This is a genomic window from Pseudomonas maioricensis, assembly GCF_022790535.1.
Classification (GTDB): domain Bacteria; phylum Pseudomonadota; class Gammaproteobacteria; order Pseudomonadales; family Pseudomonadaceae; genus Aquipseudomonas; species Aquipseudomonas maioricensis.
Genome location: NZ_LOHG01000005.1, coordinates 208255 through 265925, shown reverse-complemented (window position 1 = coordinate 265925; position 57671 = coordinate 208255). Strand labels below are relative to the sequence as shown.

The window sequence follows — 57671 nt, the reverse complement described above, 5'->3', positions numbered from 1 at the left end:
CGATCGATAATCCGCTGGATTTCACCGGAGACTCTCATGCGTACCAGTGTGCGCAGGATTTTTTGCGTCGGCAGATCAGGGTCATTGCGCACGATGCAACCGGCGGGCTGCTCGCTGATTAACGAGATGGCTTTCAACTGTTTGCTGGCAGGCAGGTCGCGATTGAGCCAATCCAATACCAGTTGGCTCGACACCGCGTAGTTATAGCGTCCCGCGGCCAGCTTTCTGAGGGTCTGCTCCTGATTGCGGGCATCCTCACGTACCAGTTGGTGATTGTCGAATAGGTACTGCAGGTCCGGATAGTTGTAGCCCAGCACGGTGCCAATGGTTTCGTTGTCGAACTGGCCCGGGTAAGGCCCTGCGGCGGTCTCGGCGGAGGCGATCAGCAGGTCACGTTGATACAGGATCGGCAGGCTCCAGAAGTAGTCGCCTGACAGGTGGGGCACCCAGGCTTGCGCCGCGTAGCAACGGATGTCGACTTCGCCGCGCTCCAGTGCTGCCTGCACGCGCAGGCGCGGCAGCACGTGATACTCGGCTTCGCGACCCACCTGGCTGGCCAGGCTTTGCATGATGTCGAACAGTATCCCGGCTGTGGGTTGATAGTCCTCCAGTTGAACCAGTGGCATCGACCAGCTTTCAGCCACGGAAAATCGCAGTGGGGGCTCGGCAGCTCCGGCGTTCAGGGTAAATAGCAACAGTACGCTCGGTATAAGCCGACTTCTACGCATGGGAGGTCCCTCAAGTGCGAGCCGCGAATGAGGCTCTTAAAGACCCGACTACTGCGTGGCCTTACGTCCATTTGCACAGCTTAGTCAGATTAGACGAGGACACCAGATGCAATTTTGCCCCTGCTCCGCTAGCATTAGCGGTCTTCCGCTTCCCAGTTGCGACGGTTTTCCATGAGTTATCAGGTTCTTGCACGTAAATGGCGTCCGCGCTCGTTCCGCGAAATGGTCGGCCAGACCCATGTGCTGAAGGCCCTGATCAATGCGCTGGACAGCCAGCGGCTGCACCACGCCTATTTATTCACCGGCACCCGGGGCGTAGGTAAAACCACGATTGCGCGGATTATCGCCAAGTGCCTCAACTGTGAAACCGGCATTACGTCGACGCCTTGCGGCACCTGCTCGGTGTGCCGGGAGATCGATGAAGGTCGTTTTGTCGACCTGATCGAAATCGACGCCGCGAGCCGCACCAAGGTCGAGGACACCCGCGAGCTGCTGGATAACGTGCAATACGCGCCGAGCCGCGGACGCTTCAAGGTCTACCTGATCGACGAAGTGCACATGCTCTCCAGCCACTCGTTCAACGCGTTGCTCAAGACCCTTGAGGAGCCGCCGCCGTACGTCAAATTCATCCTCGCGACGACTGACCCGCAAAAGCTGCCAGCGACGATACTGTCGCGCTGTCTGCAGTTCTCACTGAAAAATATGACGCCGGAGCGCGTGGTCGAGCATTTGACCCATGTGCTGGGCGTCGAAAACGTCCCGTTCGAAGACGATGCACTGTGGTTGCTGGGGCGTGCCGCCGACGGCTCGATGCGCGATGCCATGAGCCTTACCGATCAGGCCATCGCCTTTGGCGAAGGCAAGGTAATGGCCGCCGATGTGCGGGCCATGCTCGGTACGCTGGATCACGGCCAGGTGTTCGATGTACTGACCGCTTTGATCGACGGTGATGCCCGCAGTCTGCTGGAAGCCGTCCGCCACCTGGCCGAGCAGGGCCCTGACTGGAACGGCGTGTTGTCGGAGATTCTCAACGTATTGCATCGCGTGGCGATTGCCCAGGCATTGCCTGAGGGTGTCGACAACGGCCATGGCGACCGTGATCGTGTGCTTGCTCTGGCGCAGGCATTGCCTGCCGAAGACGTACAGTTTTACTACCAGATGGGTTTGATCGGCCGGCGCGATCTGCCGTTGGCGCCAGATCCTCGTGGCGGCTTCGAAATGGTCCTGCTGCGGATGTTGGCGTTTCGCCCCGCAGACAGCAGCGATGCCCCGAGGCAGCCACTAAAGACAGTGGGAATCAACCCGGCCACAGTTGATTCCGCACAACCAGTGGCCGGTGCGACCGCTGTCGCGCCGGTAGCAGTTGCTCCTGTGCAGGCTCCCGCTCCGGTTGTTGCTGAGCCAGTTGCTGCTCCGATTATCGAGCCGGTCGTGCAAACCCCCGCGCCGACTCCCGTTGCAGCTGCGCCAGAACCTGAGCCAGTTGCAGAAGTCGACTTGCCATGGAACGAGCCCAAGGCGTTGCCGCCGGTAGATGAAGAACAACCTGAACCCGAGCCGGTTGCTACGCCTGCTCAGGAACTGGTTGCCGAGCCGGTACTCGACACCGTCGCCGAGCAGCCTGAACTCACGCCGATGCCAAGTCCTGCGCCAGCCAGTCCGGTGCCGGATGCGCCGGAGGTTGAAGCTCCACAGCCTGAGGCCTTCGCCGAGCAGGCCGTGACTCCCGCAATGCTTGAAGCCATTCCCGATGCTTACGTTCCTGCGCCGATGGACCGTGACGACGAACCGCCACCGGACGACGATTATGTCGAGCCGGATGTGGATATCGATCCGGCGTCCTACAGTTATCTGGATGAACTCGCGCACGAAACCGTGACCGAAGAGGTCGAAGCTGAACCGGCCCCGGCGTCAAAACCGGCGACGGGCCTGGCAGCTGAATGGCTGGACATGTTTAACAAGTTACCGATTTCCGGCATGACCAGCAGCATCGCATCCAACTGCACACTGGTCTCGATGGACGGCGATAACTGGTTGCTGCATCTGGATCCAGGGCACAGTGCCTTGTTCAACGCGACCCAGTTGCGCCGTATTAACGATGGCCTCAATCAATTTGCCGGGCGCACGATCAACCTCAAGATCGAGTTGATCAAACCCGAACAGGAAACCCCGGCCCAGGCGGCTTCGCGGTTGCGTGTCGAGCGTCAGCGGCAGGCGGAAGCGTCGATCCATGCTGATCCGTTCATCCAGCAGATGCTTGAACAGTTTGGCGCAGTGATCCGGGAGGATACGATTAAGCCCGTGGATGCCCCGGTTGCTCAGACTCATTAACTGACGGTGGGATGCCGACTGGTTTCCCCACCCGCTAACATAATCAACTTTCGAGGAGATATCCCATGATGAAAGGTGGCATGGCTGGCCTGATGAAGCAGGCGCAGCAAATGCAGGAAAAAATGGCCAAGATGCAGGAAGAACTGGCCAATGCCGAAGTCACCGGCCAATCGGGCGCAGGCCTGGTCAGCGTAGTGATGACCGGTCGCCATGACGTCAAGCGCATCAATCTGGATGACAGCCTGATGCAGGAAGACAAGGAAGTGCTGGAAGACCTGATCGCTGCTGCCGTCAACGACGCAGTACGCAAGATTGAACAGGCCAGCCAGGAAAAGACCTCCAGCATGACAGCAGGCATGCAATTGCCTCCAGGCATGAAGCTGCCATTCTGATTGCAGGTTGTACCCCAAAATGCCAGGCCTTGTGCCTGGCATTTTTGTTTGTGCAAAAAAGTTCGGGTCGTCCAGAGCCTGTGGGAGCGGTGCTTGCCCGCGATAAAAGCACCGCAGATATCAGGTCAATCGCGTCCAGCCTTATCGCGGGCAAGCACCGCTCCCACAGATAAAGCGCGTTTCACCTGTGGGAGCAGGGTTTGCCCGCGATGCAGGCGCTGCGGTCGTGCAGATGAGCCCGATTGCTTTCCTCGCGGGCGAGCCTCGCTCCAACAGGAGACGATCTTTTGTGGGAGCCGGGCTTGCCCGCGATGCAGGCGCCGCGGTCGTGCAGATGAGCCCGATTGCTTTCATCGCGGGCGAGCCTCGCTCCCACAGGAGACGATCTTTTGTGGGAGCGGTGCTTGCCCGCGATGCAGGCGCTGCGGTCGTGCAGATGAATCTGATTGATTTCTTCGCGAGCAAGCTCAGCTCCCACAGATAATGCTCATCAGCATCCAACCGAACGTCACTGGCTTCAGAAGGTCTGCTTCTGCATACCCCATAGAATTCATTTCCAAGGAGCCGCTTTGATGACCCAAGAATTGATTCTTAACCAGCGAATTGTCCTGGCCTCCCGTCCGACCGGTGCGCCGACCCCGGAAAACTTCCGTCTGGAGCGTGAAGCACTGCCGGACCTGCAGGAAGGGCAAGTGCAGTTGCGCACTCTTTACCTGTCTCTGGACCCCTATATGCGCGGGCGTATGAGTGACGCACCGTCCTATGCCGATCCGGTCGAGATAGACGACGTGATGGAAGGCGGTGCTGTCAGCATCGTTGAGCAGTCGCGTAACCCAAAGTACAAGGTCGGTGACCGCGTGGTTGGCCAGACGGGCTGGCAGACTCACAGCATCAATGATGGAGCGGCGCTGCAGCTCATCCCGAAAGACTTGCCAAGCGACTCCATGGCTGTCGGCGTGCTAGGTATGCCGGGTATGACGGCCTACATGGGCCTGATGGACATCGGCAAACCGCAGGAAGGCGAAACGCTGGTGGTCGCGGCGGCGTCGGGTGCGGTGGGCTCAGTGGTAGGGCAGGTCGCCAAATTGAACGGCTTGCGAGTTGTCGGCGTAGCAGGTGGTGCGGACAAGTGCCGTTATGTGGTTGATGAGCTGGGCTTCGACGCCTGTATCGACCACAAGGGTGACAATTTCGCCGAAGAATTGAAACAGGCTTGCGGCAAAGGCATCGACATCTACTTCGAACTGGTTGGCGGCAAAGTCTTCGATGCTGTGTTGCCGCTACTCAATCCCAAGGCGCGGATTCCAGTGTGTGGCGTGATTGCTCAGTACAACGCCCAGGGCGTGCCTGAAGGTCCGAACGACTTGCCACTGCTGTTGCGCACGATACTGACCAAGCGCGCCCGTATGCAGGGTTTTATCGTGTTCGAGGAATACGGCCATCGTCACGAAGAGTTCTTCCGCGAGATGACGCCACTGGTCACCGAAGGCAAGATCAAATTCCGTGAAGACGTGGTGCAGGGCCTTGAGCAAGCGCCAGAAGCCTTTATTGGCCTGCTGGAAGGACGCAACTTTGGCAAATTGGTGGTTCACGTCTCGGACGCATGACGTAACCCTTGATTGACGCTGCTGGCAGGGCGCGGGTATAAACCGCGTCTTGTGTTTTTGTCGGACCTTTCTCCATGAGCTTCAGCCCACTGATTCGCCAACTGATCGATGCCCTGCGCACCCTGCCAGGGGTCGGTCAAAAAACCGCGCAACGCATGGCGCTGCAACTGCTTGAGCGTGATCGCAGTGGCGGTTCGCGGCTGGCGTTGGCATTAAGCCAGGCGATGGAAGGGGTAGGGCATTGTCGGCAGTGCCGAACCCTGACCGAAGACGATCTGTGTCCGCAGTGTTCGGACACCCGTCGGGATGACACCCTGCTGTGCGTGGTGGAGGGGCCGATGGATGTCTACGCGGTAGAACAGACTGGTTATCGTGGTCGCTACTTCGTACTCAAGGGGCACTTGTCGCCGCTGGACGGGCTTGGTCCGGAGGCCATCGGCATTCCGCAACTGCTGGCACGTATCAACGAACAGGGGACTTTTACTGAAGTCATTCTGGCCACCAATCCGACTGTCGAAGGCGAAGCCACCGCGCACTACATCGCGCAACTGCTGACCAACAAAGGCCTGATCACTTCACGCATCGCCCACGGTGTACCGCTGGGTGGCGAGTTGGAGCTGGTGGACGGCGGCACGTTGGCGCACTCGTTTGCAGGGCGCAAACCGATCGCGTTGTAAATGCCTGACGCTTAATCAGGCCGCGCTGTCTCGTGGCAAGCACAGGACCTGTAGGAGCTGCCGAAGGCTGCGATCGCGGTCTGTCAGGATAAATGCATCGCAGCCTTCGGCAGCTCCTACAGAAAATGCATTTTAATCTAATTTGTATGTTGTTCAGTGGGAGCGAATTCATTCGCGAATGAATTCGCCCCCACAGGGATCCTGCATCACCCTTCAAAAGTTGGGTAATGCATTAGGTCGAGCAGCGAATTACTCCGTCAGCCCGAAACTCGTCAGGCAAAACGTAGGAATCTGCAGATCTTGCAGGCGCTTTGAGCCGCCGAGTTCCGGCAAATCAATAATGGCCGCTGCTTCGTGAATTTTCGCGCCCATACGGCGGATCAAATTGGCAGCCGCGATCAGCGTTCCACCTGTGGCGATCAGGTCGTCGAACATCACCACCGAGTCTCCGTCGCATAAGCTGTCGGCGTGCACTTCAAGAAATGCTTCGCCGTATTCAGTCTGATAACCCTCTGACAGCACGTCCGCAGGCAGTTTGCCTTGCTTGCGAAACAGGATCAGCGGCTTGTTGAGTTCATAAGCCACAATCGAACCGATCAGAAAGCCCCTAGCATCCATCACACCGATGTGACTGAAATCCGCCTCGATGTAACGTTGCACGAAACTGTCCATCACCAGTCGAGTGGCTTTAGGGGATTGGAACAGTGGGGTGATGTCGCGAAAGATAACGCCCGGCTTGGGAAAGTCCACGACCGGGCGAATCAGGGATTTGAAGCTGGCTTCGTCGAAAATCATCAGGTGGTCCAGGGCTGGAGGTTTGAATCGATTGCCTAGTCTAAAGGCGCCAGCTCCGGATCGCACCCTCAGCTTTCGACAGCGCCACCCGCCAGTGCGCACAGCTGGATCGGATCAAGGATCCTGATCTCTTTGCCTTCTGCAGCAATCAGTTCGTTCTGCTGGAAGCGGGTGAAGACCCGCGACACTGTCTCCACCGCGAGGCCCAGGTGATTACCAATCTCGTTGCGCGACATGCTCAGGCGGAACTGGTTGGCCGAAAAGCCCCGGGCACGGAAGCGCGCCGACAGGTTGACCAGAAACGTCGCGATGCGCTCGTCTGCGGTTTTTTTCGACAGCAGCAACATCATTTGCTGATCGTCACGGATTTCCCGGCTCATGACGCGCATCAACTGGCGGCGCAGTTGTGGCAGCTGCACGGAGAGTTCGTCCAGACGCTCAAACGGGATTTCACACACCGAGGTGGTTTCCAGCGCCTGAGCCGAAACCGGATAGGCTTCAGCGTCCATGCCCGACATGCCCACAAGCTCGCTGGGCAAATGGAAACCGGTCAGTTGCTCTTCGCCACCGTCACTGATATTGAAGGTCTTCAGTGCGCCCGAACGTACCGCGTATACCGAGCCGAAAGTGTCACCCTGACGGAACAGGAACTCGCCCTTTTTCAGCGGTCGACCGCGTTTGACGATCTGGTCCAGAGCATCCATGTCTTCGAGATTCAAGGAGAGCGGCAAGCACAGCGGAGCCAGACTGCAATCCTTGCAATGGGCCTGGGTATGAGCGCGTACTTTGACTGGCTCGGGCATCACTTTATTTCCTTGTGGTAATCACACATAAGTCATAAGGGTAACTCACCAGTGACTACTCAGGCCAGCGCCGAACTGCCGCAGGGCTATCAAGCTTTGCATGCAGCGGTCGATAGTTTTGGCATCACCCGCCTTCTCAAACAGGTCCCCGCTCATGTGGTCATCCGCTCTTACCGCCATCAGCCGTGCTTTCCTGACGGCCAATGCGGCTGCACAGAAAAGCGCCGCTGAAAAGGCCGCGCCACAGAGTGCCGCCACCATACCGACCTCCCAGAGCGCAGAGGTCAGTCTTTCTGCGGCCGGTCTGGCGAGGGCGGCGTTATCCGGCTCGACCAATACTGATATCAAGCAGAGTGGCTTGCCAGACTCGGTGCAGAAAATCCTGAATTCTGTGCGTGACTCTCAGAAAAGGCTGGCGCAATCGAACAGCGAGTTGCAGGCGACCCTCAACGACAAGTCGCTCAATCCCGATATGCGCCAGGCGAAGGCGGCTGCACTGCAGACCGTTTCTGCCATTTATCAGCGTCAGATCAGTACTTCGGCCAGTGACCTGTCTTCTGTGATGAACGCGCTGCAACTGAAATCGGCCGACAAAGCCAAGGCAAGCATGCTGATGCTGGCCAAAATGTAAGCTAGCGGCCCATCCTGCAGGAGCTGCTCATATCACCCGGGAAAAGCGCTGACGATTCTGTTCGGTCAGGTACGCGTCGAAGACCATGCATACCGAGCGAGCCAATAGCCGGCCGGCGGGCAGTATCGCGATGCCCGTTGCCTCAAGAGCGATCAGCCCGTCGCTGGCCATTGTCGTGAGCTGCGGCCATAACTCGCGAAAATAAGCCCGGAAGTCGATATCGAATTCCGTTTCAATGTCGGCAAACCGCAACGTGAAATGACAGACCAGTTGTTGAATCACCGCTCGGCGAATGCGGTCGTCCTGATTGCACACCAGGCCGCGTTTGGTCGCCAATTGGTCGCTGGCCAGCAGGCTTTGGTAGTCAGCCAGGTCGTTGCTGTTCTGGCTGTACAGATTGCCGATCTGGCTGATCGCTGAAACGCCCAGACCAATCAGGTCGCAGTGGCCGTGAGTGGTGTAGCCCTGAAAATTACGTCGCAGGGTCAGTTCTTCCTGAGCGATCGCCAGCTCATCATCCGGCAGGGCAAAGTGATCCATACCGATGTAGCGGTAACCGGCTGCGGTCAATTGCTCGATCGTGTGTTCGAGCATCTGCAATTTGGTTTCGGGGGAGGGCAGGTCATTGCTGTCGATACGCCGCTGCGGCATGAAGCGCTCCGGCAGATGAGCGTAGTTGAACACTGACAGCCGGTCGGGTTGCAGGGCGATGATTTCTTCTACCGTCCGTGCAAAAGCCTCCGGCAACTGTTTGGGCAGCCCGTAAATCAGATCGATGTTGACTGAGCGGAATTGCAGGGTACGTGCGGCATCAATGATTGCCTGGGTTTCTTCCAGGCTTTGCAAGCGATTCACCGCGCGCTGAACCTGAGGGTCCAGATCCTGCACGCCGAGGCTGACCCGGTTGAAGCCCAGTTCGCGCAACAGACCCATGGTCGACCAGTCAGCTTCGCGCGGATCAATCTCGATGCCATAGTCGCCGGAGTCGTCGTCCAGCAGGTTGAAGTGCTGGCGCAGGAAACCCATTAATTGGCGTAACTCATCGTGGCTCAGAAAGGTCGGCGTGCCGCCGCCAAAATGCAGCTGTTCGACGACCTGGCCAGGATCAAGGTGGCAGGCAATCATCCGCATTTCATGCTCGAGCCGCTGCAGATAGGCCTGGGCGCGACCGCGATCCTTGGTAATGACTTTGTTGCAGGCGCAGTAGTAGCAAATGTTGGCGCAGAACGGGATATGCACGTAAAGCGACAGCGGGCGGACGGCCTTGCGGCTGTCGCGCAGTGCATGCAGCAGGTCGAAGGCACCGACCTGCGTATGAAATTGCACTGCTGTGGGGTAGGAGGTGTAGCGTGGTCCCGCCAGATCGTAGCGGCGAATCAGATCAGAATCCCAACGGATGGCGTCGAGCATGTTGGCGTTCCCTGGGGCGGCTGGCAGTAACGGTCAGTCTAAGGAAACGCGCTTGCAGTTCTTTTGATATGGGTCAATGGCCCATCAACCAGTGCTGATGCGGGCCAGGCAGTGTCCAGAGTCCGAACATGATCACTAGCAGGCCGCCCGCCATCCGGACGCCACGCTTGCGCAACAGCGCGGTAGTCCGTTGCGCCGCAAGGCCGGTTGCCAGTAATACCGGGCAGGTACCGATGCCGAAGGCCAGCATCAGCAAAGCGCTGTTGATGGCATTACCCTGGCTCGCCGACCAGAGCAGGGTGCTGTACACCAGACCGCAAGGTAACCAGCCCCACAGTCCGCCCAGCAGCAACGCGCGCGGCAAGCTCGACACCGGCAGCAGTCGATTGGCGACAGGTTGAATGTAACGCCACAACCAGCGGCCAAGGCCTTCGATACGGGTCAGGCCGCTCCACCACCCGGCCAGATAAAGGCCCATGGCGATCAGCAGCAACGCGGCCACCACGCGCAATGCCAATGCGCCGGGGCTATTGGCGACTGCCCAGCCCGCCAGACCGGTCAATAACCCGGCGCAGGCGTAGCTGCAAATTCGCCCGAGGTTGTAGGCCAACAGCAGCCTGAAACGTCGGCTGCGTTGCTCATTGGGAATGGCCAGTGTCAGCGCGCCCATCAGCCCGCCGCACATGCCCAGGCAATGCCCTCCGCCGAGCAGGCCGAGGATCAGGGCGGAGACCAGGAGGGGGGGCAGGTCAGTCATGAGTCCGCTCATCACAGATAAAATGACTTTCCGAACTGAAATGCTTTCTCTGTAGGCGCTCACGAGCAACGCGAGGCAGCGATAGCATTCTGCCTGACACACCGCCATCGCTGCCCTGCGTTGCTCGTGAGCTCCTACAAGAATGTCGGCCAGACCTAAACATCAGACTCATCTTTCTTCCTTCCCGCAACCTCATCAACTGCCGCCTGATGTTTCGGGTCCTGGTCATCAAAAAGAATGCTGTGCGCCGGGCCTTCCATGTCGTCGTATTGGCCGCTGTCCACTGCCCAGAAGAAAATATAGATAGCCACGCCAACCAGCAGCAACGCCGCCGGGATCATGATATAGAGCGCTGGCATAAAGCCTCCGAAGCAGGCTGCCGATGAGGTTCTGAGGTGGACGGCATGCGGGTCAGGCGCAACGCATTGAGGACCACCGCCAATGAACTGATGGACATGCCCACCGCAGCCCAGATGGGGGTGATCCAGCCGAGGGCCGCAAAAGGCAGCATGAGGCCATTGTACAGCCCGGCCCAGAGCAGATTCTCAATGATCACCCGGCGTGTCCGGCGCGCCAGACCAAAGGCTTGAATCAGTGCTTGCAGCCGGTTGGACAGCAGGACCGCGTCGGCACTGGTTTTCGCCAGGTCAGTCGCCGAGCCCATGGCGACACTGATGTCGGCAGCCGCCAGGATTGGTACATCATTGACGCCGTCCCCGAGCATCAGGACTTTGCGCCCTTGCTGCTGAAGCTCTTGCAGGACTGCCAGTTTGGCATCGGGATGCAGGCCGCCGCGGGCTTCGTCGATACCCAGTTCGGCAGCAACCTGAGCAACCATCGGCGAGCTGTCGCCTGACAGCAGCAAGGTTTTCCAGCCGCGCGCCTTGCAGTCCTGCAGCAGTGCGTGTGCATCTTCACGCAGTCGGTCATCAAGTACGAACCAGGCCAAAGGCCCCTCGCGGTCGCCGAGTAACAGGTGCTGGCCGGTCTGATCGGGCGCTGGCGGGATGTCGCTGGCGCTCAAGGCGCAGACAAACTCCGGTTGCCCGATTCGTAGTGTTTGTCCGTTGACGACACCCTCAAGCCCCAGCCCCGCTCGGCTGAAGACCTCCTCGGCAGCCACAGGTGCGCGGCCGAAGGCTTTTGCGATGGGGTGCTCCGAACGATTCTCAAGCGCGGCTGCGAGGCGCAGGCAGCTGTCTGCATCCAGTTTGCCCAGCGGCTTGATACTGCGCAGCGCCAGCCGTCCTTCGGTCAGGGTTCCGGTTTTGTCGAAAATCACCGTGTCGATCTGATTCAAGCCTTCCAGCACATGGCCTCGGATCAGCAACAGTCCCAGTGTGTGCAGGGTTCCGGTAGCGGCTGTCAGCGCTGTCGGGGTGGCCAGCGACAGGGCGCAAGGGCACGTCGCGACCAGCATCGCCAGTACGATCCAGAACGCCCGCGACTCATCGATCTGCCACCAGACAAGCCCGATAATTGCAGCGGTAATCAGTGAGAACAACAGGAACCACTGCGCAGCTTGATCAGCGATTTCCGCCAATCGGGGTTTTTCCGCCTGTGCGCGCTCCAGCAATCGGACGATGGCTGACAGGCGGGTTTCGTGCCCCAGCGCGAGCACTTTCACGGTGAGCGTGCTTTCGACGTTCAAGGTGCCCGCCGTGACCGCATCGCCAGGGTTGCGCGGCTGAGGCAGGTACTCACCGGTCAGCAACGATTCGTCGATGCTCGATAGACCCTCGAGGATTTTGCCGTCGGCGGGCAGTACAGCACCGGGCTGCACCAGTATCTGATCACCGAGCTTCAATTCGCTGAGCAGGATACGTTCGCTCTGGCCCTGTTCATTCAGGCGCAGGCAGGACGCGGGCAGCAGATTGACCAGTTGCGCGGTGGCCGCCGCAGTGCGCTCGCGAGCGCGGCGTTCCAGGTAGCGTCCGGCCAGCAGGAACAGGGCGAACATGCCCACCGCATCGAAGTACAGCTCGCCGTTACCGGTGATGGCGGTCCAGATACCCGCGACATAGGCACTGCCAATCGCCAGGGATACGGAAACGTCCATGGTCAGATGGCGGGTGCGCAGGTCACGCATGGCCCCGCGAAAGAATGGCTCGCAGCTGTAAAAGACGATGGGCGTCGTCAGAAACATCGCCACCCAGCGCAGGATGGTGTGCATCTCCGGGCTGAGATCCATGTTGAATTCCGGCCAGGTGGCCATGGTCGCCATCATCGCCTGGAACCACAGCAGCCCGGCCACACCGAGCTGGCGCAGGGCCTGACGATTTTCATCAGCCAGTTTGGCCGCAGCCCGGTCAGCCTGATAAGGGTGCGCGACGTAGCCGATATTGCGCAATTGGCTCAATAGCTGGCTCAACGGCATTTGGCCGTCGGACCAACTGACGTGGAGCCTGTGGTTGGACAGATTCAGACGTGCTTCAGCGACGGCGGGCAGGGTGCGCAGGTGGCGTTCGATGAGCCAGCCACACGCCGCACAACTGATGCCCTCTATCAACAGTGTCGTTTCTGCCTGTTCGCCTTGATGCCGCACGAACGGTGCCTGCACCTCAGCGCGGTCGTACAACGCCAGTTCGTCCAGCAACTGCGCAGGCAGTGTTTCCGGATTGGCGGACGCCTGGCTACGATGGCTGTAATAACTTTCCAGGCCACCGGCAACGATCGATTCAGCGACCGCCTGACACCCTGGACAACACATCGCCCGGGTTTTCCCGAGCACGACGGCATGAAAGCGACTGCCAGTCGGGACGGGCAGAGCGCAGTGGTAGCAGGGGATAGGTGTGGTCATGGCGGTACAGCAAGTCCTGCGGAAAGGGAGCAATCGATGGATCTGTAGGAGCTCACCGAGGTTACGAGGCCAGCGATAGCGGGGTGTCAGACAAACCGCCATCGCTGGCCTCGTAACCTCGGTGAGCTCCTACAGAATTGGGTTCAATTCATTAGATTGCATTTTTAATCAAAACCGCCAAGCGCTCACTTCCTCAAATCTTCCGCACCCTGAATCGCTTCATCGCCCAGTGCAAGGTCTTTGTCGTGGCTGATCAGTTCTTCTTCGAACAACCGCCAGGTCTGGCCATTCTCGCTGCCCAGCAGCTCAACAAAACGCCGGCCCTCGACTTTGTCGGTCAATTGGCCGATGTAGCGATCCGGTTCGGTAGCGCTTTGGGTCAGGAAAATTCTGCGGTCTTTCTGCGGTTGGGTCGGGGAGATCAGGTTCAGCTCAAGCGTTTTCGGTTTGCTGTTACCGCTCAGGCGAAGGTCGGCTTCACCCGTCAGTTCGTCCAGACGCACATGGGCTTTGAGCTTCAAGGTCTGGGCCAGCAGTTCGCGGTCAAGTGAGCGATTGATACCTTTGCCGGCCTCGTAATAGTTGTCGTTGACCAGGTTATCCGGGTTGTTCACCGCGATTGTCACCATGGTCAGCGACAGGGTGACCGAGCAAGTCAGAATACCAATCAGGATCCATGGCCAGATGTGCTTGTACCAAGGGCTTTGCGCAGTTGCGACGGACATGGGTTGCTCTCTTTAACGAACTTGCGGGCCGATAAACCGGCTCTTGGTTTCTGCGTGAGCATCGCCGTCTGCATCCTTGAGGATGAAGATCACCTCGTTGGTGCTCGATGGCAGTTTTTCGGGCGCGATGGACAGCTCGACCGGCATGCTGAAAATTTCTCCGGCAGGCACTCTGAATTCACGACGACCCTGCAGTTTCAGGTCAGGCAAGCCGGTGGCATCCAGCACGTAGGTATGATCCACCTGGTCCTTGTTCATCACTTTCAGGCTGTAGACGTTCTCGATTCGGCCTTCGGCGTTTTCCCGGTACAGGACGCGGTCCTTGCTGACGTCAAAGCCGACGAGCGAGCGCATGAAGAACGCCGAAGCCAGCAACCCGATCATTACCAGCAGCACCGCCGCATAGCCGAGCAGCCGCGGTCGCAACGTGTGGGTGACCTGACCGGAAAGGTTGTGCTCGGTGGTATAGCTGATCAGGCCGCGCGGGTAGTTCATCTTGTCCATGATGCTGTCGCAGGCATCGATGCAGGCGGCGCAACCGATGCATTCGACTTGCAGGCCGTCACGTATGTCGATGCCGGTGGGGCAGACCTGCACGCACATCGTGCAGTCGATGCAGTCGCCCAGACCTTGTGCCTTGTAGTCCTGTTCTTTTTTGCGCGGGCCTCGTTTCTCTCCACGGCGTGGGTCGTAGGACACGATCAGGGTGTCCTTGTCGAACATCACACTCTGGAAGCGCGCATAGGGGCACATGTAAATGCACACTTGCTCACGCAGCCAGCCGGCGTTGCCGTAAGTTGCCAGGGTGAAGAAGCCAATCCAGAAATACGCCCAGCCATCCGCCTGCCCGGTGAACAGCTCAGTGACCAGATCGCGAATCGGCGAAAAGTAGCCGACAAAGGTCAGCCCGGTGGCGAAACCGATCAGCAGCCACAGGCTGTGCTTGGACAGTTTGCGCACAAACTTGTTGGCGCTCATGGGGGCCTTGTCGAGCTTGATACGCTGGTTGCGATCGCCCTCGGTGACCTTTTCGCACCACATGAAAATCCACGTCCAGACGCTTTGCGGGCACGTGTAGCCGCACCACACCCGGCCCGCGTAGACAGTGATGAAAAACAGGCCGAACGCGCTGACGATCAGGATGCCCGACAGGAGGATGAAGTCCTGCGGCCAGAAGGTTGCGCCAAAAATGTAGAACTTGCGCTCCGGCAGGTTCCACCACACTGCCTGATGTCCGCCCCAGTTCAACCAGACGGTGCCGAAGTAAATCAGAAACAGCAGAGCGCCGCCGAGCATGCGCAGGTTGCGGAACAGACCGGTGAAGGCGCGGGTGTAGATTTTTTCTCGCGAGGCGTAAAGGTCGACCGTCTGATTGTCTTTATTGGACGGCGGGGTGACGTTGACGACAGGAATGTTGTTGCTCATCAGTGTGTCCCACGGCAGTGGAAAAATGCCTCAGCCAGTACGTGCCGACTGGGGTCAGTAGCGTCCTGTTATAACGGCAATGATACGCCTGCAGGCTCGGTTAGTGGATCGCAGCGAATCCTGGCGCAAACAGGTGTAGAGCGTGCTGATTCGGGTCAATTGATTTGCAGTTTTTTTGCGGTATGTGATTTCCCTGTGGGAGCCGAGCTTGCTCGCGATAAGGCTGAATGCGATCTAAAGTGAAACGCGTCCAGCCTTGTCGCGGGCAAGCCCAGCTCCCACAGGGAAGCGCATTTCAATTCAGAATCACATGTTTGCAAAATGAACTGACCTTACTCAGCCTTCTCCCCCTGCGACAAGCTGTAAACATACGCCGCGAGGATGTGCACTTTGTCATTGCCCTGAATCGCTTCCTGAGCAGGCATCTGCCCCTGGCGACCGTAACGGATGGTCTGCTGCAGTTGCGCGTAGCTTGAGCCGTAGATGAACGCGCCTGGATGAGTCAGGTCTGGTGCACCCAGTGCTTGTGTGCCTTTGCCTTCCGGGCCGTGGCAGGCTACGCAGGTGGTTGCATAGATTTTCTGGCCAGCGACCGGATCAGCTTTGGCGTCTTCCGGTAATTTTCGACTGCCCAGTACGGTCAATACATAGGCCGAAACGTCACGTACGCCTTGTTCCTTGATTGCCTCGCCCCAGGCAGGCATCACCGCATGGCGGCCGCCCATGATCGTGGCTTTGATGGTTTGTGGCTCACCGCCCCAGCGCCAGTCATCGTCCGTCAGGTTGGGGAAGCCATAAGCGCCTTTGGCGTCGGAGCCGTGACACACCGAACAGTTGGAGGCGAACAGGCGGCCACCCATTTTCAGGGCCTGCGGATCCTTGGCGACTTCTTCGATGGGCATTGAAGCAAACTTGGCGAAGATCGGGCCAAATCGCGCTTCGGAGCGTGCCATTTCCTTTTCCCACTCGTGCACGCCGGTCCAGCCTGTCTGGCCGTCGGAGAATTCGATTTGCTTCTCGGTATTCATGTAGCCGTAGCCCGGCCAGACGCCTTTCCAGTTACCTAGCCCGGGATATAGCACCAGATAGCCCAGGGCGAAAATGATCGTGCCGATGAACAGCATGAACCACCATTTGGGCAGAGGGTTGTCGTATTCCTCGATGCCATCGAAGGAATGGCCGACGGTTTCTTCCGTGGCTTCGTCGCGCTGGCCCTTGCGGGTCGACAGCAATAACCAGGTCAGGGCGAAGATGGTGCCGAGGGTCAGAACGCTGACGTAGAGACTCCAAAAGGTACTCATTGCTTGCTCCCGGATGCTTTTTCCTGCTCGACTTTTTTGATCGCTTCGGGGTCGTCCGCGAAGGGCAGCAAGGTTGCGTCGTCAAACTCTGACTTACGCCGGGGGCTGAATACCCAGAGCGCCAGACCGATAAAGGCCACCATCACCACCAGGGTGCCCAGGCCACGAATCATCCCGATATCCATCAAGATCACCGTTTGCTTTTGATGATGGTGCCGAGGCCTTGCAGATAGGCCACCAGTGCATCCATTTCGGTTTTGCCTTTCACGGCTTCCTGCGCGCCGGCGATGTCTTCGTCGGTATAGGGCGTGCCCAGAGTGCGCAAGACTTGCATTTTTTTCGCGGTTTCCTTGCCGTCCAGACGTTTCTCTACCAGCCACGGGTACGCAGGCATTTTCGATTCTGGTACCACGTTGCGCGGGTTATACAAGTGCGCCCGGTGCCAGTCATCGGAGTAACGTCCGCCGACCCGCGCCAGGTCGGGCCCGGTGCGTTTGGAACCCCACAGGAAAGGGTGATCCCAGACGCTTTCACCCGCGACCGAGTAATGGCCGTAGCGCTCGGTTTCGGCACGGAACGGACGGATCATCTGCGAGTGGCAGCCCACGCAGCCGTTGGCGATGTAGACGTCGCGCCCTTCGATCTCCAGCGCGGTGCGCGGCTTCATGCCTTCCACCGGCAGGTTGGTCACGTCCTGGAAAAACAGCGGGACGATTTGCGTCAGCCCGCCGATGCTGACGGCGATAACCATGAAGAAGGCCAGCAGGCCAATGTTCTTTTCGAGAACTTCGTGCTTCATCAGTGAGCTCCCACAACGGCGATCTGTGCCGCAGCTTCAGCCTCGGTGGGGTCCGAAGCACGTACGGTACGCCAGACGTTGTAGGCCATGAACAGCATGCCGCTGGCAAAGAATGCACCGCCGACCATGCGCACGATGTAACCAGGATGACTCGCCTGCAGGGCCTCGACGAAAGAATAGGTCAGCGTGCCGTCATCGTTGATGGCCCGCCACATCAGCCCTTGGGTGATGCCGTTGACCCACATGGACGCGATGTACAGCACGGTGCCAATCGTGGCGAGCCAGAAGTGCGCATTGATCAGGCCGATGCTGTGCATCTGCGGTCGACCGAAGACTTTGGGAATCATGTGGTAGGTCGCGCCGATGGAGATCATTGCCACCCAGCCCAATGCACCCGCGTGAACGTGGCCGATGGTCCAGTCGGTGTAATGGGAGAGGGCATTGACCGTTTTGATGGCCATCATCGGGCCTTCAAACGTCGACATGCCGTAGAACGCCAGGGACACCACCAGAAAGCGCAGGATCGGGTCGGTGCGCAATTTATGCCAGGCGCCGGAGAGCGTCATCATACCGTTGATCATCCCGCCCCAGCTTGGCGCGAGCAGAATGATCGACATCACCATGCCCAGTGATTGTGCCCAATCTGGCAGGGCGGTGTAGTGCAAGTGATGCGGACCCGCCCAGATGTACAAAGTGATCAGCGCCCAGAAGTGCACGATGGACAGACGATACGAGTAGATCGGACGCTCAGCCTGCTTGGGCACGAAGTAATACATCATGCCGAGGAAGCCGGTGGTCAGGAAAAAACCCACCGCGTTGTGGCCGTACCACCACTGAATCATGGCGTCGGTGGCACCCGCGTAGGCTGAATAGGATTTGAACAGGCTGACCGGTAGCGAGATGTGATTGACGATGTGCAGCATGGCGGTGACGACGATGAATGCACCGTAAAACCAGTTGCCGACATAAATATGTTTGGTCTTGCGCTTGACGATGGTGCCGAAGAACACCGCGCCATAAACGATCCAGACAATCGCCAGCAAAATAGCGATCGGCCATTCCAGTTCGGCGTATTCCTTGGTCGTTGTGTAGCCCATTGGCAAGGTGATGATGGCGCTGAGGATGACTGCCTGCCAGCCCCAGAATGAAAACGCGGCCATGCCATCGGAGATCAGTCGGGTCTGACACGTGCGTTGCACGACGTAATAAGAGGTGCCGAAAAGAGCGCAGCCGCCGAACGCGAAAATCACCAGATTGGTATGCAGCGGTCGCAGACGTCCGAAACTGGTCCACTCCAGGCCCAGATTCAGCTCCGGCCAGACCAGTTGCGCGGCAATGAAAACGCCAAGCCCCATGCCCAGGATGCCCCAGACAACCGTCATGACGGCGAACTGGCGGACCACCTTATAGTTATAAGCGGTCGGACTGATTGCTGTGCTCATTATCAGGTTCCACGGTTTTGACTATTTATTAGTATGAAAACCGACGCAGACATGCTCTGCGGCCGTTTCAGGCAAATTCCGACGCGAAGCGTAAAGGAAAAACCTGTCCCGGTGGACAGAAAGTTACTGGAGGGTACAGGACGGGTGAAATTGACTGCGTGAGTGACGGACATTTGCGGCATGCCGGGCACTAAGAACAGCCCTGGTTCGTCAGGCCGTTCAGCGTCTGCAGAGCACGATGTCGGACACGTTCCTTTCACTTGGCCTGTGGCCAGCCATCGCCAGTCCACTAACAGGCAAGCTTAGTCCCGAAAGACGGGAGAGGAAAGGGTGGAGGTCGCTTAGCTGGAACGCTATCCCTGTGGGAGCGGTGCTTGCCCGCGATGCAGACACCGCGATTTTGCAGGTGAACCGAGTTGCTCTTATCGCGGGCAAGCACCGCTCCCACAGGGATAGCATCCCAGTTCAAGATCTGTGTACTGCTGAATAAGGGAAAGACTGCTGAGTAAAGGGACCACCGCACCCTGTTGCAGGGTGCGGCGTTGAAGGGGTCCACAATGTTGCTCTATGTGCTACTGCGCTGCTTTAACCACTTCGACGGGTTGATCAGGACCCTTCGACAGGCTGTAAACATAAGCGGCCAGCAGCTGTACTTTGTCATTGCCCAATAAATCGGCCTGAGCAGGCATATGACCTTGGCGACCAAGACGAATGGTCTGCTGCAACTGCGCCAGGCTGGTGCCGTAGATGAAACCGCCCGGCTGTGTGAGGTTTGGAGCGCCCATGACTTCGGTGCCTTTACCCGTTGCGCCATGACAGGCTACACAGGTAGAGCTGAACACTTGCTGTCCGGCGGCCAGATCCGCCTTGTCATCGGCGGGCAGTGGCAGCCCCGCCAGTGAGTGGCGCACGTAAGCTGCAACGTTCTTTACGCCTTCCTCGCCGATGACCAGTCCCCAGGCTGGCATGGCTGCGACCCGACCCGCCATGATGGTGGTCTTGATCGTGTCGGCAGAGCCGCCCCAGCGCCAGTCGTTATCCGTCAGGTTCGGGAAGCCGTAAGCGCCTTTGGCGTCCGAGCCATGGCAAACCGAGCAATTGGAAGCAAACAGACGGCCACCCATTTGCAGCGCTTGCGGATCTTTGGCGACTTCCTCCACTGGCATGGCCGCAAATCGGGCAAAGATCGGCCCGAAGCGGGCATCGGCCTTGTCCATTTCCTTCTGCCATTCGTTGACGCCGGTCCAGCCGTCTTCATAGCCGGGGGCGATGCCTTTCCAGTTACCCAGCCCCGGATACAGGATCAGGTAACCCACCGCGAACACCAGCGTACCGGCGAACAGCATGAACCACCATTTGGGCAGCGGGTTGTCATATTCCTCGATGCCATCGAAGCTGTGCCCCATGGTCTGGTCGGTACTGCCTTTGGTTTCGCCCTTGCGCGTGCCGATCAACAGCCAGGTCAGGCCGATCAGGCTGCCAATGGTCAGCACGCAAATGTAGGTGCTCCAGAAGGTGGTCATGGCTGTTTACTCCGCACAACAGGCTGCTCTTTTGAAAGTTGCTCGATAACGGGTTTCGGCAAAGGCTCGTCGGCGAACGGTGCGAGGCGGGCTTCGGCGAATTCAGCGTTGCGTCGACTGCTGAACACCCAGAGCGACAGACCAATGAATGCAATGGCCACGACCAGAGTGCCGAGGCCGCGTAGATCTTGAATATCCATGGCTCACCTCTTGCTCTTGATCGCAGTGCCGAGCACTTGCAGGTAGGAAACCAGCGCATCCATCTCGGTCTTGCCCTTGAGGGAGGCAACCGCACCGCTGACATCGTCATCGGTGTAAGGCACCCCCAGAGTGCGCATGGCCTTGATCTTGGCTTCGGTGTGGCTGCTGTCGACTTGCTGCGTGACCAGCCATGGATAAGCAGGCATTTTCGATTCCGGCACGACGTTGCGCGGGTTGTATAAATGCGCACGGTGCCAGTCATCCGAGTAGCGTGCGCCGACTCGTGCGAGGTCCGGGCCGGTGCGCTTGGAGCCCCACAGGAACGGATGATCCCAGACGCTTTCGCCCGCCACCGAATAATGGCCGTAGCGTTCTGTCTCGGCGCGGAACGGACGGATCATCTGCGAATGACAGCCTACGCAGCCTTCACGGATATAGATGTCGCGGCCTTCCAGTTGCAGCGCGGTGTAAGGCTTCATGCCTTCAACCGGTTTGTTGGTGACGTCCTGAAAGAACAGCGGGACGATTTGAGTCAAGCCGCCAATGCTGACGGCCAGCACCATCAGAATCATCAGCAGGCCAACGTTTTTCTCGATAGTTTCATGTTTCATGGCGAGCTCCTCAGGCCATCTGCGCAGCGGCGGCAGCTTCGACAGGGTTGGAGGCCCGCACGGTGCGCCAGGTGTTGTAAGCCATCAGCAACATGCCCAGCAGGAAGATCGCGCCGCCTGCCAGGCGCACGATGAATCCGGGATGGCTGGCCACCAGTGCTTCGACGAAGGAGTAGGTCAAGGTGCCGTCTTCGTTGACCGCACGCCACATCAGGCCTTGGGTGATCCCGTTGACCCACATCGACGCGATGTAGAGCACGGTGCCAATCGTGGCGAGCCAGAAGTGCGCGTTGATCAGGCCGATGCTGTGCATCTGCGGGCGACCGAAGACTTTCGGGATCATGTGGTACAGCGCGCCAATGGAGATCATCGCCACCCAGCCCAAAGCACCGGCGTGCACGTGGCCGATGGTCCAGTCGGTGTAGTGGGAGAGGGCGTTGACGGTCTTGATTGCCATCATCGGACCTTCAAAGGTCGACATGCCGTAGAACGCGAGAGACACGACAAGAAAACGCAGCACCGGATCGCTGCGCAACTTATGCCAGGCACCTGAGAGGGTCATCATGCCGTTGATCATGCCGCCCCAGCTCGGCGCAAGCAGGATCAGCGACATCACCATACCCAGCGACTGCGCCCAGTCTGGCAGGGCGGTGTAGTGCAAGTGGTGTGGCCCGGCCCAGATGTACAGGGTGATCAGCGCCCAGAAATGCACGATGGACAGGCGATAGGAGTAAACAGGACGTTCGGCCTGTTTCGGCACGAAGTAGTACATCATCCCCAGAAAACCCGCCGTCAGGAAAAAGCCCACCGCGTTGTGCCCGTACCACCATTGCACCATCGCGTCGGTCGCACCGGAGTACAGCGAGTAGGACTTGGTCAGGCTGACCGGCAGCTCCAGGTTATTGACGATGTGCAGCACGGCAACAGTGAGGATGAACGCACCGAAGAACCAGTTACCGACATAAATATGTTTGGTCGTGCGCGTGGCCACGGTGCCGAAAAACACGATGGCATAAGCCACCCAGACAATCGTGATCAGGATGTCGATGGGCCATTCCAGCTCGGCGTATTCCTTGGAACTGGTGTAACCCAGCGGCAGGCTGATGGCCGCCAGCAGGATCACCAATTGCCAGCCCCAGAAGGTGAACGCTGCCAGCTTCGGCAGGAACAACCGGGTCTGGCAGGTCCGTTGTACCGAGTAATAGGAACTGGCGAACAGCGCACAGCCGCCGAACGCGAAAATCACCGCGTTGGTGTGCAGTGGACGCAAACGACCGAAGCTCGTCCAGGGAAGATCGAAGTTCAATTCAGGCCAGACCAGTTGGGCGGCGAGAAAGACGCCGAGGCCCATCCCGACAATTCCCCAGATCACCGTCATAATGACGAACTGGCGGACCACCTGATAGTTGTAGGCGGTACTGTTAGTTGTGTTCATTTAGTTATATTTCCCATCCAGGCTAGGTCGGGGCGTTACGCGCAGGTTTAGCGCCGGTTATTGGCAGACTCATCAAAAGCGAGGCAAGCATGAGCATTGGGCAAAGTGCCGGTATTGACGAAGATCAATGCGCGCAACTGGCGAAAGACCACAGCTGGTTATGGAATCAGGCGGTTACAGCCACACTAAGCGAGCCTTTGGCGACGCTGATCCTGGCTCACGGGGCAGGCGCACCGATGGACAGCGATTTCATGGACGACATGGCTGAGCGCCTTGCCGGGCAAGGCGTCAACGTGTTGCGCTTCGAGTTTCCGTACATGGCCCAGCGGCGGGTCGACGGACGTCGTCGGCCTCCTAATCCGCAGGCACAGCTGCTCGAATGCTGGCGGCAGGTGTACGCCAGCGTGCGACCTCATGTCACTGGATACCTGGCCATTGGCGGCAAGTCCATGGGGGGACGCATGGCCAGCCTGATTGCCGATGAACTGGAAGTGGATGCACTGGTCTGTCTGGGCTATCCGTTCTACGCAGCGGGCAAACCGGAAAAACCCCGGGTCGCCCATCTCGCTGAGTTGAAAGCCAGAACGCTCATCGTCCAGGGCGAACGCGATGCATTGGGTAATAAAGAAACCGTCGAGGGTTATGCCTTGTCCACGGCGATTGAATTGCTGTGGATCCCTACCGGCAATCACGACCTCAAGCCATTGAAGTCGGCGGGCGTCAGCCATGACCAGTGCCTGGCCGAAACGGCTCAGCGTATTGCCCAGGTGCTGACCTAGAACGTCTTGCAGTCCAGGTCGAACGCGCCATCAGTGACTGAAAAATTGATCGCCGAAATGCTGAAACTGAACTCACCCCGCAAACGTGGGGCGCAGCGGTCGACTTCCAGCAGCGTCAAATGGCCGTCCTGAAAATGCGCTGAGTGATAAATCAGGCTTTTGAAGTGCGGCGTCCGGTTGTAAACGAAGTTGATTCGCGAGTTACCGACAATGTCATAGGTGCCAGGCAGTAGGTCACGGTCGAAAAACAACCCAATGCTGACGCGCTTGCCACCGACCTTTCCATCAGCGATGACCTTCCAGATCCAGTGGTTGGGTCTGGTTCCCAGTTCCGGACGTAAAGTCGACCCGGCCAGCACCGACCTTACAACCAGAGGCTGATGATTGACCGTAGCCCGGAACTCGCCGGGGCTGAATCGCATTGACGCGATAGACGGTTCGGAAAAACCGGACGTGTTCATGAGTGTGCTCTGCGCAGGTTCAAGGGATGTCGCAAAGGGAAAAGAGCGCCGCCATCTCGACGACGCCCGAAAAGTGAAATGGGGTCCACTGAACAGCCAGTGCCCGGCTTCAGCGGATCGCTACCCCCAGCGAGGTGTTGTGGTACTTGAGCTTGTAGTTGGAGCCGGTCACCAGGTTTTTCACGAAATACCACTTCATGCCGACCAGATTTTGCGCCGCAACTGTTGATGACCAGTAATTGCCATTGCCTAGCGGCCACTGACTGCCGAAGGTATTGAAAATCTGATTCAACTCGTCACTGGATGGTAGCCGTGCACCTTTGGCCGCCGCCGCGTCATTCATCTGAGCAAAGCTTCCGCTGCCGAGGCCCAGACAGTGAATCACCCCGGTCACCGATACCTGATAACTGGCGGTCTCACCGCGAGCATCCGTCACCGAAATCGTCGCGGTGCCTTTGCCGCGTACAGATGTCATACCGGTTGCATCGACCTGTGCCACCTGGCTATCGCTCGACCGATAGGTATAGGGCGATAGCCCGCCACTGGCCGTGCGCCGCACCGTGGTATGGGGCGGGAACGAAGGAAGAAGCTCCGGCGAGGCGGGGATCAGATAAACCTTGCCGTTAAGGGTTACCGGCGAGGTATCGAACTGAATGCCTTGCTGGACTTGCATCCACAAAGGCGCCGACACCACCGCAGTGCCCGATCGCGTCACGGTATAAGTCGCACTCGCGGACCCGCCGATGCTCTGGACGATATAGGCCTTGGGGATATTGAACTGCAACTGCGCGTCAGCACCGATCACTTGCGCTGGCGTGTCGTAGCGGCTGGTCCCTTCCCAGCGAACAAATACACTGTCGCCGCTGCTCATGTCGGGGTAACTGAGCCGCACTGTCGCGCCTGATTCGGGGATATTCGACGGGGTGAGAAGGCCGTCGGGGCCGACGGTGTCCATGGTTGGGGCGGGGAGGCGGGTTGGGGCTCCCAGGACTGTTAATCTAAGGGGTACGGAATTCTGTACGATGCCTGACGCTCGGCGAACAGTGTAGGTTGCTTCGATAGAAAGCCCTGCATTGGCTTCAATTATCACCTTCGAAAATACAGCAGATAGTTCTTTTCCCTCATCAGCGTTTGTAACTACCTTTTCTTTAGTATCTCGCGCCTTGGGGCCTGCGATGCTAAACAGGATGTAATCATCAAGTTTCAAATTTGCGCTGGCGGCAACCACGAATGTTGCGCCATTGACAACATCAACTGGCGCCAGAGTTTCACCCTTGGCTTCTTTAATTCGTGGCTCTGGCAGTGGCCCCATTACCGTTTCCTTAACGATGAATGAGAGTTCGCGTGATGTATATTTTTGATTGCGGCGCTCTACCTCGTACCATACCCTGACCTGAGTATTGATGCTGGCCAAAACGACGCTCTTCAAGACCCTGAAAACAATCTCACGATTTACCGTTCCGCTATTTATGGTCGTGTAGGTACTGAAGTCTCCCTCTGGAGAACGGCCAATCCAGTGAACGACAACTTTATCGCCGGCCTCCATTCCGTTGTAGGGTTGGATACGAACTTTAGCCTCCAACACCAGATCCGTGGGATCCAGTACACCTTCAGCGTCTACGTTATCAACAGCAGGAGCAGGCAACGGAGCACTGGTGTCATGGCTCACACTCAGGTCCAGCACCGGTGATTTGAAAAAAGCTCTCATGAACGTGTTGACTGTGTAATACACCTGCACTGAGCCACCGGCCAACACGCTAATTTTATCCTGGGGTATTCGAAACGCCAGCACCTTACCAATATCATCACGGTTTAGAGTCCTGAGCTCTTCGTGCATCACGTTAGCGCCGCCGGCAGTTTTACCTGCCCATACGAGTGTGACGTCATTACCGTCAGCCATGAAGTAGTAGGGTGGAATTAGCGCAGAGACATTTCGCGATGCGGGGTCGAGGACGTTCTCATTAGCCGCGGGTATAGTTGGCGGTTGTAATTGCTGAGGTTCACCAATAATCGTCAGGGACAAGCTTTTGGAACGAAGCATTACCCCCGTTGATTTTTTAACCGTGTACTTAAGGCGCGCCCGACCTTGAGTAATAGGGATAAACTGTTCAAAAGGCAGTAAGAACTCAACAAAAGCTGACGGATTTTGTACCAGCTCGGTGGAGGTGTAAGGCTCCAGTTCAATGCCTTCAGCCGTGTTACGCTGGATGACAAGTGTCACTTCGTCTCCGAGAGCAATTTGCGGGTTAGGGACCACAAGCGCTTGGACGGATGCTCCTCCTAGTTTGTCGAGATCAAGTATCAAATTTGCTGCCTGCGGAGCCACTGGCGCAGGAAGACTAGAGTTACCCGCTTCAACTTCGGTATAGGCCGGTTGGGACCAGCGTGACCAGTTGTTCACCACATCGCGAATTTCGTAACGCACCTCCAGCATGTCAGAGTCGCCAGCAGTTTCGATAACGCGCTCAGGTACGGGAATGACAACAGGCTTTCCGATGTGACCTTCAGATGTCAGCCGATGCGAAATCAGCTCTCCGCTCCAGGACAAAGTAATGTTGTCGCCCACTGCCATATTTAGATAGGGGGGGATTGTCACACTCACTCCTTCCGGAGACGTAATGATTCCCAGAGGAAGAATAGTTGGTTTCAGTAGCGCATCGTTTTCATAGGGTGTACTAGGGTCAGGGTCTCTTCCGCCTGGGATGGCTAGCTTAACAATAACGTCCGTGGGTAAGGACATTTCAGGAGTGTTAGAGGGGAATGGTGTATAGGTGTATTGCACGCTTACGGTACCTTGATCAATAAACTGCGTGCCTACATATAAAGAAAAGATACCGTTAGTGTCTGGCGCGTCGGGGGAGTGAGTGTAATGGTCTACGGGATCATTGTGGCTCCCCCAGTACAGATCGATACGATCTTTTGGATGCATATCAATGGGGCCTATTAGTACTTCTAATGACTTGGTGGGGTCCGCAATGTCAACGTCACCAATCCCGCCTTCATTGTGACTAAGGATTGTGGGGTGCGGCAGTGCTTTTAAGATTTTATTTGTATTCATAATAAAGTCCTTTTAGGAGGAGGCAGGGGGTTCCCCTGCCTCTCGGTTACTGGTTCAGAAATATAGGGTTAACGATAGTTGCAGGTGTTGCCGCGTCGCATATCTACATAAACGCTAGCTCGCTTGGAATTACCTTGGCCTTTGTCGCTTTGTACCTGAAAAAAAGCTTCAGCATGACCGTAGCAGTGTCTGATTAGTCGCTCTCGAGGAACCAGAATGTTGTAGCCGTTCACAACGTCGATCTCTGTAAGTTTCGGCGAGGTGTGCGTCCATATGAATTTTTGCTCACCGCCTACAAGGTCATCATAAGCTTCATAGGTGAAAACAATGGTTTGTCCTGCTTCGATGTTTACATACGGTTTGATATAAACAGGAGCCCCGTTGGCTGCGAGTTCTTCGTTTATCGCGCCATTTTCGTTAAGTGCTGTGAATTGAGGAGCGTCAGGCCCGTCGGGACCGCCCGGCAACTCATCTCTGGATTGAACGATAATCCCCTGTTCAGGAGCTGTTGAGGTATTAGGATTTCCTGGGCTTTTGACTGTGTAATACACACGAATGTCATTGCCGGTGCCAACGGGTCTGAATTTGCCGTTCTGAGCGGTCAGCAATAGCGGGCGACCAGCGGCTACGTCGGTGTTGGAAATGCGGTAAGGTTGCTGCAGAACTTCTTGCCCCCCCCAATAGATATCAATGATTTGTGATGCCTGAAACCTGTCATTCCAATTAATGATGATGGTCGCATCCAATTCGTAGTCATTGACATCGATAAAATTGTCTTCATTGTTTGGTAGACTGCTTCCGCCCCTAACGGTTGCTTTATCCAGTCCCCCTGGAACGGGTAGTTCTACGTTTACAACCACCTCAAGAGATTGTGAGAAACCAACGATATGGCCGTCACGGATAACGTCATATTTCAGTTCGCGAAGACCATTGCCTGCTTTTTCGATGGTCTCGTAGGACACATAAAAAAGTAGAACAAAAGGTTCCTCGAGATCTTCCGGCGCCACTGGATAAGGCCCCAGCGACTCGCCACCCCAGTGGAGCACTATTTCATCGCCCTCAATGATCACCAAGGACGACGGAATTTTTACTTCAACACTCTCCTTCGCATCAATGTAATTGATGATGCCGTCATAGTTTTCGATGACTGGTGGCAAAAGGTCAGGCGTGATATCTGTCAGAAAGAGAGGGATGGTTACCTTGCGGGAGTCCGGGGAGACGTTGCCAGCTCGATCAGTCACAGTATAAAAAGTGGCGCCAGCAGAGTTACCCAAGGATGTCAAAAATGCTTTTTCGAAGTTTACCTCGATAGGGGTGTCCTCCTCTTCATCGCCTGTCAGGGTTACTTCAGGACCGTCCACCGAACCCCAGTAGGTTTTGATAACGTCTCCTTTGCTAAGTCCGGTATAGCCGAAAATTTTGCCTGTCAGCACGTCACCCATTTCACTAAGTTCTGCAGCAGTCAGTCCATCTTTTGCCTCTTCAGGGAACTCCATAAAGCCCAATTGGTGGGCGCCCGGTGGTGTTCGGTCCACAATGAGCTGCCTAACCGCAGACGGACGAGTACCGCCGCCAGGATTTGCCTTTACAAGGTAGATTAGGTCATAGAGGCCATCATCTCTCAGCGAGGTGTCTGTCGGGATATCCAGCGTTAAAATGGTTCCGGCAGGTGGGATGGAAGTGAGTTTTTCAGGTTCTCCAAGAATGTCATCGCCGAGTTGAAGTTGGTAACTGTCGTTTATCTTGGGATCGTCCCAAATAGGAAAAGTAACGGAAACATTAGGAATTAGATCCTCTGTTTTGATTAGCCCATCCAATGGATCGGCAACGGGTACCGAAGGCTTCGTCAGTAATTCATCCTGTCTTGGACGACGAGTGGTCAAGTAGCGTGTTCTGTTATGCATGATTATTTCCATCTATAGTTAAAAGTCGATAAGCGTCACGACGCATGATCCATTAGAGATCATAGGTATGCCTCGGAGAGCGTTTTTGTGTCCTGTAGATAGACCTCTCGATCTATCTGAATTTCAACTAATAGCAAATTTCGTTCGGGGTCAATGGTTTTGTAGGTAATTATTTTTTACCTGTGCGGCTCTTAGCTGTGGTGCGGATTTGAGGTTTGATGTGCGATTGAGTACATGAGGATAGATGCTCTCCGTCCGTAGGATTTATTTTATATCTCGATAGGAAACGTCCTACAATTTTCCTTATTTCCGTTGCTGGTGTAAGAAGATTCTTTGTCGATAATTGCCAGTCTTTATCGAGAGGAAATTACCGTGAGTTTTATCGGGAAGTCGAACGTCTTATGGTGTGTGAGTTTGGGGGTGTATTCATTTTCATGTTCTGCGGTGGCTAATGTAGAGACGCTGCAGCAAGTGATTGACAATGGCTACAGTTTTATTAATTCGACAGTTCTGCCTGACAGTTATCTCATTAAAAATGGCTCTCTTTTGGAAGCTGATAATGCCACACTAAAAAGTCTGGTCTCCCGAAACTCGAGGGTATCTCTGAAGAATGATACTCATGTGCACGGCGAGCTCAGGCTTGAGCATGGTAGTACTTTTGAAGTTAGTGAAAGCTCAATCAATCATATTGTTGGCAGCATTGCGATGTACGTGGGCGAGGGCTCAAAGGGTGTGATTGCCAATAGTAAAGTCGTGGGTGTTGGATTGGCTCTCAGCGTTAATAAAGGTGGGGAGCTAGCAATTGTAAATACAACAATTAAGGCGAGCGAAGCTTTAGACCTCCATACGGGTTGGGGGCTTGGGGTTTTTGGATCCAAGGTTGAAGTGTCAGAAGGAAGCCGAATAGAGGGGCTTGCGAACGGTATTCATGTTTCCTTGCCAACGGCGGGTGAAGTGGATTATGTCACAAGTTATTTGTCGATTAGTGATTCGCATGTGCAGTCGTATGATGAATCTGCGATCAAGGTTGCAGGCCTCTACGGCCTAGGTGTTGTTGCTAATATCGACATCTATGACGACTCTACCATTGTCGCTGGTAATGGAAATTTGCTGGAAGTTATAGACTACAGCACAGCCAATTTAAAGGTTGAGAACAGCACCCTAAACGGCAACCTCGTTGCTGACACCAGCAGCACCCTGAACGTTACCCTGCAACGCAATGCCCAACTGACCGGCAATATCATCAACAGTGATAAGTTGGCGATTAGCTCCGGGGCGAGCTGGACATTGGCGGATAGCAATCAGGTGAACGCGCTGGCAATGGAGGGCGGGCGGGTGAGTTTCGGCGAGGGAGCGTACAAGACGCTGACGCTGGGCGAGCTTTCCGGTCGTGGGACTTTTGATATGCGGGTCAATCTGGATGAACGTCAGGGTGATTTGCTGCGAGTCGAGGGGCTGGCTACCGGTAATCATGGCCTGCGGGTGAAAAACACAGGTGTTGAGGTGGTCGACCCTGACATGCAGCGCTTGCTGCTGGTGGACACCGACGGTGGCGATGCGCAGTTCAGTCTGGTGGGCGGGCGTGCGGATCTGGGTGTTTATTCCTACGAGCTGGAGCAGCAGGGCGATGACTGGTTCATTGTCGGTTCGGGCAGGGGGATCAGTCCGTCGACCCAAAGTGTACTGGCGCTGTTCAATGCAGCCCCGAACATCTGGAACAGTGAATTGAGCACATTGCGGAGCCGTATCGGTGAGGTGCGCGGCCATGAACAGGGCGGCGGCTGGATGCGCGCTTATGGCAGCCGTTTCAATGCCAGCACCGGTGATGGTGTTGACTATCGAAACAACCAGAGCGGCATGACCCTGGGTGCGGATGCTCCGCTGCCGGTAAGCGTCGGGCAGTTGTCATTGGGCTTGATGGCCGGTTACAGCAAAAACGATCTGGCGATCGGGCAGGGCACCAGCGGCAAGATCGGCAGCTACTACGTCGGTGGTTACGGCACCTGGTTGCTGGACGATGGTTACTATCTGGACGCGGTGCTCAAGCTCAATCGCTTCCGTAACGAGTCCAAAGTGGCCATGAGTGACGGGGACAGGGCGAAGGGTAATTACCAGAGCACCGGTCTCGGTGGTTCGCTGGAATTTGGCAGAAACATCCGCTTTGCCGACGGCTATTTCCTTGAGCCGTATGCACAGTTTTCCAGCGTGTGGATCAAGGGTGACAGCTACGCGCTGGATAACGGTATGCAGGCGCGCAATGATCAGACTCAATCGGTGTTGGCCAAGGTCGGAGCGTCGGCTGGCCGTAGCATCATCCTCAAGGATGGCGCAGTGGTGCGACCTTACGTGCGACTGGCAGCCGCTCAGGAGTTTGCCCGCGACAACGAGGTCAAGGTCAACTCGACGCGTTTTGATAATGATTTGTCTGGATCACGGGCGGAAGTGGGCGCCGGGGTTTCTGTGTCCTTGTCTGAACGTCTGCAGTTGCATGCTGACTTTGATTATATGAAAGGTCGGCATGTCGAGCAGCCATGGGGCGCGAATGTGGGGTTGAAGTTAGCGTTCTAATCTAAAAAGGCGGATTGAGATGGCTTGATAGAACCTAAGTCCTCCAAGCCCATTACACGTCTGTATGACCCCCGGCGAACCGTCGTCGGGGGGGTTGTTTTTATAGCCCGTCAGGCAGCATCTATCGGACTGCCTGGGCCGCGACCCGTACGTCTCTGCTTGGGCGGCGCGGGATCGCGGTTGACCGTGACGCGTACGGCGGGAGAGGTGCCAATCAACTGCTGATCGCGATGGACCTCATAGTAGACATCCACCAGACCGTAGTGCAGATGAGCGATGAAATCGTAGCTGATGCACAGGACGCGTACTGTGCTGTCTTTATCGATGGTACGTAAATGAATCTGGGTCGAGGATTTGTTCTGCCCCCAATAAAACACCAAGGTATCGCCCAGACGCATTTTCTCTGAGCCAGGAATATTGACATTGACTCCAGCATGAGCCTGTTCGTAGGTCACGGTATTAGGCTTGACGTGCGACAGCTTGGGGGCTTTCAAGTGTCTGGAGATGTTCAGTTCGGGATGCTGTATTGACACAGTGTCGTCCGTAACTTGTGGAAGTGGATTGATGGGCACGATTTTTAGTTTTAAGAGGTGCCCCGGTTCGGATGACGAGGGGTGGAGGTCGGCCGGGTCCATACGGGTGTTTATATTAAACGGTGCATTAATAGTGGGTACGTCATTCATCTTTTTCGTCCTGAATCATAGATGGGGTTGAGTTGTTATCCGGCTGTGGCGGCGCCTCCATGGCATTCATGGGCGTATTAGAGTGTGTTGTGTTTGCAAGGTCAAGTCGGACGATTCTGATTAATAGCTAATACCGTTCGTAGTAGTGGTAATGTTTTTTGTTTTGTGAGGCGCGGCAGTACTTGCGGAAATTTCATGCGGATTAACAATAAAAATCCTGCACGCAAATGCATGCAGGTTTTTTTACTTGTCACTCAAATGAATGGTGCTTGCTGCTAGCGTTGCAGCGTCAGTTCAACTGACTGCGCCAGAATAGACCGGTTACCCGCCCGGTCAGTTACGTGGTAAGTAATATTTACCCTGTCGCTGAACAGGCCTTCAAGAAATTCCTGTGTGAATGAAATTTCAACGGGCGTGGAGGTTAGGTTTTCAGGCAGTACACGATGAATGGGGCCCAGGGTGCCATTGCAGACCGTCTGTATCAGGTCGCCGGTCTCCATGCCTGCGTAGCTTGGGATCTTCGCGTTCAGAAACTCTCCGAAGCTTACGTTCGCAAGCATGGCGGGTGCCAGCAGGGCCGCGCCTGGGGAGGTTCGATCTACGATCAGTGGTGTGGTCGCAGAGTCGTTACTCACGAGACTCTTGTCGTTAGTAGCTCTCATCCCCAAGCTGTAAATACCTTCGTTCAGCAAGTGTTCGGGATCGAGAGACATTGTTACGACATCTCCTGGGGTGTCGGCCTCAGCCATAGTCCATGTTCTACCGATTAGCTCTTCATTCAGCATAAGCTGCATGAAGTAGCCAGGACGCATTCCTTCCCAGATAGTGATCTCCACGTTAATAGGCTTGTTTAAATCACTGATCCGCAATAGTCCGTCAATCGGGTCGGCAGCGGGTACGAACGGTGTGGGAAGTCCACTTTTTTTAATATGAGTGCTCATTTTTTTGGTTCTCCAGGGTGCGCCTATAATCCGGCGGATCCATAAATTGATTAAGTTTTCAGACTTCACCCCTATAAATACCCGCTGGGTGGCAGCTATCTATGTGAGATGAACTCTAAAATTCAACTAATCGGAACCCGTTCCACCTGTCAACGCTCTCCACTCCAAAAACCAACCCAAAACCCCCTATCTATTTACTTTCAGAAGTTGCCTACAAGCTATTTCTTAATGTTTGTAGTCCCGAGCTGCGCAAGCACACCTCAGGAAGAAATGAGTTCACTGCATACAGTGAATCTTATCGTCAGAAGTATCGCCCCCCGGCTAAAGCCAGTCCTACGGATCACATTCCACTGCTCGAACCATTGCATTGGTAAAAGAACCGTTGCCACCATGCTTTCCTTGAAAAACACTCAATAAAAAACCCCGGCAGAAAATGTCTGTCGGGGTTTTTCGATAACGCTGGATAATCAGCGGTTAAAGCGCTCCACCAGCGAGTACTGCGAGTTGGCCGTATCGGTCAGTTCGCCACTCAGCACCGCCGAGCGTTGTGCTTCGTCGGAGGTCTGGTCGGCGAGATCGGCGATGGTGGCGATGTTGCGGCTGATCTCTTCGGCGACCGAACTTTGTTCATCGGTAGCGGCGGCTATCTGAGTCGCCATGTCGGTGATGTTGGCGACCGCTTCGCTGATGCCGATCAATGCCTGGTCGGCCTCCAGCACTTTGGCGACGCCTTCTTCCGCCTGACGGTGGCCGCTGTTCATGGTCTGCACGGCGGCGTTGGCAGTGCTCTGCAGTTTGGCGATCAGGCTGTGGATCTGTCCGGTGGATTCTGTGGTGCGTTGTGCCAACTGACGAACCTCATCCGCGACTACCGCAAAGCCCCGGCCCATTTCCCCGGCACGCGCGGCTTCGATGGCGGCGTTGAGAGCGAGCAGGTTGGTCTGGTCGGCAATGCCTTTGATCACGTCCACCACGCCGCCGATTTCATCGCTGTCGTGGGCCAGTTGAGTCACCGTCAGGCCGGTTTCGCCAACGGCTTTCGACAGCCGTTGAATGGCTTCGCGGGTCTCCCCGGCAATATCACGACCGCGACGGGTCAACTGGTTGGCTTGCTGAGTCGCGTCAGCGGTGCGCTGCACGTGGCTGGCAACTTGCAGCGTGGTGGCGGCCATCTGGTTGATAGCCGTGGCGACTTGCTCGGTCTCGACACGCTGACGCTCCAGGCCGCTGGAGCTGGCGTTGGCCAGGCTATTGGACTGGCGAGCCTGACCGGTCAGTTGCTCTGCCGTGTCCTGCAAGCGGGTCAGGCAGGTTTTCAAACGGGCTTCCTGGCTGAGGATCGACATTTCCAGGCGCGCTTGTGGGCCGCGGCTGTCGGTGTACATCTGCGCGATCAACGGGTCGGAAGTGGTCTGTTCCGCCAGACGCAGCAAGCGTTTGATGCCACGTTGCTGCCACGACAGGCCCAACAGCCCCAGCGGCACCGACAAACCTGCAGCCAAAGCAAAGCCCCAGCTGGTGTTCAGCCATACGCCGATAAGAAAGCTCAGTTGGCTGACCAGAATGAACGGCAGCCAATCCTGCAACACAGGCAGCCACTTGTCGCGGCTCGGGATAGCTGATTTGCCATTGTTCAGGCGGTTGTACAGCGCCTCGGCGCGCTTGATTTGCTCAGCGGTCGGTTTGACCCGTACGGATTCGAAACCCACTACTTTCTGGTTTTCGAACATCGGCGTCACATAGGCGTTTACCCAGTAGTGATCGCCGTTTTTGCTGCGGTTTTTAACGATGCCCATCCACGGCAGGCCTTGCTTGAGCGTCGTCCACATATGCTCGAAAACCGCTGGCGGCACGTCGGGGTGGCGAACGGTATTGTGTGGGGCGTTGAGCAATTCTTCCCGGGAGTAACCACTGATTTCGACGAAGGCGTCGTTGCAGTAAGTGATCACGCCACGGGCGTCGGTGGTGGAAATCAAACGCTGTTGTGCAGGAAATGTCCGTTCGCGTTGAGTGATGGGCTGGTTATTACGCATGAGCTGTCCGATCCGCTGGGGCTTTGTGACGTTATCGACAAAAATACTCATTTATTGAGCAAATTTGCGAAATGACCGGCAAGTCATTGACGCCAGTCATTGGCTTAGCGGTCGAACATCGGGTACGTGAAAAGGCTGAAGTGCACCAGATTGAGGCCGAAATGGGTGACCACTGCTGCCTGTAAACCGCCGAAACGGTAGGCAAGACCGTAGCCTATACCGGCGATTCCCGCGAGGAGCGCCCATTGCCATCCGCCACCGAGATGAGCCAGCCCGAACAACAGAGACGCTACGCAGAGTGCCAGCGTCGGTGCATGGGGCAGGCGATGCAAAATGCGCTGCAGGCCGCCTTGGAGATAGGCGCGAAAGAATAGCTCTTCAGTCAGCGTGACCAGCAACAGGTTGTTCAGCAGCCATAGCCAGCCTTGCGCTGGCCATTTGGCCGACCAACCGGTAACGCCCCGTGAAACAGCCAGTGTCATGCACACAACACAGGTGCCGAGCAGTGTCAGCACTGCAGTTTTTAATGCTCGCCTTGCAGGGATCGCCGGTAACAGCCACGGGCAGACCAACACGATCCAGAAGCCGATCAGCGGTTTATCCAGATTGAGGTACATCGAAAATGGCGCGGCTTCGGGGGAGAAGCGCTGTGCACCGATGACCCGTTCACTGAAGAATCCGGGTAACCAGTGCGTAGCCAGCGCGAGCGCGAGGATGATGAACAACCCGTGACCGAGGCAGATCACCGCTTTCTGGTTGAATTGCGTCACGCACACGCCCGCCATCACCAGCAGGCCAAACGTCACCGCTGCTGGCAGGCTGAGGTAGCCAAAGCTCAGGGCAATGCAGTAACCGAGGGTGAGTAAGGTCAGGCTGGTCCAGCGTATCGCCGGCATGGTTGCTCCTGGAGTCCGTTCGCGCGTAGCTTCTTGCAGCTGAAACAGACTGTTCCAGGCGGGCGCCAAGCTTCACTGATCGGGCAGGAGAATTTCCAGCTCTTTTGTAAGTTTTGTCTGAGGGAAAGTTTTGTCGGATGTTTCCGCAGGACAAAAAAGGCCGCTTGCGAGGAAGCGGCCTTTCGGGGACGCGGGACGATTCAGTCCTTGAGTGATTCGACTTTGCGCGGTGCCATGAAGTACATCCAGGTCAGGGCAATGAAGTACATCGCCGGGATCATCGTGAACAACACGCTGTAATTGTTATTGGTTGCAGTCAATACCGCACCGACGATCTGGGTCATGAACATCCCGCCGATCGCTGCACACATGCCGCCGAAGCCGAACACGGTGCTCATCAGGTGCTTGGGGGTGTAGTCCATCACCAGGCTCCAGATGTTTGCGGTCCAGGCCTGATGCGCGCCGACCGCAAGGGAGATCGCCAGCACCGCTACCCAGAGTCCGCTGGCGTTGGCGGCAAATACCACGCTGCAGATCGTGATTGCGAAGAGCAGCATCGACAGCAATCTTGCGGTAGTGGCGCGCATGCCTCGGCCAATCAGCCAGGACGAGAGAATACCGCCGCCGATGCTGCCAAAGTCAGCGGTCAGCCAGATCAGGATCAGCGGGATGCCCATCTGGGTCACGCTGATGCCCAGGTTGTATTGCTGATTGAGAAACGGCGGTAACCAGTACAGGTAGAACCAGAACACCGGCGCGGTTAGCGAGTAGGCAATGGCGAAAGCCCAGGTGCCACGCATTTTAAGAATATGCGAGAACGGCACTTTTACCGGCTCCGGCTCAGGATTCTGGTTGATGTAGTCCAGTTCGGTCTGGCTGACGCTTGGGTGTTCTTCAGGGTTGTAGTACTTCAAACGCCATGTCACGACCCAGATCAGACCGAGCAGGCCCATGCTGACGAACGCGGCTTGCCAGCCCCAGATGGTCAGAATAAACGGCAGCAGTGCCGGTGTGAGCATCGCTCCCACGTTGGTCCCGGCATTGAAGATGCCGGTGGCGATGGCGCGTTCACCGGCAGGGAACCACAGCCGCGTTGTTTTCACGCAGGCCGGGTAGTTGGCCGCTTCGGTCAGGCCGAGAATGAACCGGCAGATCATAAAGCCGGTGGCAGAGGTCGCCAGGCCGTGGGCGCCGGTAGCAACGCTCCAGAGCAAGACGGCGAGGAAGAACGCACGCTTCACGCCGACCCGGTCAATAAACCGTCCTTGCAGCAGGAAGCCAGCCGCGTACCCGACCTGGAACCAGAAGTTGATGTTGGCGTAATCCATCGCGGTCCAGCCCATTTCCTTGGCCAGGATGGGCTGCATGACGCCAAGGGCGGCGCGATCGATGTAGTTCAGGGTGGTGGCAAAAAATACCAGCGCGAGCATGCCCCAGCGAACTTTACCGACGGCCATGGCACCGCGGATTTTTTCGCCCATGCTGGCATGCGGATGAACGACGTTAGCCGTCTTGGCAGCAGAGTGTGTGTGAATCATGGTTAAGCCGTCCGTTCCAGGACTCAGGGGTAAACCCCGAATCAAGCTGTAAAAGCGTCTCGAATCGTGGCCATCAGGGGCCGCAGTGCGCTAAAGCGACAGGCAAGCCGCAGGAGCCGATTTCGTGGGCGCTGGATTTTAATCAGGCTGAGGCCGATCCGATACGCGTTTCTAGCAATACCGCTGATAGAAGGGCGTTCATCGGCACACGACTCCGGGCGCAGGAGCCACCAGGGCTTGGACGGAGGAGGGGGAAAACAGTATATGAAGGCATGTGCATGACCCTGTTTTTGAAATTGTTATGGTGTGCTTGCAAGGTTGTTACCAACTTGGGGCGGTTGTCCTTGTCCGACAAAGTGAGGCTGATGTTGCGCATGCCCGACAAAAGCGTCAATCAGACAAGCCTGCTTTTGGGCGATTATCGAACAATAAACTAACTGTCTGGTACATTATGAATTGCGATGGCCGCTGGCCGGGAGAATAATTCAGTTACCCAGAATCCGTGCAGTGCCGCCCGGGGGTACTGGGCAGCACCAGACATGCGATCCGCAGAGGTCGCACCTCACAGGAGTCAACCATGCAACGTTCGATTGCCACCGTTTCCTTGAGTGGAACCCTGCCGGAAAAACTCGAAGCCATCGCCGCTGCCGGCTTTGACGGTGTCGAGATTTTCGAAAACGACCTCCTTTACTACGACGGTAGCCCCCGCCATGTGCGGCAGATCTGCGCTGATCTGGGCATTGCCATTACCTTGTTTCAGCCGTTCCGTGACTTTGAAGGCTGCCGTCGCGATCGCTTGTCCCGCAACCTCGACCGCGCCGAGCGCAAGTTTGATTTGATGCAGGAACTGGGCACTGACCTGGTGCTGGTCTGCAGCAATGCCGCCGCCGATTCGGTGGGCGATGAAAGTATTCTCCGTGACGATCTGGCGATGCTGGCCGAGCGTGCTGGAGCCCGTCAGTTGCGGGTGGGTTACGAGGCGCTTGCGTGGGGCCGTCATGTGAATACCTGGGAGCAGGTCTGGAATCTGGTCAAGCAGGTTGATCACCCGGCATTGGGCGTTCTGCTCGACAGCTTTCATACCTTGTCGCTCAAGGGCGACCCGAGTGCCATTGCACAGATTCCCGGCGACAAAATCTTCTTCGTGCAAATGGCCGACGCACCTATTCTGGCTATGGATGTCATGGAGTGGAGCCGTCACTTCCGGTGCTTCCCGGGCCAGGGCGAGTTCGATCTGCCAGGCTTCCTCGCACCGATTCTGAAGAGCGGCTACACCGGGCCGCTGTCTCTGGAAATCTTCAACGACGGGTTCCGCGCCGCACCACCTCGCGCGAATGCGGCCGATGGCCTGCGCTCCTTGCTGTATCTGGAGGAGAAAACCCGCCTGCTGCTGGAAGAACAGAATCAGCCGGTAGCCAAAGACCTGCTGTTCAGCCCGCCGCCTGCGAGTACTTACAATGGCGTCGAGTTTCTTGAGTTTGCGGTGGACGATGCGCAAGGCGCACGTCTGGCCAGTTGGCTGGGTAATCTCGGTTTTGCGAAACTCGGTCAGCACCGTTCCAAGGCCGTCAGCCTGATGGGGCAGGGCGATATTAAGATCGTGCTCAACGCTGAGCCCTATTCGTTTGCTCACAGTTTCTTTGAGGCCCATGGCCCTTCGTTGTGCGCAACTGCATTGCGGGTCGAGAACGGCTCGGCAGCGCTGGAGCGTGCTCAGGCTTTCAAAGGTCAGCCTTATCGCGGGCTGGTGGGGCCTAATGAGCGGGAAGTGCCGTCGGTACGTGCACCGGACGGCAGTCTGATTTACCTGGTCGAGCCTGCTGTGCCGGGTGAGTCGATCTACGACATCGACTTCGTCGTTAACCCGAACGCCCAGGCCGGTGGCGGCTTGCAGCGTATCGATCACATGGCCATGGCGTTGCCCGCCGACAGTCTCGACAGCTGGGTGTTGTTCTATAAGAGCCTGCTGGATTTCGAAGCCGACGACGAAGTGGTGCTGCCCGACCCTTACGGTCTGGTGAAAAGCCGTGCGTTGCGCAGCCGCTGCAGCACGGTCCGTTTACCGCTGAATATCTCGGAAAACCGCAACACCGCGATCTCCCACGCGCTGTCCAGTTACCGAGGCTCAGGCGTACACCACATTGCTTTTGCCTGCGAGGATATCTTCGCCGAAGTCAGCCGGGCTAAAGAGGCTGGCTTGAAGCTGCTGGACATCCCGCTCAATTACTACGACGATCTTGCCGCGCGCTTTGATTTCGACGACGAATTCCTCAGCGAACTGGCTTACTACAATGTGCTCTATGACCGCGACGCCAATGGTGGCGAGCTGTTTCACGTGTATACCGAGCCGTTCGACGATCGCTTCTTCTTCGAGATCCTGCAACGCAAGAATGGCTATGTGGGTTACGGCGCCGCCAACGTTGCAGTACGTCTGGCCGCCATGGCCAAGACACGCAGCGGGGCCGCTCGTCAGGCCCGGCTTTGATCCATGTAGCGCAGTCATCTTGAGCTTCGAGGGCGGAACCAGGACTATGTGGAAACATAGCCCCGCCCCGATCTGACCGTGGTTACCGACCTGAATGAAAACTATCGACGACACCCCTGTGATTTCACCTTCGCGGGTATCACTGACGGGGCGCAAGAATAATCCGGAAAAAACCCGGGATGACATCCTGCAGGCGGCCATCGCCGAATTTGTCGCGCAGGGGTTGTCGGGGGCGCGGGTCGACGCCATCGCAGAGCGCACCAAAACGTCCAAGCGAATGATCTACTACTACTTCAACAGTAAGGAGCAGTTATACGCCGAGGTTCTGGAGAAGCTTTATGGGGATATCCGGCGCACTGAAAGCGGGCTCAATCTGGATGCACTGGAGCCGATGCAGGCCATCGAACGACTGGTGGAATTCACGTTTGATCACCACGACCGCAACGTCGACTTCGTGCGGATCGTCTGCATCGAGAACATCCATAACGGCGAGAACGTCAAACAGTCACCGACGATTCGCGAGCTGAGCCAAAACATTGTCAGCATCCTCGATAAAATCCTGCGCCGCGGGGAACACGAAGGCGTGTTTCGCCAAGGCGTGAACGCCATCGACCTGCATCTGATGATCAGCTCGTTCTGCTTTTACCGGATTTCGAACCGCCACACCTTTTCCGAGATATTTCAGATCGAACTGGTCAACGACGAGATCAAACAGCGCCACAAGGCCATGCTGTGCGACTCGGTGAGTCGATACCTGCGGCCTTGAATCGCCAAGTGCACCGAATCCTGTAGGAGCTGCCGAAGGCTGCGAAAGCATTACCTGCTACGCCGCCATTCGCAGCCTGCGGCAGCTCCTCCAAGTGTGTCGCTCTTAATCACCCATTCCCGCAAAATGCTCCTGCATGCGCCCCGCATCCGCAGTCCGGCCGCTGAACAGTTCAAACGCCTTGACCGCCTGAAACACCGCCATGGTGCCGCCATCCAGCGTGCGGCAGCCCAGAGCGCGTGCGTGCCTGAGCAGTTCGGTTTCCAGCGGGAAATAAATGATTTCTGCGACCCACAGGTCTTTGTGCAGCAGTTCGGGTGGCAACGGCGTGCCGGGCAGTTTGGTCATGCCGACCGGGGTGGTGTTGACCAGGCCGTCAGCTGCGGCCATGGCTTCGCGCAAATCCCGCCCGACCAGCGCCCGATTCTCCCCGAAGTGGCTGTTCAGGTTGTCCACCAAACCCTGTGCTCGCGCCGGGTCCACTTCAAAAATACTCAGTTGCTCGACACCTTCAGCCAGCAAGGCATGAGCCACCGCCGCGCCAGCACCGCCAGCGCCCATCTGCACCACGCGCCTGCGGCGCACATCATTGAGCCCGCGGCGGAAACCTTCGGCAAAACCCAGGCAGTCGGTGTTATGGCCGATGCGTTGACCGTCCTTGAACAGCACCGTGTTCACCGCGCCGATGCCTCTGGCTTCAGGCGACAGATCATCCAGTAACGGGATCACCGCTTGCTTGCAGGGGAAGGTGATGTTCAGACCGGTATAGCCCATGCGTTGAGCGCTGGTGAGCAGGTCGGGCAGGGCCGTGATGTCCAGTTTGAGGGCATCAAGGTCGAGCAATCGATACAGATAGCGAATGCCTTGGGCATCACCTTCATGTTCGTGCAGTGCGGGGGTGCGAGAAGCCTGGATACCGGAGCCGATAAGGCCCGCGAGGATGGACGGTTTACGGTTTACAGTCATGGCGATCGGCTCTTATTAGATGCCGCATCCCGGGATCGAAGGATGCGGTTTCAGCAAAATGTACCAGATGGTTAATTTTGCGGAAGAGCCAGGATGAAGGCAAGACGATAAATCTGTTCGGTAATCGCCCTTGTTGATGAACCAGAACCTGAATTGGAATGAGATCCTGTGGGAGCCGAGCTTGCTCGCGATGCAGGAGACACAGCTAGAAGACATACCGCGTTATCGTTTATCGCAGGCAAGCACTGCTCCCACAGGATTGGGTCCTGTCAGTAGGTCCCTGAGCTACTCAAGAAGCAATCAACTGCCGCAACACATAATGCAGAATCCCGCCCGCCTTGAAGTACTCAACCTCATTCAGGGTGTCGATGCGGCACAGCACATCGAGGACTTCCTGAGTGCCATCTTCGCGAGTGATCCGCAGCGTGAGGTTCATGCCTGGCTGCAGGTTGGCTTGGGTCAGGCCACTGATATCCAGCGTCTCCTTGCCGGTCAGGCTTAGCGTCTTGCGGCTCTGGCCATTCTTGAACTGGAGCGGCAGTACGCCCATGCCCACCAGGTTGGAACGGTGAATACGCTCGAAACTTTCAGCGATAACCGCTTTCACGCCCAGCAGATTGGTGCCTTTCGCTGCCCAGTCACGGCTTGAGCCGGTTCCATACTCCTGCCCGGCAATGACCACCAACGGCGTTTTTTCAGCCTGATAACGCATGGCTGCATCGTAGATCGACAGCTTCTCGTCGGTAGGCACGTGCAGGGTATAGCCGCCTTCCTCACCGCCGAGCATCTCGTTGCGGATACGAATATTGGCGAAGGTGCCACGCATCATCACTTCATGGTTGCCACGACGTGAACCGTACGAGTTGAAATCCCGAGGCTCGACACCTTGTTGACGCAGATAACGGCCTGCCGGGCTGTCGGTTTTGATATTGCCCGCCGGGGAAATATGGTCGGTGGTCACCGAGTCGCCGAGCATGGCCAGCACCCGTGCACTGTGGATGTCTTCGATGACCGGCAGTGGACCGGCAATGTCTTCGAAAAAGGGCGGATGCTGGATGTAAGTGGAATCGTCCTGCCAGACATACGTCGCGGCCTGCGGCACTTCGATGGCCTGCCATTGCTCGTCACCGGCAAATACCTCGGCGTATTCCTTGTGGAACATCCCGGTATTGACCTGCTCAACGGCTTCGGCGATTTCCTTTTGGCTCGGCCAGATATCGCGCAGATACACCGGCTGGCCGTCTTTGCCTTCGCCCAGTGATTCGCTACTGATGTCGACGCGCACGCTGCCTGCCAGGGCATAGGCTACGACCAGCGGTGGCGAGGCCAGCCAGTTGGTTTTGACCAGGGGATGTACGCGGCCTTCGAAATTACGGTTGCCAGACAGAACCGAAGCCACTGTCAGGTCCGATTGCTGGATGGCTTTTTCAATCGGCTCCGGCAGTGGCCCGGAGTTGCCGATGCAGGTGGTGCAGCCGTAGCCCACCAGATCAAAGCCCAATGCGTCGAGGTATTGAGTCAGCCCCGCAGCCTTGTAGTAATCGGTCACCACTTTGGAGCCGGGAGCCAGAGAGGTTTTTACCCACGGCTTGGTGGTCAGGCCTTTTTCCACGGCTTTTTTGGCCACTAACCCAGCCGCCATCATCACGCTAGGGTTGGAGGTGTTGGTGCAGGAGGTGATAGCCGCGATCACGACCGCGCCGTTTTTCAGGCGATACGTGCGGCCTTCGTATTCATAGTCAGCCTCACCGGTCACCTGGTCGGCGTTACCGACTGCGACGCCACCACCGCCTTCACTTTCCAGACGACCTTCATCTTTTTGCGTCGGTTTGAATTGCAGCCCGAGGAAGTCGCTGAACGCTTGGGCGACATTCGGCAGGGCGACACGATCCTGAGGCCGTTTAGGCCCGGCGAGACTCGCCTCGACAGTGCCCATGTCGAGTTCCAGGCTGTCAGTGAACACCGGTTCCTGACCTGGCAGCCGCCACAGGCCCTGCGCTTTGCAATAGGCTTCGACCAGTTTCACCGTCTGCTCAGGTCTGCCGGACAGGCGCAGGTACTCTAGCGTGACCTCGTCAACCGGGAAGAAACCGCAGGTGGCGCCGTATTCCGGTGCCATATTCGCGATAGTTGCCCGATCCGCCAGCGGCAGCTGTGCCAGACCGTCCCCGTAAAACTCGACGAATTTGCCGACCACACCTTTCTTACGCAGCATTTGCGTGACGGTCAGCACCAGGTCGGTAGCGGTGATGCCTTCCTTGAGCTTGCCGTTGAGTTTGAAACCGATCACTTCCGGGATCAGCATTGAGACTGGCTGGCCAAGCATCGCTGCTTCCGCTTCGATACCGCCCACGCCCCAGCCCAATACGCCGAGGCCATTGATCATGGTGGTGTGCGAATCGGTACCCACCAGTGTGTCCGGGAACGCATACGTGCGGCCGTCCTCGTCCTTGGTCCAGACCGTGCGGCCCAGGTACTCGAGATTCACCTGATGGCAGATCCCGGTGCCAGGCGGCACTACGCTGAAATTGTCGAAGGCGCTTTGGCCCCAGCGCAGAAAGGCATAACGTTCGCCGTTACGCTCCATTTCGATGTCGACGTTTTGCGAAAAAGAATCGGCATCGCCGAATTTGTCGACCATTACCGAGTGGTCAATGACCAGATCCACTGGCGATAGCGGATTGATCCGCTGCGGATCGCCACCCGCTTTGGCGACTGCGGCGCGCATGGCTGCCAGATCGACCACGGCCGGAACACCCGTGAAGTCCTGCATCAGCACCCGGGCAGGGCGGTACTGGATTTCCCGATCCGAGCGGCGCTCTCCCAGCCAGGCAGCCAGCGACTTGAGATCGGTACCGGTCACGGTCTTGTTGTCTTCCCAGCGCAGCAGGTTTTCCAGTAACACCTTGAGGGACATCGGCAGCTTGTCCAGGTCGCCCAGGGTTTTGGCAGCCTCTGGCAGGCTGAAGTAGTGGTAGGTCTTGTTATCGATTTCGAGCGTTTTAAGGCTGTTCAGGCTATCGAGGGAGGGCATGAAATAACTCCTTTGACGCGTCCGCACGGTACGGACTGGACGATTGAAATCCTTTGCAAGCTGGCGTCGCTTCAGTTTCTGCGCCGCTTGTTATTGATGGCGTGTGTAGTACTGGACCAGCCGGTCGCTCCACTGGTTCCTGATTCAGCTATCATGCTCGCCTTTTACGTCGCTGAGATTAACCCTCTCGTATAGGTCGACGTGTTCAGGAGCACCCCATGAACACCCTGTTTATGCACTGTCGCCCGGGCTTCGAAGGTGAAGTCTGTTCGGAAATCGCCGAGCATGCGGCGCGGCTCAATGTCTCAGGCTACGCCAAGGCCAAGCCGAATACGGCGTGCGCGGAATTCGTCTGCACGGAAGATGACGGCGCCGAGCGATTGATGAACGGCCAACGCTTCTCGAAGTTGATCTTCCCTCGTCAATGGGCCAGAGGTGTGTTTCTGGAATTGCCGGAAACCGACCGTATCAGCGTGATCCTGTCACACATGGCTGATTTCGCGACGTGCGGCAGCCTGTGGCTGGAAGTGGTGGACACCAATGACGGCAAGGAGCTGTCGACTTTTTGCCGCAAGTTCGAAGCCCCTTTACGCAAGGCGCTGACCCAGGCTGGCAAGCTGGTGGATGACCCGCGCAAGCCGCGTTTGCTGCTGACATTCAAGAGTGGTCGCGAGGTGTTTCTTGGTCTTGCAGACGCCGACAACTCGGCGATGTGGCCCATGGGCATTCCGCGCCTGAAGTTCCCCCGTGAAGCGCCAAGCCGTTCGACCCTCAAGCTGGAAGAGGCCTGGCATCACTTCATTCCGCGAGATCAGTGGGATGAGCGTCTGTCTGGGGATATGACCGGTGTCGATCTTGGCGCCGCCCCGGGTGGCTGGACTTACCAGTTGGTGCGCCGTGGCATGCTGGTGACTGCAATTGATAACGGGCCAATGGCCGAAAGCCTGATGGACACCGGTCTGGTTCAGCACTTGATGGCCGACGGCTTCACTTACAAGCCGCGTCAGCCGGTGGACTGGATGGTTTGCGACATCGTCGAAAAGCCTGCGCGTAATGCCGCTTTGCTGGAAACCTGGCTGGGCGAAGGCTTGTGTCGCGAAGCCGTGGTCAACCTCAAGTTGCCGATGAAACAGCGATACGCCGAAGTCAGCCGTCTGTTGCAGCGTATTGAAGAAGGCTTCGAGGCACGCGGCATTCGTGTCGAAATCGGCTGCAAGCAGCTGTACCACGACCGCGAAGAAGTGACCTGTCATCTGCGTCGGCTGGATGGTAAGCGCAAGGGGTGATTATCTTGCCCCTGTAGGAGTGAGCTTGCTCGCGATAGCTACCTGACAATCAAAAAAGCGTTGCCTGATCAGACGCTATCGCGAGCAAGCTCACTCCTACGGTGTATTCGGCAGGCTACACCAGCAGCTGTTCCAGATGCTTGATGATCTCCTCGGTTTTCAATACCAGCACATCGCTCTCCAGTGAATCGAGCACCACTTCGGCCGTGTTGCCGATCAGCGCCGCTGGAATGCCGGTGCGCGCCACGGTACCGATGATGGTCACGGCGGCATCCAGTTGCCGAGCTGTGAAAGGGATCAAAACATCCGCCGGTCCTTCGGCAATGTGCAGGTGCGCATCATCGATATCGAATTCGGTCTGGAATGCCTGACACTGCTCGCGATAGCGGGCTTCAATGCTTTCCTTGAGCTGAAATACCGGATCGGCTGCCGACAACATGGGGGAAGGGTGAGCCGCGATCACGTGCAAACGGCCCTTGGCCAGCGCGGCAATGTCATAGCCGTGATCGACGATGGAGTAGTGCAGGGCGCGGTGCTCGCCGTCATGATTACCCACATCAACAGCCGCCAGGATCACGCCTTCTGTCCATGGCCTGTCGGTTTTCACCATCAGAACCGGGCTCGGGCATAAACGCAGCAGCTTCCAGTCCTCAGGTGTGAGCAAGGCTTTTTTCAGTGGGTTGTCGGGGAAGTGCTGTTTTATCACCAGCCCGCAGCCTTCGGCCTGTTGCGCCTGAATAATCGTGTGATGCAGGCTGCTGTCCCAGGTTTGTTCGGTGGTGGCTGAGAACCCTTCATCAAGCAGACGCCGCTTTACCTCCGCGAGCACCGCCGTGTGAGGGTGTTTTTCCTTGTCGCAGATCAGCAAGTGCAGGTGTGCGCCAGTGACACCGGCTATCAGCCGTGCTCGCTTGAGCGCCAGGCTGTCTGGATGTTCGGGCTCTATGACCACCAGAATGCTGCGTATCGATTGCATGACGTTGTCTCCCGGATGCGTTATCCCTGATGCACTCCACAACTATAGTTGCACTGCTAGCGTTGTAGCCTTGATGCACGTCAGCTCATTTCTATCGCCGGACGCGGGTCGCCCTCGTATAATGCCCGGCCTTGTCGTTCGGCCTTCTGTGAGCCTATGTACCCGATTCCTGAAATTGAAGCCTTCCTGCTTTGCCGCACACCCGACAGCTGGGTTCAGGCTGCATTGCGCAACCTGGACATCTTGTTGATCGATCACGCGAACAACGAAAAGAAGGCGGCCGGGGCGGCGTTCCAGTTCATGTTCCAGTACAACGACAAGTTTGACCTGCTGAGCAAGATGTCGCGCCTGGCCCGCGAAGAATTACGTCACTTCGAGCAAGTGCTGAGCATTATCCGCAAACGCGAAATCCCCATGGCCAACGTCAGTTCGGCGCGTTATGCCGGAGCGTTGCGTAAGCTGGTACGCAATCACAACCCGTATCGCCTGACGGATGCGTTGATTGTCGGCGCCATCGTCGAGGCCCGTTCCTGCGAGCGTTTTGCCTGTCTGGTACCGCACCTGGACGAAGAGCTGGGCAAGTTCTACGCCGGTTTATTGAAGTCCGAAGCGCGGCATTTCCAGGACTACCTGAAGCTGGCCTATACCTATGGCGACAAGGCTGATGTCGACGCCAAAATCGAAGAAATCCGCCTCGCCGAACGCGAACTGATTGAAAGCCCGGATGAAGAGTTCCGGTTTCACAGCGGTGTGCCTGCGTTGGTTTGAGTCTCCCGTGCTGGATGTAATTTGTAGGAGTGAGCTTGCTCGCGATAGCAGTTTGTCAGTCGCAGAGTATTTGACTGAAAAACTGCTATCGCGAGCAAGCTCACTCCTACAGGTCTAACACCTTTCTTACATCAAAATAGTAAGCAAGCTAATAAAAGCTTTGCCATTTGCTGCCTAAGCAGTAATATCGCCACATTCTCTGCCTAGGCAGCTAATTTGGTGGATTCATGAAACATTTCAGTCCTGATAATCAGCAGTCGACAATCATGGGCATGCTGATCGGCCGCACCAATTCGCTGAAAGATCGCATCCTCGACAAGCAATTAGTGCCCTATGGCATCACTTTCTCGCAGTTCAAGGTGTTGATCATCGTTGCCCAGTTCCGCGCGGATACCCCCGCCGAATTGTGTCGGCACCTGTCGCTGGACAGCGGCTCGATGACTCGAATGCTGGACCGGCTTGAACAGAAACAATTGCTGGAGCGCACCCGTTCGGCCACTGACCGGCGTCAGGTTCAGCTCGTTCTGACAGAGCAGGGGCGAATCATCACCGACCAATTGCCGCAGATTGGCGCTGAAGCCATGAATGAATTGCTTGGCGTGCTGGATGCTGAAGAAGTGGCAAGTCTGGAGCGAATCCTCAGCAAGGTGCTGATCGATGCCAACGATCACATCGCTATTACCCGCCTGAGTTTCAAAGACAGAGGTGCAGAATGAGCCTTTCTGTTGCGCGGGGGCGTTACAGCCTGTTGCTGATCGCCCTGAGTGTTGCCGGTTGCGCCAACTACAGCGGCTTGACCACCCAAGGCAAAAGCCTCGACGCTAATAACCTGCAAGCCGGACACAGCCTGCAAGGTATTAGCCTGTCGCCTGCGGCCTGGCCAAAACGTGACTGGTGGAAAAATCTCGGAGATCCGCAGCTTGATGGCTTGATCAACGAAGCCCTGCGCGACAGCCCTGACATGCAGGTCGCCAGTGCGCGTACTCATCAGGCGATGGCCTCAGCCTATGCAGCCGATGCGGCACGTATGCCGACGGTCGACGCCGACGCCAGTGTCAGTCGCTCACGCCTGGCACGGGATCAGGACCCGAGCGGTATGGGAGGGCGCTACAGCACCCTGCGCAGCCTGGCGGTCAACTTCAATTACAACTTCGACTTATGGGGCGGCCAGCGTGCTGCCTGGGAAGCTGCATTGGGCCAGGCGCGTGCCGCTGAAGTCGATGAGCAAGCTGCACGTCTGACTTTGGCTGCCGATGTCGCCCGCGCCTACAGCGATGTGGGTCAGGCTTACATCGTTCATGATCTGGCGACTGAGGACCTCAAGCGCACGCAGCAATTGCTCAATCTGGGCAATCAACGTCTGCAGTCCGGGATTGACAGTCAGTATCAATATCAGCAGACCGAAAGCCTGGAGGCCAACTCCCAAGAGGCGCTAATCGCCGCGGAGAAAAGCCTGCGCAGCGCGAAAATCGCCTTGGCAGTGTTACTCGGTAAAGGCCCGGATCGCGTTCAGGAAATCGCCCGTCCCAACGTACTCAAGCCTGCGGTGGTTGCCTTGCCGTCTTCGTTGCCTGCCGAGTTGCTGGGACGTCGACCGGACATCGTCGCGGCCCGCTGGCGTGTTGAAGCCGCGAGCAAGAACATCGTGGCGGGCAAGACCAATTTCTATCCGAACCTGAACCTCAGTGCCGCTGCGGGGGCAGAGTCATTGCTGGGTGACGCGATGTTTGGCTCTGCCAGTCGCTTCTTCAATGTTGCCCCAACCATTTCCCTGCCGTTGTTCGACGGCGGCCGTTTGCGTGCTGATCTGGACGCTCGCGATGCTGATTACGACCTTGCCGTGGCGCAGTACAACAAGAGCCTGATCCGTGCTTTGGGCGACGTCAGCGACAACATCGGTCAACTGCGTGCCATTGATGGCCAGATTCAGGCCCGTCAGCACGCAACGGATGTGGTCCAGCAATCATTCAATACCGTGACCCAGCGCTATGGCTCGGGGATCGGCAACTACCTGGACGTGCTGACTACAGAGCAGCAATTACTTCAGTCACAACGCCAACTGGCTGATCTCAACGCCGAACGAATCGATTTATCGATCCAGTTGATGCAAGCCCTGGGCGGTGGTTTCGAGGGCGAAAGTCCCAACGACGCCACTTCATCAACTGCTTCGCTGACTAACTCAAGGTAATCGTCATGGCCACTGCCGCTAGCGAAAACACCCCCGGGAATGCTCCGGAAAACAGTAAAAAAGACACCAATCCACGCAAGCGCAAGCTGCTCCTGTTCGGGTTGGCGCTGGTCGTCATTCTCGGCGGGCTGGGTGTCTGGGCCTGGCATGAGCTGTATGGCCGCTGGAATGAAAACACCGACGACGCTTATGTGAATGGCAACGTCGTGGAAATCACTCCGCTGGTGGCCGGTACCGTCACCAGCATTGGCGCGGATGATGGTGATCTGGTTCGCGCCGGTCAGGTGTTGCTGCAATTCGACCCCGCTGATGCCGAAGTCGGTTTGCAAAGTGCCGAAGCCAATCTGGGCAAGACCGTGCGTCAGGTTCGCGGTCTGTACAGCAATGTCGACGGCATGAAAGCTCAATTGGCAGCCCAGCGCGCTGAAGTGAAGAAGGCTCAGGACAACTACACCCGACGCAAAAGCCTGGCAGCGGGCGGGGCGATTTCTCAGGAAGAACTCTCCCACGCCCATGACGATTTGATCAGTGCGCAAAGCGCCTTGAGCAACGTCCAGCAGCAACTGGCGAGCAGCGTCGCGTTGGTGGACGACACCGAAGTGTCGTCGCACCCGGACGTGAAGGCGGCAGCGGCGCAACTGCGTCAGGCTTACCTGGCCAATGCCCGCAGCACCTTGATTGCACCTGTCACTGGTTACGTCGCCAAACGCACTGTGCAACTTGGCCAACGCGTCCAGCCGGGCACGGCGTTGATGGCGGTGATCCCTCTGGATCAGCTGTGGATTGATGCCAACTTTAAGGAAACGCAACTGGGCAACATGCGTATTGGTCAGCCGGTGGAAATCGAGTCGGACCTGTACGGCAGTGATGTGAAGTACAGCGGCACGATTGACAGCCTGGGTGCCGGTACCGGCAGCGCCTTTGCGCTGTTGCCTGCGCAAAACGCCACGGGTAACTGGATCAAGATCGTCCAGCGCGTTCCCGTCCGCATCCACATCAACGCCGAAGAACTGGCGAGGCACCCGCTGCGCATCGGTCTGTCCACGACGGTTAACGTCGATCTGCACGATCAAAGCGGCCCGGTGTTGGCGCAACAGCCACCCAAGCAAGCCTCGTTCAGCACCAACGTTTATGAACAGCAACTGGCCGAGGCTGATGCCTTGATCAAACGTCTGATTCATGAAAACAGCGCACTGACCGGCAAGACTGCTCAGCGCTGATCCGACAATTCGCATGCTCCGGTCGTGATCGGCCGGAGCAGCGTCAAGTTTTCAGGGATTCGCGATGAGCGCCAACGCACCCGCATCATTTACGCCGCCCAGTCTGCTGCTGTGTACCATCGGCCTGTCGCTGGCGACCTTCATGCAGGTTCTCGATACGACTATTGCCAACGTCGCCTTGCCGACCATTTCCGGCAATCTGGGCGTCAGCTCGGAGCAGGGCACTTGGGTCATCACCTCGTTTGCGGTCAGTAACGCGATTGCCTTGCCACTGACCGGATGGCTAAGCCGCCGCTTTGGTGAAGTGAAGTTGTTCCTCTGGGCGACGATTCTGTTCGTTCTGGCCTCTTTCCTGTGCGGGATTTCCCAGTCCATGCCGGAGCTGGTGGGTTTTCGTGTGTTGCAGGGTGTGGTGGCGGGGCCGCTGTACCCGATGACGCAAACCTTGCTGATCGCTGTGTATCCTCCGGCAAAAAGGGGGATGGCACTGGCACTGCTGGCGATGGTGACCGTCGTCGCGCCTATTGCGGGGCCGATCCTCGGCGGCTGGATCACCGACAGTTACAGCTGGCCGTGGATCTTCTTCATCAATATTCCGATTGGCCTGTTCGCGGTGCTGGTCGTACGCATGCAAATGGCCAAGCGCCCGGTCGTCACCAGTTACCAGCCCATGGACTATGTCGGGCTTATCACCCTGATCATCGGCGTGGGTGCGTTGCAGATCGTGCTCGACAAGGGCAACGACCTGGACTGGTTCGAGTCGAATTTCATTGTCATCGGTACGCTGATTTCAGCCGTGGCGTTGTCGGTTTTCGTGATCTGGGAGATGACTGACAAGCATCCGATCGTCAATCTGCGCTTGTTTGCCTTCCGTAACTTCCGCATCGGCACCATGGTGTTGGTCGGCGGTTATGCCGGGTTTTTCGGGATCAACCTGCTGCTGCCGCAGTGGTTGCAGACACAAATGGGCTATACCGCGACGTGGGCGGGGCTGGCCGTGGCACCCATCGGTATCTTGCCGGTATTGATGTCGCCGTTTGTCGGTAAGTACGCGCACAAGTTCGACCTGCGCCTGTTGGCGGGGCTGGCATTTCTTGCGATTGGCACCAGTTGCTTCATGCGGGCGGGCTTCACCAACGAAGTGGACTTTGAACACATCGCGCTGGTGCAGTTGTTCATGGGGGCGGGCGTGGCGTTGTTCTTCATGCCGACGCTGAGCATCTTGCTGTCGGACTTGCCGCCCAACCAGATTGCCGATGGTTCAGGCCTGGCGACCTTCCTGCGCACGCTGGGTGGTAGCTTCGCGGCATCGCTGACCACGTGGATCTGGATCCGCCGTGCCGATCAGCATCATGCTTATCTGAGTGAAAATATCAGCACTTACGAGCCTGCGACCCGGGATGCGCTGAACGCACTGGGTGGTGCTAGTCCTTCGGCTTACGCGCAACTTGAGCAGACCCTCAACAGCCAGGCGTACATGATGTCCACGGTGGATTATTTCTACTTGCTGGGCTGGATATTCATGGGCCTCATTCTGCTGGTCTGGCTGGCCAAACCGCCATTCACTGCCAAAGCCGGGCCTGCGGCTGGTGGCGGGCATTGATACGGTTTTGAGCCTTCATACATGATTTGTGGGAGGCCGCCCGGTGTCAGTGACACAGCGCTGTCGCGCAGCAACACAGACCCTGTAGGAGTGAGCTTGCTCGCGATTCGATTTCATGGTTAACGAATTTATCGCATGAACTGACGCTATCGCGAGCAAGCTCACTCCTACAGAAAAAGCATTTAAATTCAGTTGGTTATTTTATGTTTAATGAGAGCGGGGCTGCCCGCGATAAGGCTGGACTTGATGGCCCTGCTATCTGCAGCGCTCTTATCGCGGGCAAGCACCGCTCCCACAAGGTCAGTGTGTCGAGGGATCGGGCAGTGCCAGCTGCTGCTCCGGCACAAAATCAAACGCCGCCAGCTGAAACCCTTGCTCGTCCACCTGCACCGCCCAGCCTTGCTTGTCCCAGTCACCCAGCACAATGCGCCGCGCCGCCTGATCACCGATCTGTAGCTTGTGGATGGCAGGGCGATGGGTATGGCCGTGGATCAGAGTGCGCACACCAAAGTGCTCCATGATTTTAGGCACTTCTTCCGGCGTGACGTCGACGATGTCGTTGGCTTTCATACGCGTCTGCGAGCGGCTTTCATTGCGCAGCTTGCGGGCGAGCTTGTGGCGCGTGCTCTTGGGCAGGTTGCGCAGCACAAACAATGTCAGCGGGTTGCGCAGATAACGGCGCATACGAATGTAACCTTCATCCCGCGTACACAGGCTGTCGCCGTGCATCAGCAGAACAGGCTCGCCGTTCAACTGGACGACGCTCGGGTCTGGCAGCAGTGTGCAGCCAGCCGCTTTACAGAACGCACGGCCAATCATGAAGTCACGATTGCCATGCATCAGAAATATTTGGGTGCCGCTGTCGCTCAGCTCTCGTAGTGCCTGGCAGATCGAGCGCTGGAAGGGCGACATCGCATCGTCGCCAATCCAGACCTCGAAAAAATCACCGAGGATGTACAGGGCCTTGGCATCGCGGGCACGGCCCGCGATCAGATCCAGAAACGCCCGGGTAATGTCCGGGCGTTCTTCCTGCAAATGCAGATCGGAGATCAGCAATATCACTCAACGATCTCGGCTTTCTCGATGATCACGTCTTCAGTCGGTACGTCCTGGTGGCCGGATTTGCTGCCGGTGGACACGCCTTTGATCTTGTCGACAACGTCTGTGCCTTCGATCACTTCGGCAAACACCGCGTAACCCCAGCCCTGAGTGGTCTTGGCGCTGTGGTTGAGGAAGCTGTTGTCAGCCACGTTGATGAAGAACTGCGCGGAGGCCGAATGCGGTTCCATGGTACGGGCCATGGCAACGCTGTATTTCTTGTTCGGCAGACCGTTGTCGGCTTCGTTCTGGATGCTTGGGCGCTTGTCTTTCTTTTCTTTCATGCCTGGCTCGAAACCGCCGCCCTGGATCATGAAGTTACCGATGACGCGGTGAAAAACGGTGTTTTCGTAGTGACCGGCGTTGACGTATTCGATGAAGTTGGCAACGGTCAGCGGCGCTTTCTCAGCGTTCAGTTCCAGAACGATGTCGCCATGGTTGGTGGTCAATTTTACTTTGGACATATCTGAATTCGCTCTTTTGGCAGTTCGTGAATGGACGCGTTATAACCCTGACGCGCAGTTTACAGACGCGGTTACATAATTCGGTCGAGTTTTTAACTCGACGGTTTTCTTACAGGGCGCTGTTAGCCTATTGACAGCTTCGGCTATGATAAGCGCTTTGATTTAGTCGGCCTACCCTGGCCGCGCACTTGTATTGTCCAAGGATCCTATGAGCAAGCCCACTCAAGACCCCGCTGCGAATTCAAAGGCAGGCCCTGCAATTCCTACCAATTTCCTGCGCCCGATTGTCCAGGCTGACCTCGACTCAGGTAAGCACAGCAAGATCGTGACCCGTTTTCCGCCTGAGCCTAACGGCTATCTGCACATCGGTCACGCCAAGTCGATCTGCGTGAATTTCGGTCTGGCTCAGGAATTCGGTGGCGTCACGCACCTGCGTTTCGACGACACCAACCCCGCCAAGGAAGACCAGGAATACATCGACGCCATTGAGAGCGACGTCAAGTGGCTGGGTTTCCAGTGGGATGGCGAAGTACGTTACGCCTCGCAGTATTTCGATCAATTGCACGACTGGGCTGTCGAGCTGATCAAGGCTGGCAAGGCTTACGTGGATGATCTGACCCCTGAGCAGGCTCGCGAATACCGCGGCACCCTGACCGAACCGGGCAAGAACAGCCCGTTCCGTGAGCGCAGCGTTGAGGAAAACATCGACCTGTTCGCCCGTATGAAAGCTGGTGAGTTCGAAGACGGCGCCCGCGTCCTGCGCGCCAAAATCGACATGGCTTCGCCGAACATGAACCTGCGCGACCCGATCCTGTATCGCATTCGTCATGCGCACCACCACCAGACCGGCGATAAGTGGTGCATCTACCCAATCTACGACTTCACCCACGGTCAGTCGGATGCCATCGAAGGCATCACCCACTCGATCTGCACCCTGGAGTTCGAAAGCCATCGTCCGCTGTATGACTGGTTCCTCGACAACCTGCCCGTGCCGAGCAAGCCGCGCCAGTACGAGTTCTCGCGCCTGAACCTGAACTACACCATCACCAGCAAGCGCAAGCTCAAGCAACTGGTTGATGAGAAACACGTTCACGGCTGGGATGACCCGCGCATGTCGACCCTGTCGGGCTTCCGTCGTCGTGGTTACACGCCGAAATCGATTCGTAACTTCTGCGAGATGATTGGCACCAACCGTTCCGACGGCGTGGTGGATTTCGGCATGCTGGAATTCAGCATCCGTGACGATCTGGACCACAGCGCTCCGCGTGCCATGTGCGTGCTGCGTCCTTTGAAAGTCGTGATCACTAATTATCCGGAAGGTCAGGTGGAAAACCTGGAGCTGGCGCGTCACCCGAAAGAAGACCTCGGCGTGCGCAATCTGCCGTTCTCCCGCGAGATCTACATCGACCGCGACGATTACATGGAAGAGCCGCCAAAAGGCTACAAGCGTCTGGAGCCTAATGGCGAAGTGCGCTTGCGCGGTAGCTACGTGATCCGTGCCGACGAAGCGATCAAGGATGCCGACGGCAATATCGTCGAGCTGCGTTGCTCCTACGACCCGGACACCCTGGGCAAGAACCCTGAAGGCCGTAAGGTCAAAGGCGTTGTGCACTGGGTGCCTGCGGCTGAAAGCGTTGAATGCGAAGTTCGTCTGTACGATCGTCTGTTCCGTTCGCCAAATCCTGAAAAGGCTGAGGACGGTGCGACCTTCCTGGACAACATCAATCCGGACTCCCTGCAAGTGCTGACCGGTTGTCGTGCTGAACCTTCACTGGGACAAGCGCAACCGGAAGACCGTTTCCAGTTCGAACGCGAAGGTTATTTCTGCGCGGACATCAAGGACTCGAAACCTGGTCAACCCGTCTTCAACCGCACGGTGACGTTGCGGGACTCCTGGACCTGAGGCAAACAAGTGCTCTCGATTTACAACACGCTCACCAAGAGCAAAGAAGTCTTCAAGCCGCTGGATGGCAACAAGGTACGCATGTACGTCTGCGGGATGACCGTATACGACTACTGCCACCTGGGCCACGGCCGCAGCATGGTGGCGTTCGACCTCGTGACTCGCTGGCTGCGGTTCAGCGGTTACGACCTGACATATGTGCGCAACATCACTGACATTGACGACAAGATCATCAATCGTGCCCGTGAAAATGGCGAGTCGTTCGATGCGCTGACTGCGCGCATGATCGATGCGATGCACGAGGACGAAGCACGGCTGAATATCCTCAAGCCGGACATGGAACCCCGTGCCACCGATTACATCGACGGCATGCACGCCATGATTCAGACCTTGATCGACAAGGGCTACGCCTATGCGCCGGGTAATGGCGACGTGTACTACCGCGTCGGCAAATTCCTCGGTTACGGCAAGCTGTCGCGCAAGAAGATCGAAGACCTGCGCATTGGCGCACGTATCGAAGTGGACGAGTCCAAGGACGATCCGCTGGACTTCGTGCTCTGGAAAGGCGTCAAGCCCGGCGAGCCAAGTTGGGAATCGCCTTGGGGCGCGGGGCGTCCTGGCTGGCACATCGAGTGCTCGGTGATGTCTACCTGCTGCCTGGGTGAGACGTTCGATATTCATGGCGGTGGCAGCGACCTTGAGTTCCCGCACCACGAAAACGAAATTGCCCAGAGCGAAGCGGCCACCGGCAAGACTTACGCCAATGCCTGGCTGCATTGCGGCATGATTCGCATCAATGGCGAGAAGATGTCCAAGTCATTGAACAACTTCTTCACCATCCGCGACGTGCTGGAAAAGTACTCGCCGGAAGTGGTGCGTTATCTGCTGGTGTCCAGCCATTACCGCAGCGCGATCAACTACTCCGAAGACAGCCTCAAAGAGTCCAAGAGTGCGCTGGAGCGTTTCTACCATGCCCTTCGTGGCTTGCCGGTTTCCGAGCCGTCAGGTGGCGATGCGTTCGTCGAGCGTTTCTCGGCAGCCATGAACGACGACTTCGGCACGCCTGAGGCTTGTGCGGTGCTGTTCGAGATGGTCCGCGAGATCAACCGTCTGCGGGAAACCGACCTGACAGCGGCTGCGGGCCTGGCTGCTCGTTTGAAGCAATTGGCCAGCGTGCTGGGCGTGTTGCAGCTGGATGCCGACGACTTCTTGCAGTCAGGTGCTGAAGGTCGGGTTGATGCGGTAGAAGTTGAAGCGCTGATCCAGGCACGTCTGGCCGCCCGCGCAGCCAAGGACTGGGCTGAGTCCGACCGCATCCGCGACCAGATCACCGCCATGGGCGTGGTGCTGGAAGACGGCAAAGGCGGTACGACCTGGCGGTTGGCGGATTGATTCGCTGATTTTGATCTGCACTGCGTTGCTGACACAGCGCGGTCTCAAAGAAGATGCAAAACTTTGTGGGAGCTGAGCTTGCTCGCGATACAGGCACCTCGGTGTTTGATCTGAAACCGAGGTGCCTGTATCGCGGGCAAGCACCGCTCCCACAGGGATTGCATTCCAGTTCAACTGATCGGTCGTGGTTCAATCCTCAACCGCTTATAAAGCGTATTGCGGCTCACCCCCAGACGGTTGGCGGATTGATTCGCTGACTTTGATCTGC

47 protein-coding genes (1 of these 47 running past the window's edge) are annotated in these 57671 nt (G+C 57.0%); 17 read left to right on the top strand and 30 right to left on the bottom strand.

What is annotated here, in order from left to right:
- On the bottom strand, positions 1-728 hold the 5' portion of the coding sequence (locus tag AUC61_RS10620; RefSeq protein ID WP_243245916.1) for a substrate-binding periplasmic protein. It extends 22 nt beyond the left edge of the window; 728 of the gene's 750 nt are visible here — the first part of the coding sequence; its start codon is at positions 726-728; the stop codon falls past the left edge of the window.
- A 171-nt stretch (positions 729-899) separates the two neighbouring features.
- On the opposite strand from AUC61_RS10620, the gene dnaX reads away from it, so the two are divergent.
- The 4 genes from dnaX (at position 900) to recR (ending at position 5735) form a co-directional block, all read left to right on the top strand.
- Positions 900-3059 (top strand): DNA polymerase III subunit gamma/tau, encoded by a 2160-nt coding sequence (gene dnaX / locus AUC61_RS10615; protein WP_243245914.1) that lies wholly within the window; start codon positions 900-902, stop codon positions 3057-3059.
- A gap of 65 nt (positions 3060-3124) precedes the next feature.
- Positions 3125-3451 (top strand): YbaB/EbfC family nucleoid-associated protein, encoded by a 327-nt coding sequence (locus AUC61_RS10610; protein WP_027900954.1) that lies wholly within the window; start codon positions 3125-3127, stop codon positions 3449-3451.
- Between the two features lie 572 nt (positions 3452-4023).
- On the top strand, positions 4024-5058 hold the full coding sequence (locus AUC61_RS10605; protein ID WP_243245912.1) for an NADP-dependent oxidoreductase: 1035 nt from the start codon (positions 4024-4026) through the stop codon (positions 5056-5058).
- 74 nt (positions 5059-5132) lie between these two features.
- Entirely contained in the window at positions 5133-5735 is a 603-nt protein-coding gene (gene recR, locus AUC61_RS10600; RefSeq protein WP_243245911.1) for a recombination mediator RecR, read from the top strand.
- A 249-nt stretch (positions 5736-5984) separates the two neighbouring features.
- On the opposite strand, the gene AUC61_RS10595 is transcribed toward recR, so the two are convergent.
- A complete protein-coding gene (locus AUC61_RS10595) occupies positions 5985-6530 on the bottom strand; it encodes an adenine phosphoribosyltransferase (RefSeq protein WP_027900957.1) in 546 nt (181 codons plus the stop codon).
- Between the two features lie 68 nt (positions 6531-6598).
- Entirely contained in the window at positions 6599-7333 is a 735-nt protein-coding gene (gene fnr / locus AUC61_RS10590) for a fumarate/nitrate reduction transcriptional regulator Fnr (protein WP_243245909.1), read from the bottom strand.
- Between the two features lie 154 nt (positions 7334-7487).
- Between fnr and AUC61_RS10585 the strand changes: the two genes are divergently transcribed.
- Positions 7488-7964, top strand: a complete 477-nt coding sequence (locus AUC61_RS10585; protein WP_243245906.1) for a chemotaxis protein — start codon at positions 7488-7490, stop codon at positions 7962-7964.
- 27 nt (positions 7965-7991) lie between these two features.
- On the opposite strand, the gene hemN is transcribed toward AUC61_RS10585, so the two are convergent.
- From hemN to ccoN (AUC61_RS10515), 14 genes are all read right to left on the bottom strand, one after another.
- Complete coding sequence (gene hemN, locus AUC61_RS10580; protein ID WP_243245905.1) at positions 7992-9374, bottom strand: oxygen-independent coproporphyrinogen III oxidase; 1383 nt, start codon at positions 9372-9374, stop codon at positions 7992-7994.
- Positions 9375-9447: 73 nt separating this feature from the next.
- Positions 9448-10131 carry a sulfite exporter TauE/SafE family protein gene (locus AUC61_RS10575; RefSeq protein WP_243245903.1) on the bottom strand — a complete coding sequence of 228 codons (684 nt, stop codon included), beginning with the start codon at positions 10129-10131 and terminating at the stop codon, positions 9448-9450.
- A 155-nt stretch (positions 10132-10286) separates the two neighbouring features.
- Entirely contained in the window at positions 10287-10490 is a 204-nt protein-coding gene (gene ccoS / locus AUC61_RS10570) for a cbb3-type cytochrome oxidase assembly protein CcoS (protein ID WP_243245902.1), read from the bottom strand.
- The gene (locus AUC61_RS10565) at positions 10469-12931 is read right to left on the bottom strand and encodes a heavy metal translocating P-type ATPase (protein WP_243245900.1); all 2463 of its coding nucleotides are present in this window, start codon (positions 12929-12931) and stop codon (positions 10469-10471) included. Before AUC61_RS10565 ends, ccoS begins: the two co-directional genes overlap by 22 nt.
- 185 nt (positions 12932-13116) lie before the next feature.
- Positions 13117-13656 carry a FixH family protein gene (locus AUC61_RS10560; RefSeq protein WP_243245899.1) on the bottom strand — a complete coding sequence of 180 codons (540 nt, stop codon included), beginning with the start codon at positions 13654-13656 and terminating at the stop codon, positions 13117-13119.
- 12 nt (positions 13657-13668) lie between these two features.
- Positions 13669-15081, bottom strand: a complete 1413-nt coding sequence (gene ccoG / locus AUC61_RS10555) for a cytochrome c oxidase accessory protein CcoG (RefSeq protein WP_243245897.1) — start codon at positions 15079-15081, stop codon at positions 13669-13671.
- Between the two features lie 332 nt (positions 15082-15413).
- Positions 15414-16382 carry a cytochrome-c oxidase, cbb3-type subunit III gene (ccoP, locus tag AUC61_RS10550; protein WP_243245895.1) on the bottom strand — a complete coding sequence of 323 codons (969 nt, stop codon included), beginning with the start codon at positions 16380-16382 and terminating at the stop codon, positions 15414-15416.
- Complete coding sequence (locus AUC61_RS10545; RefSeq protein WP_122666317.1) at positions 16379-16567, bottom strand: cbb3-type cytochrome oxidase subunit 3; 189 nt, start codon at positions 16565-16567, stop codon at positions 16379-16381. Before AUC61_RS10545 ends, ccoP (AUC61_RS10550) begins: the two co-directional genes overlap by 4 nt.
- A 5-nt stretch (positions 16568-16572) precedes the next feature.
- Complete coding sequence (gene ccoO / locus AUC61_RS10540; RefSeq protein WP_122666318.1) at positions 16573-17181, bottom strand: cytochrome-c oxidase, cbb3-type subunit II; 609 nt, start codon at positions 17179-17181, stop codon at positions 16573-16575.
- The gene (ccoN, locus tag AUC61_RS10535) at positions 17181-18623 is read right to left on the bottom strand and encodes a cytochrome-c oxidase, cbb3-type subunit I (protein ID WP_243245893.1); all 1443 of its coding nucleotides are present in this window, start codon (positions 18621-18623) and stop codon (positions 17181-17183) included. The genes ccoO (AUC61_RS10540) and ccoN (AUC61_RS10535) overlap by 1 nt, the downstream gene beginning before the upstream one ends.
- Before the next feature lie 572 nt (positions 18624-19195).
- Complete coding sequence (ccoP, locus tag AUC61_RS10530; protein ID WP_243245892.1) at positions 19196-20146, bottom strand: cytochrome-c oxidase, cbb3-type subunit III; 951 nt, start codon at positions 20144-20146, stop codon at positions 19196-19198.
- Entirely contained in the window at positions 20143-20346 is a 204-nt protein-coding gene (locus AUC61_RS10525) for a cbb3-type cytochrome oxidase subunit 3 (RefSeq protein ID WP_243245890.1), read from the bottom strand. The genes ccoP (AUC61_RS10530) and AUC61_RS10525 overlap by 4 nt, the downstream gene beginning before the upstream one ends.
- A gap of 3 nt (positions 20347-20349) precedes the next feature.
- Positions 20350-20958, bottom strand: a complete 609-nt coding sequence (gene ccoO / locus AUC61_RS10520; protein WP_122666322.1) for a cytochrome-c oxidase, cbb3-type subunit II — start codon at positions 20956-20958, stop codon at positions 20350-20352.
- A 10-nt stretch (positions 20959-20968) separates the two neighbouring features.
- A complete protein-coding gene (gene ccoN / locus AUC61_RS10515; protein WP_243245888.1) occupies positions 20969-22393 on the bottom strand; it encodes a cytochrome-c oxidase, cbb3-type subunit I in 1425 nt (474 codons plus the stop codon).
- A gap of 89 nt (positions 22394-22482) precedes the next feature.
- Between ccoN (AUC61_RS10515) and AUC61_RS10510 the strand changes: the two genes are divergently transcribed.
- Positions 22483-23172 (top strand): alpha/beta family hydrolase, encoded by a 690-nt coding sequence (locus tag AUC61_RS10510; protein WP_243245886.1) that lies wholly within the window; start codon positions 22483-22485, stop codon positions 23170-23172.
- On the opposite strand, the gene AUC61_RS10505 is transcribed toward AUC61_RS10510, so the two are convergent.
- The 3 genes from AUC61_RS10505 to AUC61_RS10495 all read right to left on the bottom strand — a co-directional run bounded on the left by AUC61_RS10505 (position 23169) and on the right by AUC61_RS10495 (position 28595).
- On the bottom strand, positions 23169-23633 hold the full coding sequence (locus AUC61_RS10505) for a hypothetical protein (RefSeq protein WP_243245885.1): 465 nt from the start codon (positions 23631-23633) through the stop codon (positions 23169-23171). The two genes, AUC61_RS10510 and AUC61_RS10505, sit on opposite strands and share 4 nt — an antisense overlap.
- A gap of 109 nt (positions 23634-23742) precedes the next feature.
- Positions 23743-26691 carry a hypothetical protein gene (locus tag AUC61_RS10500; protein ID WP_243245884.1) on the bottom strand — a complete coding sequence of 983 codons (2949 nt, stop codon included), beginning with the start codon at positions 26689-26691 and terminating at the stop codon, positions 23743-23745.
- 68 nt (positions 26692-26759) lie between these two features.
- Positions 26760-28595 carry a hypothetical protein gene (locus tag AUC61_RS10495; protein WP_243245882.1) on the bottom strand — a complete coding sequence of 612 codons (1836 nt, stop codon included), beginning with the start codon at positions 28593-28595 and terminating at the stop codon, positions 26760-26762.
- Positions 28596-28967: 372 nt separating this feature from the next.
- Here AUC61_RS10495 and AUC61_RS10490 point away from each other — a divergent pair, with 372 nt between their 5' ends.
- On the top strand, positions 28968-31163 hold the full coding sequence (locus AUC61_RS10490; RefSeq protein ID WP_340163290.1) for an autotransporter outer membrane beta-barrel domain-containing protein: 2196 nt from the start codon (positions 28968-28970) through the stop codon (positions 31161-31163).
- 110 nt (positions 31164-31273) lie between these two features.
- Here the strand turns inward: AUC61_RS10490 and AUC61_RS10485 are convergent, their stop codons facing one another.
- The 5 genes from AUC61_RS10485 to AUC61_RS10465 all read right to left on the bottom strand — a co-directional run bounded on the left by AUC61_RS10485 (position 31274) and on the right by AUC61_RS10465 (position 37254).
- On the bottom strand, positions 31274-31696 hold the full coding sequence (locus tag AUC61_RS10485) for a hypothetical protein (RefSeq protein ID WP_243245880.1): 423 nt from the start codon (positions 31694-31696) through the stop codon (positions 31274-31276).
- Positions 31697-32121: 425 nt separating this feature from the next.
- Positions 32122-32787, bottom strand: coding sequence for an ADP-ribosylation factor GTPase-activating family protein (locus AUC61_RS10480; RefSeq protein WP_243245879.1), 666 nt, complete (start codon positions 32785-32787; stop codon positions 32122-32124).
- Between the two features lie 467 nt (positions 32788-33254).
- Positions 33255-34820, bottom strand: coding sequence for a methyl-accepting chemotaxis protein (locus AUC61_RS10475; RefSeq protein ID WP_243245878.1), 1566 nt, complete (start codon positions 34818-34820; stop codon positions 33255-33257).
- A 104-nt stretch (positions 34821-34924) separates the two neighbouring features.
- A complete protein-coding gene (locus AUC61_RS10470) occupies positions 34925-35716 on the bottom strand; it encodes a CPBP family intramembrane glutamic endopeptidase (protein ID WP_243245876.1) in 792 nt (263 codons plus the stop codon).
- Positions 35717-35916: 200 nt separating this feature from the next.
- Positions 35917-37254 carry an MFS transporter gene (locus tag AUC61_RS10465; protein WP_243245875.1) on the bottom strand — a complete coding sequence of 446 codons (1338 nt, stop codon included), beginning with the start codon at positions 37252-37254 and terminating at the stop codon, positions 35917-35919.
- Between the two features lie 577 nt (positions 37255-37831).
- On the opposite strand from AUC61_RS10465, the gene quiC reads away from it, so the two are divergent.
- Both quiC and AUC61_RS10455 read left to right on the top strand, forming a co-directional pair.
- Entirely contained in the window at positions 37832-39739 is a 1908-nt protein-coding gene (gene quiC, locus AUC61_RS10460; protein ID WP_243245872.1) for a 3-dehydroshikimate dehydratase QuiC, read from the top strand.
- 94 nt (positions 39740-39833) lie between these two features.
- Positions 39834-40505, top strand: coding sequence for a TetR/AcrR family transcriptional regulator (locus AUC61_RS10455; protein ID WP_122666328.1), 672 nt, complete (start codon positions 39834-39836; stop codon positions 40503-40505).
- Between the two features lie 105 nt (positions 40506-40610).
- Here the strand turns inward: AUC61_RS10455 and AUC61_RS10450 are convergent, their stop codons facing one another.
- Complete coding sequence (locus AUC61_RS10450) at positions 40611-41471, bottom strand: shikimate dehydrogenase (RefSeq protein WP_243245871.1); 861 nt, start codon at positions 41469-41471, stop codon at positions 40611-40613.
- 289 nt (positions 41472-41760) lie between these two features.
- Positions 41761-44505 carry an aconitate hydratase AcnA gene (acnA, locus tag AUC61_RS10445; protein WP_243245869.1) on the bottom strand — a complete coding sequence of 915 codons (2745 nt, stop codon included), beginning with the start codon at positions 44503-44505 and terminating at the stop codon, positions 41761-41763.
- 218 nt (positions 44506-44723) lie between these two features.
- Between acnA and rlmM the strand changes: the two genes are divergently transcribed.
- The gene (rlmM, locus tag AUC61_RS10440; RefSeq protein WP_243245867.1) at positions 44724-45791 is read left to right on the top strand and encodes a 23S rRNA (cytidine(2498)-2'-O)-methyltransferase RlmM; all 1068 of its coding nucleotides are present in this window, start codon (positions 44724-44726) and stop codon (positions 45789-45791) included.
- Between the two features lie 115 nt (positions 45792-45906).
- On the opposite strand, the gene AUC61_RS10435 is transcribed toward rlmM, so the two are convergent.
- Positions 45907-46767, bottom strand: coding sequence for a universal stress protein (locus AUC61_RS10435; RefSeq protein ID WP_243245865.1), 861 nt, complete (start codon positions 46765-46767; stop codon positions 45907-45909).
- A gap of 156 nt (positions 46768-46923) precedes the next feature.
- Between AUC61_RS10435 and AUC61_RS10430 the strand changes: the two genes are divergently transcribed.
- From AUC61_RS10430 to AUC61_RS10410, 5 genes are all read left to right on the top strand, one after another.
- Positions 46924-47535, top strand: a complete 612-nt coding sequence (locus AUC61_RS10430) for a MiaE family protein (RefSeq protein ID WP_243245864.1) — start codon at positions 46924-46926, stop codon at positions 47533-47535.
- Positions 47536-47762: 227 nt separating this feature from the next.
- Positions 47763-48251 (top strand): MarR family winged helix-turn-helix transcriptional regulator, encoded by a 489-nt coding sequence (locus AUC61_RS10425; RefSeq protein ID WP_027902106.1) that lies wholly within the window; start codon positions 47763-47765, stop codon positions 48249-48251.
- The gene (locus tag AUC61_RS10420) at positions 48248-49723 is read left to right on the top strand and encodes an efflux transporter outer membrane subunit (RefSeq protein WP_243245862.1); all 1476 of its coding nucleotides are present in this window, start codon (positions 48248-48250) and stop codon (positions 49721-49723) included. The genes AUC61_RS10425 and AUC61_RS10420 overlap by 4 nt, the downstream gene beginning before the upstream one ends.
- A gap of 5 nt (positions 49724-49728) precedes the next feature.
- A complete protein-coding gene (locus tag AUC61_RS10415; RefSeq protein ID WP_243245860.1) occupies positions 49729-50943 on the top strand; it encodes an HlyD/EmrA/EmrK family protein in 1215 nt (404 codons plus the stop codon).
- A 64-nt stretch (positions 50944-51007) separates the two neighbouring features.
- Positions 51008-52546, top strand: coding sequence for a DHA2 family efflux MFS transporter permease subunit (locus AUC61_RS10410; protein ID WP_243245858.1), 1539 nt, complete (start codon positions 51008-51010; stop codon positions 52544-52546).
- 300 nt (positions 52547-52846) lie between these two features.
- Here AUC61_RS10410 and lpxH read toward each other — a convergent pair whose 3' ends face one another.
- Entirely contained in the window at positions 52847-53608 is a 762-nt protein-coding gene (gene lpxH, locus AUC61_RS10405; RefSeq protein WP_243245855.1) for a UDP-2,3-diacylglucosamine diphosphatase, read from the bottom strand.
- On the bottom strand, positions 53605-54108 hold the full coding sequence (locus tag AUC61_RS10400; protein WP_027902101.1) for a peptidylprolyl isomerase: 504 nt from the start codon (positions 54106-54108) through the stop codon (positions 53605-53607). The genes lpxH and AUC61_RS10400 overlap by 4 nt, the downstream gene beginning before the upstream one ends.
- Positions 54109-54316: 208 nt before the next feature.
- Here AUC61_RS10400 and AUC61_RS10395 point away from each other — a divergent pair, with 208 nt between their 5' ends.
- A complete protein-coding gene (locus AUC61_RS10395; protein WP_243245853.1) occupies positions 54317-56011 on the top strand; it encodes a glutamine--tRNA ligase/YqeY domain fusion protein in 1695 nt (564 codons plus the stop codon).
- Between the two features lie 9 nt (positions 56012-56020).
- Complete coding sequence (gene cysS / locus AUC61_RS10390; RefSeq protein ID WP_243245852.1) at positions 56021-57403, top strand: cysteine--tRNA ligase; 1383 nt, start codon at positions 56021-56023, stop codon at positions 57401-57403.
- Positions 57404-57671 lie beyond the last annotated feature (268 nt).

Bases quoted from the DNA above. Each gene is read 5' to 3' on its own strand.
- ccoN (WP_243245888.1), bottom strand. From the start codon at position 22,393: ATGAACACAACTAACAGTACCGCCTACAACTATCAGGTGGTCCGCCAG.
- AUC61_RS10610 (WP_027900954.1), top strand. From the start codon at position 3,125: ATGATGAAAGGTGGCATGGCTGGCCTGATGAAGCAGGCGCAGCAAATG.
- ccoP (WP_243245895.1), bottom strand. From the start codon at position 16,382: ATGAGTACCTTTTGGAGTCTCTACGTCAGCGTTCTGACCCTCGGCACC.
- AUC61_RS10420 (WP_243245862.1), top strand. From the start codon at position 48,248: ATGAGCCTTTCTGTTGCGCGGGGGCGTTACAGCCTGTTGCTGATCGCC.
- AUC61_RS10430 (WP_243245864.1), top strand. From the start codon at position 46,924: ATGTACCCGATTCCTGAAATTGAAGCCTTCCTGCTTTGCCGCACACCC.
- AUC61_RS10565 (WP_243245900.1), bottom strand. From the start codon at position 12,931: ATGACCACACCTATCCCCTGCTACCACTGCGCTCTGCCCGTCCCGACT.
- ccoN (WP_243245893.1), bottom strand. From the start codon at position 18,623: ATGAGCACAGCAATCAGTCCGACCGCTTATAACTATAAGGTGGTCCGC.
- hemN (WP_243245905.1), bottom strand. From the start codon at position 9,374: ATGCTCGACGCCATCCGTTGGGATTCTGATCTGATTCGCCGCTACGAT.
- AUC61_RS10435 (WP_243245865.1), bottom strand. From the start codon at position 46,767: ATGCAATCGATACGCAGCATTCTGGTGGTCATAGAGCCCGAACATCCA.
- AUC61_RS10525 (WP_243245890.1), bottom strand. From the start codon at position 20,346: ATGGATATTCAAGATCTACGCGGCCTCGGCACTCTGGTCGTGGCCATT.
- AUC61_RS10395 (WP_243245853.1), top strand. From the start codon at position 54,317: ATGAGCAAGCCCACTCAAGACCCCGCTGCGAATTCAAAGGCAGGCCCT.
- ccoG (WP_243245897.1), bottom strand. From the start codon at position 15,081: ATGAGCAACAACATTCCTGTCGTCAACGTCACCCCGCCGTCCAATAAA.
- ccoS (WP_243245902.1), bottom strand. From the start codon at position 10,490: ATGCCAGCGCTCTATATCATGATCCCGGCGGCGTTGCTGCTGGTTGGC.
- ccoO (WP_122666322.1), bottom strand. From the start codon at position 20,958: ATGAAACATGAAACTATCGAGAAAAACGTTGGCCTGCTGATGATTCTG.
- AUC61_RS10505 (WP_243245885.1), bottom strand. From the start codon at position 23,633: ATGAACACGTCCGGTTTTTCCGAACCGTCTATCGCGTCAATGCGATTC.
- dnaX (WP_243245914.1), top strand. From the start codon at position 900: ATGAGTTATCAGGTTCTTGCACGTAAATGGCGTCCGCGCTCGTTCCGC.
- AUC61_RS10545 (WP_122666317.1), bottom strand. From the start codon at position 16,567: ATGGATATCGGGATGATTCGTGGCCTGGGCACCCTGGTGGTGATGGTG.
- acnA (WP_243245869.1), bottom strand. From the start codon at position 44,505: ATGCCCTCCCTCGATAGCCTGAACAGCCTTAAAACGCTCGAAATCGAT.
- AUC61_RS10500 (WP_243245884.1), bottom strand. From the start codon at position 26,691: ATGAATACAAATAAAATCTTAAAAGCACTGCCGCACCCCACAATCCTT.
- AUC61_RS10415 (WP_243245860.1), top strand. From the start codon at position 49,729: ATGGCCACTGCCGCTAGCGAAAACACCCCCGGGAATGCTCCGGAAAAC.
- AUC61_RS10455 (WP_122666328.1), top strand. From the start codon at position 39,834: ATGAAAACTATCGACGACACCCCTGTGATTTCACCTTCGCGGGTATCA.
- AUC61_RS10605 (WP_243245912.1), top strand. From the start codon at position 4,024: ATGACCCAAGAATTGATTCTTAACCAGCGAATTGTCCTGGCCTCCCGT.
- AUC61_RS10425 (WP_027902106.1), top strand. From the start codon at position 47,763: ATGAAACATTTCAGTCCTGATAATCAGCAGTCGACAATCATGGGCATG.
- fnr (WP_243245909.1), bottom strand. From the start codon at position 7,333: ATGCCCGAGCCAGTCAAAGTACGCGCTCATACCCAGGCCCATTGCAAG.
- AUC61_RS10575 (WP_243245903.1), bottom strand. From the start codon at position 10,131: ATGACTGACCTGCCCCCCCTCCTGGTCTCCGCCCTGATCCTCGGCCTG.
- AUC61_RS10410 (WP_243245858.1), top strand. From the start codon at position 51,008: ATGAGCGCCAACGCACCCGCATCATTTACGCCGCCCAGTCTGCTGCTG.
- AUC61_RS10450 (WP_243245871.1), bottom strand. From the start codon at position 41,471: ATGACTGTAAACCGTAAACCGTCCATCCTCGCGGGCCTTATCGGCTCC.
- AUC61_RS10595 (WP_027900957.1), bottom strand. From the start codon at position 6,530: ATGATTTTCGACGAAGCCAGCTTCAAATCCCTGATTCGCCCGGTCGTG.
- recR (WP_243245911.1), top strand. From the start codon at position 5,133: ATGAGCTTCAGCCCACTGATTCGCCAACTGATCGATGCCCTGCGCACC.
- AUC61_RS10495 (WP_243245882.1), bottom strand. From the start codon at position 28,595: ATGCATAACAGAACACGCTACTTGACCACTCGTCGTCCAAGACAGGAT.
- rlmM (WP_243245867.1), top strand. From the start codon at position 44,724: ATGAACACCCTGTTTATGCACTGTCGCCCGGGCTTCGAAGGTGAAGTC.
- AUC61_RS10480 (WP_243245879.1), bottom strand. From the start codon at position 32,787: ATGAGCACTCATATTAAAAAAAGTGGACTTCCCACACCGTTCGTACCC.
- AUC61_RS10560 (WP_243245899.1), bottom strand. From the start codon at position 13,656: ATGTCCGTCGCAACTGCGCAAAGCCCTTGGTACAAGCACATCTGGCCA.
- ccoO (WP_122666318.1), bottom strand. From the start codon at position 17,181: ATGAAGCACGAAGTTCTCGAAAAGAACATTGGCCTGCTGGCCTTCTTC.
- ccoP (WP_243245892.1), bottom strand. From the start codon at position 20,146: ATGACCACCTTCTGGAGCACCTACATTTGCGTGCTGACCATTGGCAGC.
- AUC61_RS10585 (WP_243245906.1), top strand. From the start codon at position 7,488: ATGTGGTCATCCGCTCTTACCGCCATCAGCCGTGCTTTCCTGACGGCC.
- AUC61_RS10470 (WP_243245876.1), bottom strand. From the start codon at position 35,716: ATGCCGGCGATACGCTGGACCAGCCTGACCTTACTCACCCTCGGTTAC.
- AUC61_RS10510 (WP_243245886.1), top strand. From the start codon at position 22,483: ATGAGCATTGGGCAAAGTGCCGGTATTGACGAAGATCAATGCGCGCAA.
- AUC61_RS10400 (WP_027902101.1), bottom strand. From the start codon at position 54,108: ATGTCCAAAGTAAAATTGACCACCAACCATGGCGACATCGTTCTGGAA.
- AUC61_RS10475 (WP_243245878.1), bottom strand. From the start codon at position 34,820: ATGCGTAATAACCAGCCCATCACTCAACGCGAACGGACATTTCCTGCA.
- quiC (WP_243245872.1), top strand. From the start codon at position 37,832: ATGCAACGTTCGATTGCCACCGTTTCCTTGAGTGGAACCCTGCCGGAA.
- AUC61_RS10465 (WP_243245875.1), bottom strand. From the start codon at position 37,254: ATGATTCACACACACTCTGCTGCCAAGACGGCTAACGTCGTTCATCCG.